The organism is Clostridium beijerinckii HUN142 (assembly GCF_000621745.1).
GTDB classification, from domain to species: Bacteria; Bacillota; Clostridia; order Clostridiales; family Clostridiaceae; genus Clostridium; species Clostridium beijerinckii_A.
Genome location: NZ_JHXK01000035.1, coordinates 1 through 53,691, shown reverse-complemented (window position 1 = coordinate 53,691; position 53,691 = coordinate 1). Strand labels below are relative to the sequence as shown.

Genomic DNA, 53,691 nt, shown 5'->3' with positions numbered 1-53,691 from the left:
ATTTCGAAAGAGTAATTGCCTTATCTGTAGTATTTTCAATTTTTAAGTTAACAACTACATTTTCATAATCTGCTGCCTTTACAATTTTGGATCCAATAGCAAAATACTCTCCGTTATATTGCGCTACATTATCTTTTGTTCTATCTCCTTTTACTGGTTCTTTAGTTGCACTTTCTAATGTAAATTTAATACCATCTACTGTCTTCTCATTTGGATTAGAATCTTCTTGTTTAGTAGGTTCTTTAGCATCTGCATTTGCGGTTGTTTGAGTACTTCCACACCCAACTAAACTAATTATTGTAAACAATGCTAATACGCTAGCTATAAGTTTTTTCTTCATTATTAAATCCCCCTCATACATCTTCATACCATAATTGTATATTATTTGGTATCTTTGTCAAATATAATAATTAAATTATAAGATATATCATGAAAGAAAGTTATATTAGAATAGATCTAGTAGTAATTTTAATGTTGTTATGTATTAGCTTTAATGTATATTTTTTAATGTTTTGCAAATAATATAGTTGCTCAAATTTAAAAATCTAAACACACAAAAAGAGATAGCAATTCCTCATTCTCCCTGCTATCTCTTTTTACTTATATTATTTCTTTAATATTTCCGATGTACCCAATACACTCATCATATTCATTTTTAAGCTTATAACACCATTCGAAATTAGCAATTATATTATCTGGTCTTTTAATTGCTTTAATCTTATCCATATAAACGTCTACACAACCACCAACGAAATTAACATTTAAAGTATCTTTACTCATTTCTAACACTAAATTAACTTCGCCCTTAACCAGTAACCCACATTTGTGATAATAGAATGTTCCTTCTTTTAATTCTTCTATATTCAATTTATTCACTCCTTGAATTTAAGGAGCAACCTATGCTATACTAATTTTGCGAGAATCGGTGGTAGCTTCGGCTGCTGCCTTTTATTATTTTCTTTTATTTCCTTTTTTAATAATATTGATTAGCTCTTCTTTGCTCATACTTTCATAATCTTCTGTTGAGGATTTAACTATTTTTTTTACACCTTCAGGTGATAATAATATTGGTTGCCTCTCTCCTAGCTTCCTGTATTCTATTCCTTCTTGTAAATTTTTTAGCCTACCATGAAGTGTTTGACGAGAAATATTATATTCATCTGCTACCTCTTGTATTGTTTTTATATCTTTTAGCTCCATAAAATCACCTCCTACCTTATAATACAAATATAATGCACCTGTTTCGCTTTGTCAATACACGTGTTTTTATTTCTTTACTTTTCAACAAACGTGTATTAGCAATATAATATAAAAATAAAACTACAAAATTAATTCTAGCTTTATATTAAATCAAAATTTAATCACATTTTATTTTTAGTAAATCTCCACAATTATTACATTTATATATTTCAAAATCTAAATCATTTTCCTTAATCATTTTTAAAAATCTATATGTGCCATTCTCACAATTATAGCAAAAATCATCCTCTATATTAGATTGATATAATTCTCCATCTTTAAACAATGCTATATCACATACTTGTCTAACGTTTTTAATATCAACTTTTTGAATCTCCCTTTCTCTTATACAATATTCTACAATACAATCATGAGAACAAAAAAATTCTCCTATGCCACCATGGTGATAGCTGTCCATTTTATCAGTTATTATGCTATTGCAATTATTGCATCTTAAATGCATCATTTTTATCCCTACTCTCCAAGTTATTAAATTTACTATACTATATTTCATGATTTAGGGCAAAAAATAAAAGGTAGACTAAGTATTTCTACCTAATCTACCCTTACTGGTGTTTTCTAATAATATAGTGGACACAATTATAGTAACATACCAGTATAGAATAATCTATATTAATTAACATCTTTTATACTATGATACAAATTAAAATACAGCCAACTCAGTGGCTGCATTTCTTGTATGTACTTTTTGTTTTCACAATAGATTTTTATTATTTTACCATACTAATATAAAAAATTCCATATTATCTATCAATTAATTCATTCTTAACATACTCATTAATAGTATTTTCTTCACCTTTAAATATTTCTGCTAAATATAATATCACTTCTCGTTCCTCTTCTGGAAGATCTCTTATCGTATCTTTGATTGTATCTATAGTTACATCCTTCATAAAACAAAATCACCACCTTAATACTGTTGTGGAATATTATAATATATAAAACTAAATTAATTATGTTATAAATTCATTAAGAATTAGCAAATTTGTTTAATTCCATAGTAAAACTTGTAACTTCCTCAACACTAGCATTTGTTTCTTCTATTGCGGCTGATTGTTGTTCAGTTATATCTAATGTAGTATTTGATACTTGTATAGTTCTCTCTATTGATTCCTGTATTCTTCCCACTAATTTAGCAATCTCTTTTGATGTTTCTTTAGAACTTTCCGCTAGATTTCTTATTTCTTTTGCAACAACAGAAAATCCTTTTCCCAAATCCCCCACTCTTGCCGCCTCAATCGAAGCGTTAAGTCCAAGCATTTTGGTTTGATTAGTTATATTTTTTATATATCCTAAAATAGTATTTATTTCATTAGAAAGTTCTCTTACATTTACTATTTCACTATTTAATAAATTTTGATTTTCAACAACTTCCATTGATGATGCAGCAAGTTGTTGAGTTGCGGAGGATATTTGTTCAAAGCTATCTGCAAGGGTTGTTGTTAATTCCTTAATCTTCAAACGCTGATATCCTTCATTTGATAATGTATTAGCAACTGAAAATAAAACTTCTGCTGCTGATCTAATATTCTGTTCGTCAACTATTTTCACTTCTTTAGCGGCACTATAATATTTATCTTCTTCTAGTCCAAGTTCATTGGCAGTATTTTTAAATTCTATTTCTTTAGGAGTCTCAAAAAGAATTTGTCCACCAAGAATTGTTCCAATAAGAGTTCCTTGAACTATTATTGGTGCTGCAAAATCAATAAGTCCTGAATGGCACTTATAAATATAAGGTTTTCCGGTCCTGAATGCCTCCTCTCCAGCACTAGCATGACACTGAGCACATCGGTTTTTTCCAAGTTCCGTAGATTGAGTAAGATTAGAGCAGATATTAGTGTAACTGCTTGGTTTTGTAAAAGGAACTCCATTCTTATCCACCGTAACACTTGCGATATTCATACTTTTAGCAAAATCATCTTGAAACTTTTGAATAAAATTTAAATCAATGATATCTTTTAATTCTAACTCACTTAATTCAACATTATGTTTTTCCATAAATTTCTCCTCCGTAAAAATTGTTTTCATATAATATATATCGTAATATTATTTATTACCTGTAATTATCTTACGCTGAAAAATAAAGGTATTCATTCCTTGTTTTGGCATAGTTTCCTTAATACTAGCTTAACAAATAAAAAAATAAAGGTAGACTAAGTATTTATACCTAATCTACCTTTACAACAGAGTATATGCAATTTAGCAATAAACATTATATCATATTACTTTAAATTATCAATCCATACTTGTTATTGTATAGTCGTCTCCGGAATCATACCAGCAACTTAAATGTAAACCATAGCTTATTAAAAATACTAATACACCAATTACTGCTATCCAAATTTTATCACCACCAGTAATGTTATAAGTAATTGCGTACGCTATTAACGTCCATATTCCAGTATAAAATATGCTAATAATCATACAACCAATTTTACTAGAAACAAAAATCTCAAATATAATTATTACAGTAATTATTGATAAAATTAGTCTTATAGCTGGATGAATAGTTATTTTAAGCATTCCAGAAATCATGTATAAAAGGATTAAAGTTATAAATAATTCTATGCCTACTAATCCAATACCTCCATGTGAATTTTTGTATATGCTATACCTCATTCAGTTTTCCCCCTAATATGTACAAAATATAGAACAATTGTATATCTTTATACATTTTTAGTCAATAATGTAACAAAACTTATTATATAACGTTAACCTAGTAATAATATTATTGTATTTTCTTAAAATAAATAAGCAGTAGTTGGATTGCTCCTAGCTACTGCTTTTTTTCCTATATAACTTATGTTTATCTGGATCTGTAGATATATTATTCTTTATAGTCTGTATTTTTTCTTGCAAAAGTTCTAATAAATTAGCTTTTTCAAATATAATTCTTTTTAAGTCCTTATCACAAATATTAATAATTATAATTCTATCATTAAGAAAAAATTCCCGTGCTAATGTTTTACATGTACCAGTCGGTTCTAATCTTGATGCTATAATTCCAATTGCCTGTTCCTTATCGTTTTTATTCCCACTTATTATACTGTGCAGCTTATGATAATAAGTATTATCAGGTTTCTTGGCTGGTTCATTCTTACACTCAATTTTAAAAATAGATCCTAACTCCCTATATACTGTAAGTGGTATGAAGTAATCATTTCTAATAGTACAATCTATTTGATTAGTAGGAGTTCTTATATCTGTCGTTGCATGCATACCATCACAAATATTAAACAAATCACACATTAAACCCTCTAAGGCCTTTCCTTGTTCTGTTGTTGAATCTCCATAATCCGAATCTAAGCTTTCAAACGCCTTTTTCAATTTTTCAATTTCTACCTCAGAGGGATCATAAAAAAAATCATTAGGGTTCTCTTTATGATTTTCAAACATTTTTTCCAATATATCTTCGTCATTAAAATTATGGCTCTCGCTCCCAAATAATTTTGATGTTTCTATCGCAATATCTACACTACCTATCTCAGGTTGTTTTATCACTTTATATCCAACAACAATATCTTCGCTCTTTATAAATATCTCATTTCTGCACTTTATGCAATAATCTAATTCCTTTACTTTACTAATTAGTTCTTTTTGATTGGATATTAAAATTTCCCTACCACATTCTGGACAAATTGCAATATAAACTTTATCCACAATTCCTAGCTCATAAAGATATTTAAGAATAACTCCTATAATAGAATAATCTAATTCTAGCCTATTAGCTAAATTAGAAATTGTAATTATATTCTCTGATCTGTTAGGTAAAAATGCAAAATACTTGTCTATTTTTTCTATTGCCTCTTTAGCTCCTGTTTTATCTATGACCTCTAATAATTCTGGATAGTACATTTTCTATATCCTCCTCTAACACATATTTTCTTAATTCAATATGCATCGAACCTCTCTTTACTTCTATAATAGCTTGAAATGTTTTATTTGTAAAATAAGTTTTTGGTGCTCGTTTAAAAACCATTATTACATTATCACATTTCTTTTGTTTTTGTATTATCTTTTTATTATCAAAAAAGATAGGTGTGCATTGCAAAGGCTTATCTTCAAGAGATGTTTCTTCAACAGAACTTGAATCTTCATCAGTGGCCGATATTTGAATTGGATAGCCATATCTATCCTTGGTGAAAATATGCTTATCATTATAATTAATGGACATATATTTCTCCATTAATACTGTTAAATCTTCTACGGCATTTTTATAATTATCTCCGCTTAAAAGGCTGATTTTTTGCCTTTCTAAAAACTTCTTTATAAAGTTTTGTCTACATTCTTTTTCTTCGTCTAGCTTTTCTTGAATTTCCTTTGGCGTAGCAGTTGTTTCATCAACAATTTTGTGTATAATTCCTTTAAATATATGTAATCCAGTTGGTACATCTTCTTTTGAGACACCTATTTTCTCTATTGTTAAATTTACTGCTTCTCCAATCAATTTATCACAATTCATAGATTCTGTAATGTCATCTTTCTTTTTGTCTTCTACTTCTATAATTTGAAACTTGAATATAGAACTTTTAGATTTACTCCTACCAACAATGTATCCTTCATCTATGTATACATCAATAAAAATAGGATAAATAACACTCATTGGTAATTGGTCTTTCTTTTTTTGCTCTTTTAATAAAATTGTATATTTCAATTCCACCTTAGATACTTTATCTTCATTAAGGACAAATTTGTATCCACATAAAGAAATCTTATTCTTATGCTCATAATTCAAAATAGGAATTGATTCATATACTTGAAATTTCTCATTAATAATTTCTATCCATTCTTCTTCTGTTTTATTCATCAATCTTCTAGTATTATTTAATTTAAAAATAATTATTTTTTTTATTCCTTCTTTTAAAGTAGGATCCACCCATTCACATACTCTTATTGAATTATCTTCACTAACTTTGGCAAATTCAATTATTGAATTTACTAATTCAACTTTATCTAAACTTGTTTTTAATTTATTTTCTTTACAAAATTCTTGCAACTTACCTAGTGTCAAATATTCTTCATTTCTATCTTTAAAACAAAAAGGTATATCTTTAATCATTTTTATCCTCCAAATTATAGTCTTATTTTTTAATTAATGCTATAATAGAAGTATGTTAATTGACCTTATATTATAGCAAAGGGCCCACGAGATTACCGTCTCATATGTGGGTTCTTTTTATTGGTTGTATTTACATAATACTACATTTAAGACAAGCTTTCCACATAAAAATAAATGGACAGGATTACTCCCATGTCCCAAAAAATCACTTTATATCACAAAACCAACTTCCTAGTGCATCTTTTAATTCTAAACATTTACTCATAGGCAAGTTTTGCGTTTCAACCCATATGCCCTTTTCATTTGAATTAGCATAGATACGAATATCTTTAAAATATTCTTGCACATATTCCATATCCACCCCAGCAAAACTTCCATCCCCTCTATATCCGTTTGGAAGATAAGTAGTTCTTACATATCCAGTAGTCTTATTTAGTATTCCTTCATTAAACTCATTCATATCGCAATCTGTATTCACACCAGATACAGATCCTGTTTCATAATATTGGTGCCCTACTCTATTATTAAAGAAATTAGAATCTAATTGCCATGGAGTATTATTATAATTTGCTTCCCATAATGGATAATCCGCAATTCTATTATCTAAGTTAGCCATAAAGCTAGTATAAGTATAAATACCTATCTGCATATTAGATAACTCTTTAAATTTAGCGATGAATCGTAATATATAATCCATTAGCCCATCAAAATTAGTTTCTACATCTAGCATTGGAATAAAATCACTAGCCTTATCCTTTATAGCATTATAAAAACTATTAGCCTGAGTTTCTGGCTCACTAGTTCCAACTAAGAAATGATAAAATCCTGTTTTTAGTCCTACGTAGTGTGCATTTGAATAGTTGGTATCTAAATAACTATCAGTAAATGTTGTACCTTCTGTAGCTTTAATGTAAACAGCTTCTATTCCCGAATCTTTCACTTGTCCAAAGTTTATGCTTCCATTATGATTACTTACGTCTATACCTTTCATATATATCATCCTTTCCATAAAAAATAAGAGCAACCTATAAAGGCTACTCCAGAATTATGCTTGTACTGTTTGCTGTGTATCTGCTGGTTTTACAACTAAAGCTTGAACTTTGCTCAATTGATCTGTTAATGTTGCCAATTCAGCTTTTAAACTATCATTAGCATCCTGTAATTGCTTTAATGCATCAGCTTCACTTAAAACAGCTTCTTTATCTTTATTTACTTCTCCGGCAACTGCCTGTCGTAATTCAGATATATCGTTCTGAGTTAATTCTGGAAATTTGGCAAGTAACATTTTATCGAATTCATCTGCTTTACTTGCAATTTTTTCTTCAATAGTCTTAGTGATCCTAAAGTTTTCTTCAACCACATTCCAAATTTGTTTGGCTGCTGTAATGTAATTTTGATTTTTTAATAATGTTTCTTCTAACCCTGCCTTAATCGCTTTCTTTCCTAATACTTCTATTAATAGTTTTAAAATAGTTTTTATCATTTTACATTCCACCTTTTCTAAATTAATTTTTCGATTGAATAAATAAAGAACCCAAGTAACGTTGTTACCCAGATTCCTATAAACCACTTCATCACACTTGTAAGTGCTTTTAAGTTATCACATAAGCTTCTTAATTCAGCTTTGAAGCTAGCATTATCCTGCTCTAGACTATCTAGTTTTTCACTGTGTGCATTAAGTCTCTTTTCGTGTGTTTCTAGCTTTTCCTCTAGTCTTTTGTGCTTTTCTAAGCATAATTCATCATTCATGTGTCACCTTCCTTAATTCAAATTATCGTATATACATTTTAAAATTAACAATAAAAAAAGAACCTTTTAAGTTCTTGATTACATATATTTTTTAAGCGCATCTACATCTTTCAATTTTACTTTTCCATCTAAAATATAGAATAAATTTTTATTTATCATTACATATTCATCATAATCAACTACTACAAAATCGTATATTAATTCATAGTCAGCTTTAAGATCTCCATAGGCATTCATATCTTGTTCACCTACCGCCATATCTGTTAAATCCCCTGTTGATTTTCTATAAAATATAGTCATTTTTTCATTCATTTAAAATACCTCCTAACCAATTATTAAGTAACTTATGCATACTGAACCAGTGTGACTTCCTGTAACTGCGTAAATCTGTGTACTAATTGTTTCATACTCTGACCCTGGGTTAGTAGGGGTTGAAATCGCCACTAATTTTTCACTAGACAAATATGCTCTTAATGTAATTGTAGTTGCGGTTATATTTGTAATCGCACATCCAATACATCCCGTTGATTGGTCAAATCCTATTGAATAAAATGATACACTCGCAAGCCCGTATGGTATAGTTCCCTCTAACCTGTCAATAACTTCTTGTGGAAAATTAAAAGTCATATCTTTTTGTGTTGTTCCATTCATCTCTATTATAGCTTTGCCCATATAACTGTAGTAGTGGTAAGGCATAGCACCATAACTATCTACATGCTCCAATCCCTTTTGGCTCATTTTAGTATAAGCACCTGTTGATAAATCACCAAACTTTGCTCCCTCTGGAGAAACTTGAAAATAGATAGATATATTATTAAATGCTGTCATTACTTCGGTTGGAGATTGTGTTATTATTGTTCCTATGGCATTCCCATAAGTTGTAGCTGTTGTTCCATCTTCCAATCTTAATTCTGTTAAATAAGCATCACCAGAACTATTTAACCAAAAATACAAAATTCCTGTAGTTGACGCTGTGAATGTAGCTACGCATTTTGTCCATGCACTATTTGACAGAGTGAAGTTAGCTGCACCATTACTTCCCCAAAGTTCGCTATGCAACACCATACCGTTAGTTGATGAGATAGCATAAAATGAAATAGTGTATTTATTTCCACTGACTACATTTACGCTTGTATTTACTATGCCACTCGAACCACTTCCAGCACCAGTTGCAAATATTCCTAAACTATTAATGCCATTTGCATATGTTATGGCTGTGACACGCTGTATGCTTTGATTTCCTCCAGCGCTCCATCCTGTAGTATCGTTTAACAATAAAGGATTAGTTATATAATTTTTCTTAGAAATTTGTGAAATTAAATCGCTAATAGAGTTATTCACATCCGTCTGGCTTACCTTAGAACTTATCTGTCCTGCTTGTAAACTAATTTGAGATTGTAAGCTACTTATAGTAGTATTTTGTGCTGTTATTTTACCATTAAGTGTACTTACTGCACTATCTATATTACTTTGTTCTACCTTTAAAGCTATTTGATTTTGTAGTAATGAAATAGAACTTTGTAAGCTAGATACTGAACTATTTATGGTTGTAATTTGAGAATCTGTATCTTCAGGTGCTGGAGTCCATGAAGTGGCTTGGTTTCCTTCTTCAAATTTTATATCACAAAATGAAATAACGTCTCCTACTTTAACAACATTAGTGTTATTAAAAATATATAGTGCTTGATAGTTTAATGTACTATTTCCTGTCATGCTAACTGTTTGATAACTAGTTGTTACACTTACGTTTTTAGATACATTATTTGCTTCACATCGCATTGGCCATGTTCTTGATACCGTAGATTTTACTTTGAAACTGATAGTATATTGTTTTTCATTCCCTCTAGTAAAAAGTGCTGAATATGATGGTCCGAAATAACAATTAAAATAACCATTTGAGTCTAAAGCCGTTATTGTTATATCGTATCTATAACCACTTGCTGTTGTGCTATCTGCAACAAAGTTAACTGTTGCTGTGCCGCTATTATAAATAAAGTAACCCATTTTTGTTTTACTGCTAATTATTAAATTTCTACCACCAACTTGTAAATTATCTATAGCACTCTTAGCTGCATTTGCTGTTGTAGTAACACTAGATACATTACTATTTAAAGTTGTTATACTTGCATTGATTCCGTTTACTCCTGTTTCTAATGTAGATACTCTATTAGTAACGCTTGTCACTGTACTACTATCTGCCTTATTCCCTAAAGTAGTGTTTATTGTAGATACGCTGCTCTGCAAACTTTGAACACTTGCTTTAATAGAATCTGTAGTTTGATTAATGGCACTCACATTACTATTAATAGTTTGTGTTGCATAATCTTTCACTGCTGAAATAGAGCTATCTACATCTTCTGGTGCTGGTGTATAATCTGTAGGTTTATTACCTATTTCAAGTTTTAATTTTTCAAAAGTATAAGTACCTGAACCTAAAGAATTGCTACCATACCAAATTGCAAGTTTTGCTGTTGTACTTGTTGTTTTAAATATATAACCTGTGTTAAATAAACCACTTGTACCAAGGCTATCTGTTCTTGTTAATTGATTTCCGTTAGCATCAATTTCCCTTAATGACATCCATCCATTGGCAACACATCTAAATGTATATAAAGTGCTAGGCGATATACTCATTGTAATTCCTAGTGTATCTCCTCCATAATTGGTACTAGATATTAGAGTTATTTTTGAATTACTGTTTACTGTTGCTAATGAACTTATTGTCCATAATCCACTATTGAAATTTCTTAATAAATTCCTTCCACCAATACTTAAACTAGAAATAGCTGTTTCTGTATTCCCTACTCTTGTAGTAAGTCCAGTTGCTGTAATTTCCAATGAAGAAACTCTATTTGTAACATTACTAACATTAGTATTTAGAGTAGAAATATTATTATTCGCTGTAGTTATTTGAGTAGCTTGATTTGATACTGTAGACTGTGTGCTTGATAAACTTGCACTAATATTATTTACAGTTACTTCTAAAGCTGCTTCTTTACTAGTAACTGATGTAATATTCTTTGTATTACTATCTATTTCACTTGCATGCTGTCCTATAGTGGTTTGCATACTATTAATAGTGTTAACTGTGCTATTATAGGCATCTTTAAGCTGTGTCGTAGTTCCATTAGTAGTAATTGTTGTGTTACTTATTAATGTGCTTATTTGACCTTGAATAGCGCTTATAGATGTTGTGTTAGTATCTGTTGTTGTTTTTACTCCATCTACTTTAGTATTAATATTATTAAAAGAAACGTCTAAGGTCTGTCCTGTTAAATCTATTGCTACCTTACTTGCATTTATATAGCTTGTATTTGTAGCTTTATTAAATCCGGTTACAAAACTACTATAATTTATTTGCTGCTCTCCTATGGCACTATCTGCAACCATATTAGTCTTAATAAGCTTGTCTGCTATAGCATTTGCTTTTACACCAGTTCCATCTATAAGAGTTGTAGTTCCATCACCTGCAACCAGAATAAAATTAAAATTTCCCTGTGCATCCTGCCCCATTTGAATTCTAACTTTACCATTTTTATCTTTAAACTGTTGTGTAGCTCCTGCAATAAGTAAACTTCCATCAGAACTTGTTACACTTATTTTACTAGTGTTTAAACTTCCAGTGTTTATTTTAGTAGCATCTAAGCTCTCTATCATAGCATTTTTAATAAAACCATTGTCCACTGTAACCTTACTACTGGTTAAGACTAAAGATTGAATATTAGCACTTGTAAGATTTCCATTTATCAATGTCTTAACATTTGCTAGATCCGAATTTAAATTAGCTACAGTTGCATTAGTTGTAGTTAAATCTCCAACATTAGCCTTATTTATTAATGCACTGTCTATATTTGCTACACTTGCAGTCAAGTCCGACACCGTTGCCTTAGTTGCAACCAAATCAGCTATTGTTGCATTAGAAATATTAGCATAATCAATAAGAGCTGTATTTATTGTTGCTACATTAGCATCTAGTTTATCTATCCTAGCTGAATTAGCTTGCAAATCAGCTATACTAGCTTTATTTATAATTGCCTTTTCTGCTATTAAAAGCTTAACGGATAATCTTTCTATATTCTTATTAGCAGAACCACTAGCACTAAAAGAATTTGAGTTTTTAGTTTCTCCTTTTGCACTTGTTTCTGCACTAAGTCCGCCATTATAAGTTAACTTATTAGCAAATACAAGAGCTTTCCTTGTTACATTATTTTTATCTACTAGAGTAATAATATCCAATGGATCTAAAGACAAATCACCTTGCCACTTTAAGGTATAACCAAGATAACTAAAGTTTTTAAGCTTATTATAGATATCATTAAGAATAGATTCTGTTACCCATGGATTTTCAAAAGTGAGTTCCATAGTATCACTAGATAAAGAACCTACACTTATTGTATTTTTATCATTTACACTATCATAATCATCACTTTCAGAACTATCATTATTACTATTACTTTTGTTTTGGCATGTAATCATTCCAATTTTATAAGTTTGATCTTCTAACTTGTAACCAGTAGAAAAATAATTATCTGCTGTTATAGTACAATCAACTTCATGTGGATATATTATTGTAAATTTATTATCTCTTGTTATATATGCATTACCACCACATACACTTGCTACATAAGCTAAAACCTCTCTACAGGTATAACCTTCTAATTTGGTTACTATATAATTTTGTACTGTTCCAGTAAATTCTACGCCTGTAATACTAGCCAATTCATTTACAACTTCTTGTAGTGTTGGATTATTCCCTAACTTGCTGAAATAACCAGTTTCAAACTTAACCATATTATCATAGCAAGTTAACTTAACTGTATAATCTGTTTTGCTAACATCATCAATATTAAAGGTACCAAATGGAATATACTCTATAGAATTATTTATCTTAAGTCCAATTTCAACATCTATTTCTCCTACACTCGCATAGGCTTCTCCATCATTTTTTAGAGTTATATCTATAGATTGGCTAACAGTATTCCCTATAGAAAAGCGATCACTAGGTTGCACAACTGTAGGCACTATTTGTATAATATCGCTATTATTAAACGCTCTATTTCCTAATGTAATTCTACATTCAAAACTTCTTGAAGGTTTTTTAATAAACGTTTTATAACTATCAGATACGTTATACACATTAAACCTCCTTTCCCTTAAGATTTAATTCAAGTTATTCCAATATCATAAAGTCTAATTCCATAAGCTCTCCTGGAGTAAAATTTACATTGGAATTAAGTAACTCATCTGTATTAATTCCTCTTAATTGAATATCCACTTCTATATCAAGCAATTCATTATATTTCTTATTGCATTCATTTTCTTTTTCATCACTTGGAAATATAAACTTGTTATCTTTTACCTTTGGATCACCATGTTCATCTTTAATAGCGTAGTCTTTAATCAACTTCATCTTTTCATCTTCACAAATCTTTAATTCCTTATTAATAGAATTAATATTCTTAGCTATAGCGTAACTAACCTTTACTGGTAACTGCTTATTAGATAACATACTTAACACTTGTACTTTTCCTTGTAATTCTCTATTTGTCATTTTCATATATAATCAATCCTTCCAAATTTAAATATAAGAAAAGCACCCTTAAAGAGTGCCTTAAACTAAGCTGTTGCTGCATTATCTGCAGTAGTTGTGGTTAATTCATCTTGCGCTGCATAAACTTCTGCTTGAAAATCTGTTATGTCTTTCCTGCACTCTGTTTTGTTCGCTGTATAAGCTGCCAAATCTGTGATTGTAGTAGTAGTATTTCCAGTAGAACTCCCATCTGTACTTATATTAGCACTTAAAAATAATGCTTGCTTATCTCCCACCATAGATTGTCCTGTTATTGTTATACTTTTATTTGTTTTTAACATAATTCAATCACTCCTATTTCTCTATAAAATTCATTTTCAAACTTTTCCATAAGATTTCTTGTGTATCCTTATCAAAATAAAATGTAGGAGCCGTTCTATCTCCTACATACATTGTTTTTGTTATAATTCCATCCAGTGGATCTATAAATTCACATTCAAAAAATTCACTTTTTACAGCATTTAATAAAGTAGAAATTTCATTTTGGGTTAATGGTCCCCACTCCATCTCTAGCTTCCTTTTAGTTCCTATCCTATCTCTTATTAATTCTCCATTTGCATTTCTATTTGTTTCACCATCAATATCATTTAAAGATGGTTGATAACTTTTAGGAGCAGTAATCTCTACTCCATTAACTTTAAGCATGTTACCACTCCTTTTAAATTGGTATTACTGTAATTTTCCCTTGTCTTTGTGCCTTTCTTAACTGGTCTATTGCAATCTTTCCAATAACATCACTGTCAAACATAAAGATTACATCTCCACTACTGTTAGGCGAAGCTTTTGCTGAGCTACTTCCGCCCATTCTTTCTAGTAATTTATTAGCTAACAAATCAAGCCCACCAGTATTATTTTCCAATGGTATAACTGCTTCTTTCCCAGCTTCGCCTACTAAGCTTAACGTTGGGCTATCAATTATACCACCTGTAGCAAGTGGCGTTATCGTCGGAATATGAATGCCAAAACTATCTCCTGCCATATCACCAAAAATTTTATTGTCTGGAATGTCAATATGGATTGAATTTAATTTTTCTATCAGATAATTAGCCATTTTGATTATTGCATTAATTGGTTTTTTAACCATGTTCTCTAGCCCTTTAAAAGCATCATTCACAATATTAGCTAAACCATTCCATGCATTGCTCCAGCTTCCTGAAAATGTTGTATTTAAGAAAGTAACTATACCATTCCAAACTCCTTGAGATGTTGTTGCTATTTCATTCCACTTTCCAGTTAACGTATTTTTGATTTGGTCCCATAAACCAGGTGCATCAGTATTTACCTGTGTCCATTTATCATTTATATATTTTTTAATACCATCCCATGTATCACTTGATGTTTTTGTTATAGAGTCCCACTTCTTAGAAAGAGTTGTCTTAATGGTTTCCCAATCGTCAGACGCATCTTTGTTAACTGCGTCCCATTTTTTAGATACATAGTCTTTAATATCATCCCAAGTTTTATTTGATGCAGTTGTAATCAATTGCCACTTTTCAGCTAGCGTAGTTTTAATGGTTTCCCATTTGGTACTTGCATCATTCTTAGTTTCATCCCACTTTTGATCTATATAAGTCTTTACTTCTCCAAATTTAGTTGAAGCACTTGTTTTTATCTCTTCCCATTTTTGTTCTAATGAAGTTTTAATTTCATCCCATTTCTGTCCTGCAGCTGTACTAATTTCTCCCCAGCCTTGAATTAAAGCATCTTTTAATTGACCATTTGAAGTTGCACCTTCTGCTAACCATCCAATAAAGTCAGCAATCCATCCTATAACTATTCCTAATGCATCACAAACCAAGCCAATAGCCGGAGATAGCTCTTTAAACAATTCTGCAAAATCTTTAAAAGCATTTCCTGCCAGAACCATTACTAGTTTTGCAACTTGCTCAATTAATTGTACTATGCCATCAAATAGAGTTTTCCCTCCATTGTCCCAAATTGCTTTGAATCCATCTGCAAGATTTCCTATTCCATCAGAAACATCAGTTGCAAATTGAATAATTGTTGGGAAAATATCATCTGCTGCCTTTCCAAGACTTTCTCTAATGCCTTGTCCTACATCTCCTATAACACCTAATATTTTTCCTAATGTAGATAACAAGCTATCCATTAAAGTGTCGCCTGCTCCATTACTTTCCCAAGCATTAGACCATTTATTTGCTATATCACTAATAGTTCCAATTATGTCATCTAATATAAGCAAGATAGCATTTACTACTGTATCGCCGTTAGATTCCCAAGCCTTAGAGAAAGAACCTGTAATGTCCTGTATAATTCTTAAACAGCCATTTAATAGATCTAGTATATCTGTAACTAACTGCTTACCTAAATCTGATTGAAATGCTTTATTAAATGAATCTGCAACTTGTCCTATTATAGTAAAGATATTTTTTAATATTTCTAATATATTTGTGCATATTTCTACGCCTATACCACTATTCCATACATCTCTGAATACCTGCCTTATAGTTGTCAAGAGTCCTAGTATTTTATCAAATGCATCAAATAAAGCTTGCACAACTTGTTTTCCTAAATCTCCACTATCCCAAGCGGTTTTAAAGGTTGTTGCTATATCTCCTATAATGTTAAATACAGTTTGTAATAGCTTTAAGATATCAGTACATACTCTTACACCTGTTCCATTGTCCCAAACATCTAAGAAAGTCTTTCCTATATCCTTTGCTAAGTCCCAAATACTACCTAAAGCGTATTTAAGAGCATCCATAGTCGCTTTACCTTCATTTGCCCATGCTTCTTTCATAGGATCAAAAATTTTAGACATTATATCTTTAAACTTTTTAACCCATTCTGCTGTTGCTGCTTCTATAGGTGCCATATTCGCCATTGTCGTTATTGGATCTACAACTCCACTGCCTGCCGGAGTAGGAGTCTTTTCAGAAAGCTTATTTATTTCATCAAAACCCATTAGTCCAGATTTAGCATCTTTACCAGCTTTTTTAGCTGCACTTCCAGCACTTCCAAGAGCTGTTGCTGCTTTCTTAGCTGCTTTTTCTTGTTGTTCATAAGCACCAATAGAATTCTGTAAATTTTGGGCAGACTTAAAACCAGCTTCATAAGTTGAGCCAAAAAGCTGATTTATAAAGCTTGCAATATAAGCTGTTGTTGTTGCTAAAGAACTCATTAAACTATTTAAAGCTGGCAATACCGCATTATATATTGGAGCAAATGCGGTATATAAATTACTCTTAATCTGATTTAAACTGGTAGCGAACTGTTGGTTTGACATAAAAGCACTACCAAGAAAACCAGTCATTCCTTCTAAGCCCTTCATTATAATTGGCAATATAACCATCCACGTAAAGAATTGCTTTGCTATATTAGACATACCACTATGCATATTGTTCATGTGTTTATTTGTACTATTACATGAGGAACCTAGACTTTTTAAAGATTCTCCTAATTTCTTAGACATATTAGCAGTACCATTGGCTAGACTTCCAAAAGCTCCAGTAACTTTACCTAGCAGATTAAATTTACTTGCTGCTTCTCCAGCTCCTTTGCCTGCACTAGCAAGTTTTGCATCTAAATCAGCAAGCTTAAATCCAAGTTTATCGGATTTAGAGATTAGACTATTTATAGCACTTTCTGTGCTTAGAATCTTTTCTTGCAATGCATTCTTCCTAGCTTCATTAAAAGTATTTGCATATGTCTCTTTCAGTCCTGCAAGCCTCGCTTGTTGCTGTTCTATTTTAGTATTAACAATATCTAATGCATTAGCTGTATTCTCAATTTGAGATATCAAAGCCGTTGTATCTATGTTACTCTTAGGTGGTCCACGTGTTGTTGTTTGATTTGCTACATTACTTGTCTTTGGCTTAGCTATATCTATCTTAGGAAAGCTTATAGATGGCATTTTAATATTCTTCAATACATCTAATGCAGATGTAAATGTACCTCTAATATTTTGTTTCATCTTATCTAAACCACTTTTTAAGGAACTACTCATAGATTGCATATTCTTATTCATGCTTTCATTCATACCATCAAACATACCTTTTGTAGCATTATCCATGGTATCTTTGAGCTTTTTCCCCATAGCATTACTAACTTTACTAATTTGATTAGCTAAGTCACTTGTAACTTCTAGATCTAAACTAATCTTACCTACACTATCACCCGAGCCTGTACTTTCAGCCATATCTAATTACCTCCTTTCTAATAAAATAAAAAGTGCCTAGATTTCTCTAAGCACCTCCAAACATCTTTGCCATTATCTCTTGGAATTCTTTAGCCTTTTGAGCCTTTTCTTCTTCTGTCATTTCCCCTATAGGATTGTTTCTATTTCTCCACTCATTTCTAATTTCATGCTGTTCTTTAGTAAAGTTTTTTAGCATATCTTTATCTTCCTCAGCACGAATAGAAACTATTTGCCCTAAAGGAGTCTTTGGCATTATCCCTGTTAATAATGTGCAAAACTCCGAGAAAGTCATATCATTTTCTTCTCTAAGTCTTATGCCATATTGCATAGCAAAACTAGATTCTATTAGATCCCAATCATCATATAAGTCATACCACTTATTAACTGGGTGTATTTTCTTCCTGTTTCTTTTCTATTTCATCAAGTTCTACATCTGCAATTGCAGCCATTATTGCATTAACTATCGCTATATATCCACTCATTTTTAGGTTCAAACTTTTAATATATTCATTAGCTTTTTTATCAAATGCAGTACCTAAAACTTTTGCTATTTGATCCTCTTCTTTTAAATCTTTATCTTCCATATAAGCTTTTATTGCCATTGCAGCTGGAAAACTATCATTAATCTTAAACTCATGTTCATCATCAATTTGCACTGTAGCTCTTTCTTTTGCATTCATAATTTTATTTACTATGTTGTATTTTTTACTCATTTATATCATCCTTCCTATGCTCCTGTAGTAGTTGTTCCTGCTGTATAATTTGGCTTTCCATCACCTTGTAGCTCAAATTCTAAAGGCGCAACCTTTGTACTATCATCACCAAACGGATTACTAACATCAATAACAGCATTAAACTCAAGTTTTGCCCCATCTGGAAATTCTATTTGCGCTTTTGTAGTACAATCAAGACCGTCTTTCCATGCACACGCCGCTACATAATCATTACCTGGATCGCCTGTATTTCTTTTACCTTTTAAGCTTATACTAAAGCTTTTTCCTGTCATAAGTTTTCTAGCCCATCCGCTTGTAGTCATAGGAGTCCAATCCTCTACTTTCCCATCTATTTTAGGAGAGAAAGTTTCCATATCAGAAATTGTTACCATGTCTGCATCTGCACTAGCAAGACCTTTTGTCCCTATCTTAAATAATATTTTATAAACTGGAAAAACCATTTTTATTACCTACCTTTCAAAATAAATTATTAAAGGTATTACAAATTCGTAATACCCATTGCTATCAGTTCCTATTCCTATAGGTTCTGACTTTCCCATATCAAATTTAACTACTCTTTTCTCCCCTATAACAGCACTTTGCCCAAATAAAACATTATATGTCTCTTGCGCCTTTTGCTCTGCTATATTGGAATTTTTACCCCAATGGACCAATATAGAAATACCTTTAGTAGAATAAGATGTATTACTTAATCCTCCTAAGGCTATGTTTGGTTTCAAGCCCTCTGCATTATATATTCCTATACATTGTTCAACATTAGAATCAATCTTTCCGGTGTACCATTGAGGACAATCTATTTTAGTTTTTAAATAATCTTTTATTTCAGTTAATAGCATTACCGAACCAGTCCTTTACTAAGTTCTTTTAAGTGTACAAAGTATCTTTCCTTGACAAAATCTCTTTTACTACCACTCATATACATATCCATCCATCTACCCTGAGCATTTGAATTCTTATCTGTTTTAAAGTTATATTCAGGATGCCAGTACAATCTTTTTGCATAAGGGGTATCAAATACTATTGATGCAACTGCTTCAGACACAAATTCTATTGAACCTGTACTTTCTAGATTTCCAGTATCCTTAGGAACAACTTGGCTATCTTTAATATCTTTTAATACATCTTCAACTGTTAACTTAAAAGCCTGTTTACTTGCTTCAACTAACTTATTTATCTTAGACTGGTTAAGTTTTACACTTACTCTTACACTCATATTAAGCCAAATCCAATTCTGTACTAAATACTGTTCCATCTGGTGTTTTGGGTCTTGATGTTCTTACTATTGTCTTTTTAGTTCCATCCACTTCAACATATCCTTTTATTACATTGTTAGGATAAATATCACCAGCAATAACAATGCTACCACTAAGAGTTATAAGTTGCTTATCTGCATTGTATATATCCTTGCTTTCCTCGTTGTAGGTACATTGCCCTTCATATATAGGAAAGGTTTCTTCACCATCTTCACCTAATTTAATACCAGTAACTTTAACTGTTTTATTATACAAAAATTTTGGATATTTCATGATTCCTCCTAACCCAACAGCTTTGCAAATGGCCTAGGCAATAAAGCTGCAACATCAGGTGTAACTTCTAATCCATTATTAGTTACATATGTTACGCTTGTTTTACTCATGGTGTAGCTCTTAATACCTTGGGTGTCTTCATATTTTATCTTGTTATCCATTAGCTGAATTAAAGCACTTTCATAATTAATTTCTATCATATCATTAGTTATTGTAGAATCTAAGTTAAGGTGGTTTCTTATTGCATCAGCTGCCATCCCTCTGTATATAATTAATTTGGTGTTATCTGTATCAGAAAATAACGCTGTTAGTTTTTCATCTAGTGTCATAATCGCACCTACTTTATATTTTCTTGAACAAACTTTATTAAATCATCCTTATTTAAAGCTGTGTAACCTTCTAAATTATTACTTTTACATAATTCTTTTAATTGGTCCACTGTCATGCTATTATAATCAACTGGTGGCTGTCCGCCACCCTCATTTTTAATTAAACCATTTATTCTTTGTTCATCTAAACATTTATCTTCATGATCATAGAATAAGATTGGATTGTCCATTTTTATTCCGCAATGTTTACATTCCAAATTCAAAACCTCCTAACGCATAGTTTATTAGGGGAATAATCCCCCTACTGGTTAACCTAATATTCTTGTTGCTAATTCAGGATAGATTGCTTTAACACCATAAAGAATATCTATAGATACTATATTTTTTTTAGTATCCATGTTATATCCCATAGTTACTCTTAAACTCATTCCATTTGGAGCTGTAGCAACGTAAGACTCTGCCCCTCCCATTGGTGGTTCAAGTGGTCTTGTAACTAAGGCAAAAGCATTTTTGTGGAAGGCCATTGATGCTGTGTGGTTTTTAGCAAATGAGACAGCTTGATTACTTATAGCCGCACCAACTGCTGGATATACATTAACAGTAACTACACCACCAACCGCAACTGCATCTGATGTTACTACAAACTGTTGACCAGCTATTGTAAATGCATCGCCTTGTTTAATATCTCCAGTTGATGTTTTAGCAGCACTTGTTAAAGTAATTGTTGTTGATCCAGTAGTAGCAGCTCCCGTTACGTCTGTTAGGGCTGTAAATGCTCCAGCAGTTTGTTTCTTTACATTTTGGTCCATATAAGTATCGAAACCTAAAATTCTTCCAATTGAAGCTTCTCTTAAAGCAGCTGTAGAACCACTTGCATCGGCTCTAGCAATCGAATCAATTGTAACCAATTTAGCCTGAGCATAAGGGTCAAATACTGCAACTCTGTTTGACATTGGAACTCTGTTGTTATTTAAAACTAACATAACATTTGAAATGTCAGTTAACGAACTTGGAGTAGTACCACCAACACCAGCGTAATAAGGAACTTGTTTGTACAATCCACATAAATCTTGATCCATCTTTTCAGCAATTGCCAAAGTAGCTCCATCAAGGATTTGTGCTCCAAAGTCAGAAACATTTAATGTTAATTCCTTTGAACCAACTTCAACTGATACGTCTGCAATTTTATCTAAAGAAACTAATACATTCTTTTCTCCAACATCTTGAAGATTGATAGTCCCTCCAAATTCATCAGCTATAAATGTAGCTGGTTTTCTAATTTGAATAGTGTCTCCTTGTTCTTTAAATTCTTTTGAGTAATCAGTGTAAACTAATCCACCCATAACCATATTTGATTGTAGTCTTAAAAGTGCCTCTCTTGCAATTTGTTGACAAGTTAAAAAAGTATTTGCCATAAATAAATTCACTCCTTAATTTTAATTATTTTTCTTGATGTGCTGCGAACCATTCATCATCAGTCATTTTTGATTCATCAACTGGTGTAGGGTCGCCACTTGGTGGCTTATATCCACCTTTTAATTTTTCTTCAATTGCCTGTGAAATTGTTTTGCTATAAATATCATTAAAATTATCTAAGTTTTTCAATGTTGTTTCTTCATCTTGTCCAATTAGATAGTCAATTAGATCACCAGGTAATTTCTTTTCTGTAGCAACCTTTAAAGCCTTATTTCTTAGAGTTTCCTGAGTCCTTTGTTTTTCTGATTGTTCAAATTTCTCTTGTAGCTCACGAATCATTTTTTGTTCTGGTGTTTCTTGAGGATTGGTTTTGCTCACCGCGTCATCAATAAGTTTTTGTAAGTTATTTTTTTGCCAACTTTTAATTCCATCTGTAACTCTCGTATCCCCATATTGTTGTAAATACTTTTTACCATCTTCATTACTATCTAAAAAGTTTTTAACATCATCAATAGTTAAATCCTTCTCAAATAATTTTGATAATGTTTCATTTCCTTTTACAACGTCATCTATGTCTGCATCCTCTGCTAAGTCTTTTAATAATTCATTTATTTCGTTTTTCTTCATTGTTAAACTCCTTCCCTATCCAGTTTTATTACTAACCCTGTATAGTTAAATCATTATTTATTTCTAGCCTTTTAAAGCCATGCTAAGGGCAAAATAAAAAGCCTTATTTCTAAGACTTATTTAATACCTTTATATGCTGTTTGCAATAAGAAACCTAAGTGATTCCATACTTGATTTTTAATTCTTTCTTTACATATTTCAGCTCCTATTTCCTCATTATAATTTTGGGGATCAACACATGCTGAACTTTCAACAATTGTAAATCCATTCACCAATGTTGCTATAACAATAGTAATTTTATCTTTCTTAGTAAATACTTCATAATCAACAATAAAATCATCAACCATTTTTGCCCCTACTGAAACACCACTAGGTAAGTTGGGATTATCATCAACCTTGAGATAACATTTATCAAATTGGCATCCTGGTCTCCAAAAAATATATCTTGTTTCATCTTCAACTAGATATCCATCAATTGTTTGGTCTTCTCCTTTTGGAGCTTCCCATCCTCTAAATTTATTATACTCTCCTCTTGTCATTGGTTGTGCTTTCACTAATGCGGTTCCGATATAGTAATTCATTTATACATTCCTCCTAAAATAAAATAAGCCTTAACGCTGGCTTTGCGAGATATTGGATTACCTCTTTAAACTTTCACTCATGATATTCTTATAAAATTGAAGCGTTGCAGTGATATATGCGAGAAATAATAATAATTTTAACACTATAATATATGGAATAAACACAGCTACTACCAAAATAATAGTCCATAATATAACACATATTTTATAAACGTTCTTATGCATAAACATATCCTTCCTTAATTTTAGGCATAATAAAAGCACCTACCTATTAACTTAAGTAAGTGCTTTTATTCTTCTAAACTGATTTTATGATCTTGAGATTCTTGTTTTATCTTTTTATTTAGCAAATCAAGTGTTTCTTGTTCCTCTTTTGGCATTTTACTTGTTGCAACATACCCTTTGCCAGGAACAATTTCATACCATTCTTCATTCTTTAGAAATTTAGCTACTTTAATATTTCCCCACACTAATATCACCTCAATTTTAGTTGATTTATTATTTCTTCAGCTATTTTTTTATTATTACCATTATAACACATTGAAATTAGCTCTGGTAGTAACTCCTCATAATTATATCCATTATATGTTATTGACGCATATTCCGAGATATTTTCCATTACATAAGTATTAAACTTCATGTTGTTGTCAAGAGCTCTTTTTCTAATGTCATTCTCAACACTTTTTAATAATCTCTTGTCTTTATTATTTAATATATGTCCTATTTCATGATATATAACTGACCTATAATCCGTTCCTTTAACAAACCATCCTTCATTAGTTAACTTATCATACATTTGTTTCATGTACTCACTATCATCAAAGACTCTTTTATTTAATATAATTGTTTTTCCTCTAGTAACTGCTAGATCTTCTACATTGCCTGCATCCTCATACTTTAATGTTAGTCCATTTTTTAGATTTTTAATCATAGGGAAATCATTAATAATAACTTTTAAATCTTCAACCATATTATTTAATACATCATATTCTCCATGATATTCCTCAAAGCCTACACAATTTACTCCTAAATCATTTAATTTCTGTATAAAATTATTTAATTGCTCATTTGATATCTTATTCCCTTGAACAGGATTCTTATCATCAGATTTATTAGAGCTCATATTTAATGATTTTTTTGATTTATCAGCTATAGAATAAAAACACCTGCATCTTATATGCTTTGGAAGTTTAGGTCTGTTTGGGTCATCTCTCTTAAACTCTTTCCCATCTAAGTCAAGACATTTTTCACAAATATGACTATCTAATATACCACAATAAACTAAATCAATGATGTCATTATCTATAAAATATCGTTCATCTAATTCACGGCACACTCTTGAAATTTCATTTTCAACCAATCTATCAGTCACATGATCATTAGTACCAAAAGTTTTCTTAATTAAGTCCTTAATTTCATTTACTGACGTTTTTCCATCTAGTAAGTCCTTGGTTTGTTTTTTTAGCAACTTAGCAATTGCATTTTTATTATCATAAATTCTATCCGAATAAGTTTTACCATCTATTTCGGTATTTAAAATATTTCTAACATCTTTATTGCTAATATTCCACTGATTAGTTTTCTTTCTAAATTTTATTAGTTTGTTAATAGTATCTTTTAGAATGTCAGTAACCATTTTAATTTCATTTTTAGTTTGATTACTAAAGATATCATTAATTAATACACTAGCTTTTTTGAACTCTAAAATCCTTTGTGCTGTAGTTAGCTTAAGCTTTTCTTCGGCTATTGTATATTCAAGTAATAAAGCTGCGACGAAACCATATATTGAGTTATAGTCTTTATTATTATCTTTTTTAAGCTCGCCAATTGCTGCATTGCTATAAAAGCCACCTATTAGATTTATTTCATCAATATTACTAACCATTAATTATTACCACTATTACTATTTAAAGTATCATCATGATTAGGGATATTATCCATCATTTCTTGTTGTTCCTCTTTGGCCTGTTCTGCAACTCTTTGCGGATTTTCTATAAAGCTTAATAATGATAAAGCAACTTCTAATGGTAATTTATCTCCTAATTGTTGAATTATTTGAGCTGCTGATAAATCATCCTGTGGTACATTTGGAGTAAACTTAATTTTTATATCTTTGTAATCATAAGACTTATTCTTTTTAAGATTTAAGTAAATAAATAAAAATTTCAGCCTATTCTTAGCTGCATCTGCAAAAGCTTTAGTATTAAGTTTGCATTTTTCTTCAAGTGAAATCAGCCTTGATCTTAAAGCTAGTCCACTTAAATTGCTTTGCATTTTCTCATTATGATTTATATGCGACGTCAGCTGATACATCTTATCTTCTTCTGTGGCTAATGTATTTTGAATAAAGCTATCGTTAATATTCTTAATTATCCACTCTGCTCTACCCTTTTCTGTGCTAACTTGGATTACGCCCAGTTCTTTTAACTTATCAATGTCATCTTCTTTAATTTGAAATCCAAATATACCTAAATAAGCATTTCTAAAATCACTTATTTCATTTGAGATATCGGATAAGTTAGTTTCATAGGCATCTTGTAGACCCTTTATATCGTTATATATAGTATCGTATCTTTTTTCATCGCTTATCTTGGCAAACGAAACTGGCACTTCTCCGAAATAATGTTGCTCAATTTCCACTTTATCAAAAGTATCAATATAATGATAAATGTTTGCATCATCATAAACATCTATATATGTGTTTGAATCAAACTTCTTTTTAAACACCCTCATGAAAAATATCACATTCCCTAAATCATCAACATAAGCATAACCTTCTCTTGGTGTTATAATTCTAGAACAAAATTGTGCTTTACCATCCATATAATATAGTTCAAAAGCATATCCATAAGTTAGCATTCGATTCATTAATAATGCATCATGTTGCTCACTCCAATGGCTTAAGCTATACTCAATATCATTTACAACATTTTTATCTCCTGATTTCGAAATATAGTTTATCTCATTTCCAACGCTATAACTAACCTCTTCTTTGATGAATTTTTTTATAAAGTTAACGCTTATCTTGCGACTGCTTCTCTTTTCTCCTATAACTTTAAAATAATCTCTTAAAGCTTGTGAATCACCTTTATAATAAAGATACATATCATCAAAAAGTGGTTTTTCAGTTTGGAAATGGTTATAAACTTTTTGCAATAATTCTATATTTATCAAGTTCCCATCCCCCTTCTATATACCCAAAGTCTTTCTATTTATAAAAGTTGCTATAGGTATTATTTTTACATCTTTTAAAGCTATTCTAAGTTCAGAGATACCATCTATAGCATCATCATGCGGTGTATATTGCTGACCTTGAAATTCTTTTATTTGGTCAACAACTTCTTTGCAATCTTCACAATCAGAATTTAAAATAATTTGACCATTATTTACATCATCAATTATTGTACTAATCTTTTCATCCTTGTTTTTACGCTGCATTTCATTAATAAACTCATATTGTTTAAATTTAAGAACATCATGTTTAGATATTAACTTCTTAATTTCTAGAACATCCGCTCCTTGGAACGTATTTTTTTCAATTTTTATGTGGGTTATATCATCTGGATATCTCTCTAAATACTCAATTACTTTTCCACAATACTGGTCAAAAGTAAGTCTTTTCATTAAATAATCCCTTAAATAAACAAATCCATTTGTACTTTCCGAACCTACTCCAATAAAAGTGAAGTCTGACCTTCTTGTTTGAGTTGATGCAGGATCCACAATGAGCATTGTTTTAATAAATTCACGTTCCTCAATTTCCTTGCTTGGCCTAGTCGCAACTGATTTAAACCACTTTTCCCCTATAGCTGTAGCATCATTCATTAACTCTGACATAAAGGATATTCTATTTTCCCAATAAGGAACCGCTAAATCATTAAAGCAATCCCACTTTTCTTCCCATAAGGTTTTAAATTTCATTTCTTCCTTATAATCTTCGTAGAATTGCTTTGCTGCTTCTTTCGGATTATCCAATTTATCATTGAAATAAAGCTTTTTACACTCTAACCATAAAGTAGATTCAAATATATCCTCTACTGTTTGGTTTGGTTCCAGAATTATCGCTCGTCTTAAAATAGTTTTATAATCGTTATTTCTTGAAAGCCTACTCATAAGGCAATCAATGTGTAACACTGTTCCAATAGAAATAATCTTGGTAGCTGATTTAATCTTTACACCTTTTCTATAGACAGCTTTATCACCTACCTGCTCAATTTCCTTGGTCCAACGATTATATTTCTTTTCTCTTGCATCCTCAGTAAGTATGTCTTTTTCATCCTGGTAATCATCAGCTATTACAACTGTAGGTCTAATACCTTTCCAGTTTGCGCCTCTGACAGAACTAGCAGAACCAACTGCTCTTAAATAAGTGTCATTAGTAAATTCAATTTCATTAGCATTTACGGTATATCTTTCACCACTTGGCTTAGCGCCTTTAGGATCTATTAATATCCCAAACGCTCTCTTGATTTTTTCATTCTCTAAAAATACTTTTTTAATAGAATCAATAAACTGACCTGCATCATCGTCTTTTTTAGCACCTAATAAAGTAAATATTGATTTCCTATAACAATGTAGCCAAACAGAAATAGCTAAATCAAAGATTGTTGTTTTTGCAAATCCTCTAGGCTCAATAATATTCAATTTATCATATAGATCTTTAATAAAAGCATTATCCGCTAATTCCCACAATTCATAATGTGCCGGAGCTAATTCTCTTGCAGTGTTCCCGTCTTTAACAACAAATGTATCTGACATAAAATAAAGGCAAAAGAACGCTATATCAATTTCGCCTAATGCCTTTGCTAACCTATCCAAATCATCTGCATTATTTTGAATTAAGGCTATAGCCTTTTCTTCTCCATAATGTTTTGTAAGATGTTTCTTTAATATATAAATCTCAAATCTTAGTTCATCTTTAAATTCCAATCCATCAAAGTAAATCAAAGGCTATAACCTCCTTCCCGAATTAGTTGCTAAGGCTATTTATCAAGTAATTCTTTAACTACTTTTTCAATTTCTAATCCTTTTTTTGAATAATATAGTTCTAAAACCTTTATAACATCTTCATCTAAGTAAAATTCGCCGCTTGATGGAGTTGTTACTTTCAACCAATGCCTTTTCTCTTTATTTTCCTGAATGATATTGCTAATTTCTAAGCAATTATTGTGTTCATCGCATAGTTTCTTTAAATCATTTAAACCCATCATTTCACAACCTTTCTACATTAAAAAAGAACCTACATTTCTGTAAGTTCTAAATCAAAAGTTTATTTTAGTTACGATATTACTATGTTATAAGCTTTTTTCTTCCATGTAAGGCCTGTAACTTTTTCATATTCTTCAATAACTTCTTTAAGTACGTAGTATTCATTAAATATAGCATAAGCTTTTTTAAGTTCTTCTATATTCTTTTTATGTTGCTCTTTTAATTTAATTCTAAGCTCTTTATTTTCGATTAATAACTTTTTTATTTTTTCATCTTTGCTTTCTGATTCTTCTTTTTTTATATTGTACTCTTTCCAAATATCGTTATCTTCAAGGCCCTTTATATATACCACTTCATTATTGTCACAAATGTTATATTTACATTTATATTTAGATATATAATACAATTCCTTTATATTCATTTCTGTCTTTGTATTAAGTTCTAATATTTCTATTTTATTGGTTTCATTATAACATTCAATTGGCAAATGACCTCTTGTTCCAAAATGATAGGCTAATCTTTGTGCTATATTACCTGTTTTCCCAATATAAATTATATTATTTTTTATATTTAAGAACCTATATAAATACCATTTCATAATTACGCCTCTACAATCTTTAAATATTTATAAATGGTTGTTCTACTCATATCACATAACTTAGCAAACTCTGATAAACTTAGGGTCTTATTCTTAAATAATGGATAATGCTTATAGAATACTCCCGGAATACTGTCTTTATCAACTACAGGTCTTCCTATCTTCTTTCCTTTAGCTTTCGCGTTGTTCATTCCCAATATAACTCTTTGCCTTATCATATTTCTTTCGAGCTCAGAAAATACTCCTGTCATTTGCAAGAATGCAGCTGTCATAGGATCAAGTTCTCCATTACTACAATCAATAGTCATAGATTTTCCTATAACTAATTTAATATTTTTTTGCTTCACTAATTCTATAATGTCACATAATTGTTTAGTTGACCTTGTAATACGGCTAACCTCTGTGGCAACTATAGTATCACCTTTTGAAACTACTGATAACAGTCTATTCAGTTCTTTTCTGTCAACCTTCATTCCACTTTCATATTCTATATATATGTTATCTTTATCTGTAACTCCTAATTTCTTTAGTTCTCTTACCTGATAGGCAACATCTTGTTTTCCTTCTTTTAACTCAGTAGAACATCTAGCATAACCATAAATCATAATCAATAACCTTCCTTCAACCTCAGTTTTAAAAATTGGTGAGAAATTTTATAGGACTTATCGACGCCAGTTGATGGAGCTCATTTTTAGAACCTACCCCCTCTATTGGTTTTACATATCCTATACTGTTATTTTATTCCCAATTTATACATTTGTCAACGAAAAGGTTATATTGATTTACTGAACATTTTTATTAGTTGTATCAATGCAGTTATGCCATTTGTAGATACTCATATGTTCTATTTTATTTGTTCACGTAAGGAATTGGTTTATTGAACAGTAATTAAAGCTATTATTTTGCTTGTTCTAACTTGATTATATTACTATTATCAGACACTTCATTGAGTAGTGTATTTATATCAGCCTTATCTTTATTGCTGGTATTGTTGTCTTTATTCTCAGTAGTCTGCTCTATCTTATTCGTTGGTGTTCCATATATCCTATTCAACCCATATATAGTAGCGTCAAGCCTGTTCTTCTCTGACTTACCTGTTAGTGCTATCCTTATTAGATTGTCCATTAGCGACTTAGCATGGCCATTCATCTCTACATCTGCTAGGTTTTTAATGATAGTTTTATACTCGTCAAAGGCAGCCTTAAACTCCTTATTCTTCATCCAGTTATCAATTGTCTGTCTTGTAACGCCTACCAACCTACCTGTATCCGTTTTATTCTCACCGTTTGCGAGCAATTCAATTGCTTTGTATTGTTCATCAGATAAGCGTTTTTTATCTACTTCCATAGTCTTAACCTCCTTTTACGCTTTTACATTTGAATATTAAGTGTTTTAACTTATAGATTTATTACACTAAAAGGGGTACGGTCACTAGGAAATATATATTATTTATATACATCCTACTCAGCGTACCCCCTCTATTAAGTTCTTGGTATCAATATAAAGTTTATTGTCTTTGTTAACCTTATACTTTTTGATCTTGTAGTAATACTTATTTTCTATTGTGCTTATTATTACCGCTATCTCTCCACTGGATAATTGTAATTCCGTTAGACTTATTTCACCTTGGATATATTTCTCCTGGAGCTTTCTAAATGCATTAATGTAAGCTTTGTTTCTCCAGAAAGATTTATATTCTTCTTGGGATACTTGAATTAACTGCCCTTGGTCCTTATCTAACCTAAAGTAATAATAGCCATCCTTTGATATTATTCTTTTATCCTGTAGTGTGTTATCCCACTTAATAACAGTATTCTTATTTATATTAGCTTTATTTGCTATATCTTCTATACTGTTTGGTTCCTCTTTAGTTCTTATATTGAAGTAATCAATAAAGTTATCAGCCTTTTTAACATTGTATGTTTTGTTTATTATGTACTTGGTTTTACATTGTTGCAGCTCATACACTGTTTTATTATTCTGAATATACTTTCTGATTAACTTGTATCCTTTTTCTAGTAATCTTTTATCTAATGTCTTGCGTCTTTCTATTTGTTTAAGCGCATTAAGGTTAACTTCTAAAATACTTTTAAGTTCATTCCTTGAGACTTTCATGTTCTTCTATCACTATTTTTAAAGCATTCTTCTATCTCTTTCTTACTATATGGATAATAATATAAGGTCATATGTTCACAACCTTTACTATTACACTCTTTACATAGACTAGGAGACTTACTACACTCCACTTGCCCTTGGTTATTGAATTTTAAATTTAGGATTAGTTTCTTTTTCATGTATTGGTCTCCTTTCTAAGTTTAATATATTTTATTGCATTAAAAAAGAACCCTAGATTAATAGAGTTCTTGGTTTCTACTGTATATCGCCAATTTCTTTTTTTACATTACATACTATCTCACTGAGTAATCCAATGCTATCATTAATATCTTTAACAAATTCTGCCGAAGTCTTATACCTTTCTAACTTGATATTCTTTCTTATGACTCCATTTTTCTTTGTTCTAGAAATAGTATAATGTATTTGATTTTTTCTAAAATTATGTATTTGTGATTGTCTATTCGCATTAGTTCTTTTAAATCTTCTATCTTTAATAATACTTGCTAAGTAATCCGATAATTTTTTATTTTTACTTTTGATTCTCTCAATTACTTCTAAATTATACCCCATACCGTCATGAATATTAAGCTTATAATAACAATTCAATATATGATATATCGCATCTACAAGACCTAAATATCTTGCGAACAAACTATCCACATAAAAACCAAACCAATAATTTATTGCAAAATCTTTATCTGCAAATTCAGGGAAAAATCTAATTTGCTCTTTGTTTATATCTGTTTTAGCTTTCCAATTATCATCTGGGATTCCTTCGTTGTAATAAGCCATTACAAATACATAATTTACTTGAAAATCATTTACTCTGTTATTGAATTCTTTAATCCAATCTTTTAGATCTATATTGGTAAATGATACCTTTGTATGTGAAAAATTAATCTTTTCAAATTTACTTTTTACAGGTTTCAATATTTCTTGGATCTCATCATCGCTCGGTATTTTTGCATATTCCATTATATTAACCAAGTAACTCACCTACATTCATATAACTAATTATAAAAAGAGATAACTCCCTCTAATTTTCTTTTAAATATTTAAAAAATTCCTTATTATCATCGCTAATTCCATTAAGTTCATTTAATATTTGTTTATCAATACTTAATATGCATCTATTAAACTCTTCTACTTTTTCCGGATCACTTATATTCTCTTTAAAGGAATTGAATATCTTATAATATGCTTTCATTTGCATTTTAATTAATGCTTCATACTGTTGGTAAGTTAAATCAATTATCTCTATATGTTTATCTATCATACTATTCCACCTCTCTAGAGTTTATATTCTAGAGAAATCATCAAATACCTTTTATATTTTACAAATAAAACAAAAGAACCCTATTTCTAGGGCTCTTATTTTTTATCAATATATTTTTTATCCTCTTGTGCCAGTAGTCTCAAAGTCTCTTGCACTTGGTCCGTAAAAACCTCTTGTACTACCAATTTCAGATTCATATAAACCTCTGCCGCTTCCGATTTCTGATTCATATAGTCCTCTTCCGCTTGGACCATCATATCTCTTTATATACATAACTCTCTCACCTCCCTCTATATAGATAATTATACAAAGTTTGGTAGATTCCTTTTTGATATCACAAATACAACAAAAGAACCCTATTTGTTAGAGTTCTAAAATATAATTTATTTCGCTATTTGCCTTTATGTTTTAAAAATTTAGTTACACGAGCAATATATTGCTAAAGCTATAAATATAAGAAATATAATTAAGTAAGGATCTTACTTAGCTTTTTCTACAATGCTATAACTCACATGTAAATCTTGAAGCTTTGACACCAACTTCCCATCATTGATATTCGCTGTACATAAAATTTTGTTCTTATACTCCGAATTATTTTTGGGGATTATTTTAATATTGTCTTCATTTATTACAACTTGTGAAATTTCATTTTTATCTAATAAATTAATAAATTCGTTATAGCTAATTTCTTTCTCCATAGTAGCCTTTTCAGGAAAATTATATGCAACTGACAATAACAATAATATTACAAAAACTGCACTAATAATTTTAACTGTTTTTTTATCCTTCATAATTTTATCCCCTTCCATATAATACAATTATACAGAAATAGGCAATTCCCTTCAATAAATAAAAATAATATAAAAAAATACCCCATATCGACTACATATCGCTCAAGTATAAACTTAAGCCTTCATCTTTACAGGGTATTTGATAAAAAGGGGTTGAGAGATTATAAGGGCTGTAAATTTCCTTTTGAGGAATTCTTTACAATACTATTCTACCTCATTTAAAACTAAAAATTATTCGTTTTTTATTCCAATATTATTCCACCAAATCACGCTCTTTTAGCATATCCACATAATCTACATGTGCAAAACTCTCCTTGTCCCACTTCACATGTATCTTCATCGTCTTTTCTATGATCTTTACTATTACAGTTTGGGCATTCTTCTAACTTATTACAGAAACAAACATTTTCTTGATCTTTATAATATATTATACACTTCATATGCGAACCTCCGTTCGTATTATTTATTCTATTGTATAATAAAAGCACCACACTTACAATAAAATGTGATGCTTAATTTTTTAGTATTGCGAAATATTTTAAATAATAAAAAATATCGCAAATCTATTCTTAGTTATGAATAGTGCGATATTCTAATTTACTATTAAATTCTCAAATATAATAACATCTATAAGCAACTCTAGAATTGGAATTTATCTCTTCTTACCTTTTTTATTGTTAGCAACAAAAATGCATAAAAAAGTAGCACCTATCGCAATCCAAAGGGCAATATTCATTTAAATCCTCCTCTCAAATCCTTATTTGTCTTTTAGTTAATTATAACATATTTTGCAAATACCGCATTATTCAATTTTTAAAGAACACTATTTCAATTAATTACTACGTCAAATCTACATATCACGAAACTTTATTCCACTGGTCCCAATTTGCAATTAATTGTATTAACCTTCTTTTCTTCTTATTTATCTCTGATTGGGACCAGTTCATTGTATTACCTATTTGCATTTCTCCCATTCCCTTTTCATATTTCATCTTAAGTAACTCTTTAAACACTCCTTTTATTGGTTCTATTGCATCTTTAATATAGCTACAGTCAAGTTCTATTTGATCTATTTGCTCTAAAATCTTTTGCTTTTCCATTTCTTTAGCACATTTTCTTTTTATCATGTATTCTGTTAACCTCATAGCTTCTTTTTCTGCATAGCTTGACCCATCTCCAGAACTTTGCACCCTCTCTTCATAGCTAATTGGTTTTATTCCTGGTTCTATATTTATATTGCAGCTCTTTAAATCATCATCTATAGCTTTTATTTGCTTGTCTAATAGGTTTATCTTATTATTGAGAGAGTTAATAACCTTGTCCTTTTGATAGTATCTACGCACCTTATTTTCTGTTTCTATGAATAGTTCTTTATCCATGTAATACCTCCTTATTTACGAAACTTATTATCTATGTGCTTTTTAATTTTGCCTTTTATGATTAATCTAAATATATCCATGTTGTGTTCTTTCCTGTAGTGATTCCATAGGACTATATTTCTTTTTACTTTTGCTATTGTTTCTATTCTAGACATTGATTCAAATTGTTTCTTGCACTCCTTGCAAGTTACGTATGCCCTCCACATCTAACTTCCTCCTACTCTCTTATATCCATAATATTTATGATAATAGGTCTGCAATATGTGTTATTCCACTCTCTAGCATCACGATTAAATTTTTTCCACTCATCAATAGACATTGTATTTGTTTTAGTCTCTATTACTGCATTTTCTTCTCTAAAGCCTTTATCCGAACATAAATCTATTTTGTAATAAATAAGCTTTTTCATATTTATTTTACCCCTCTACTTAAAATAACTCTTATCGACTGTTACCCACTCTTTACCCTTCTTAATCTCTATCTTTACAATTCCCTCTATTATGTCCGCTTGATTGTAAGACTCTCTAAATATCGCCTGTCCATTTTTATTGAACTCTACTGTTATCTTAAACTTATCTACAGCATATATAATTCCAGGTCTATTATTTATCTTAATAGTATTAGAGTTTTTGCCTTCTTTAGTTTTAGTTACTCTTACTGTTTGTCCTAATTCCATGGCTTAATCCTCCTTAGCTTTTTCACAATTATGGCAAGTGCATTCGCTACATCTTTTTGCCTTTATACATCCTTTTATAACTGAACCTATCGCTAAAATTGGTATCCATCCAAAGAATAAAAAATATATTGATACTAGTGCTAACATTGAATCCATCTCTTAATCCTCCTTAAATCCAATTAGGATTGCTTACATAATGTCTTTCTTTACCTTTTATATAATCTTTAAAGTTATTTGTAAGCTTAGTTATTCTTTCAAGTGTTGCTTTTTCTTCCTGTAATTCTTTTACCTGTTTTTTATATTTATCTACTGTTTACTGGCTTTCATCTAATCCCTTTATAGCTTCGTTTACTGCATCCATACAGCCTTGCCCTATACTTACCTTTTGTTCTAATGCATGTTTGATTATCATCCAGTCTTTATAGCTTAATTCTCCTGTTAATTTACTCATTTGTTACACTCTCCTTTGCAACTTCTAAAGCTACCTTCCAAAGAGCTTGAAACAAATCTCTATCTACTTCTTTAAATTCCCAATACAAATCACCGTTTCTTATAATGATTGTGTGTTTAAAGCTTGAATACACCATTTTTACTTCAACACAATGCATTTTGGTTTTCTCTAAAATAAACTTCCTTAGCTGCCCTTCTGTTAGTAGTGGAATTATATCTTTACCATATTCATTAACGAAAAAATCTATCTGTGAACCTAAAAGTGGGAATTTACTTTTTCTAAATTTCTCATCTCTTGCTGAAAATAAACTTGTTTCCCAATCATTAAGTTTGCTAGTATAATTAATGAATATATTTTGCACTTCCTCAGGTTGTTTTAAAAATTCCTCTGCACTTATATACTCCATTTCTTATTCCTCCAATCCCTCAACATAAATATTGCTTGCCAAAAACTTGTTTATATCTACTAGTTTTATAATAAGTTCTTTAAGCTGTGGTAATTTAGATTCATATTCTTTTAGTTTAAAATTAGATTGTTGTATATCATCTCTTAATTGATTAATTTCTGCTTTTAATTCTTCATTTTCTTTTTCTTTCTTAAAATCTCCATTTTGCAAATAAAATCGAGAAAAATCAGAAAGCTTAATATTTAACTTTTCATTTTCTTCTTTTAATTTCTTGTATTCCTCTTTGTAATCTAAAACTTCCATATCCTCAAACCTCTCCTTTTTATAGCTTTCTTTAATTCCTAAGTCGTTTATAACATCAAAATAGCCTTCATATTCCTTTGATTGTTCTGCTTCATATAATTTATCCTTTGTTAATCCAGGAAGCTTATTCGAGGTCAATTTGCTTAAATAATTAAAGTGTTTTTCGCTTTGGTCATTAATACATTTAACTATCATTCACTCAACCCCTTCAACAATACTGCCCTATTAATAAACTCTCTTGTATACCTCGCATTAACTATAAAGATTCTATTAGGATCACATTCTTTAACTTTGAATCTATCCTTAAGTACCTTGCATGACCAATAATTTTTACATTCTTCTTTATCACAATGCTTTTTCATTTAAGCTCATTCCCTTCTATAGGATAAAAGCAAACTTCTTTACCATATATTCTTATCTTTTCTGCTTCATCAAGGTTTGATGTTAACATTGCATATTTAGAATTCTTAGGAACATAAGAAGATAAAACTTCTACATATTTTGCATTTAGTAATATATGAAAATCACATCCATTTTTAATTAAATAATTAAGTATTTCAAAGGCAACTTCCATCTTTTCAGATTTTTCTCTTATTTCTTTTTCTTTTAACTTATTTTGAGGAAATTGAATAACTTTCATTAGTCCCATTTGTTCAGCTTTCATATAATTTCACCTCAAAATCTTTATACATCAAACTAGGTTGTACGCCTTTATTATCTTGATATTTCCCACTCTTATATGCTTCATATTCACCTAAAATAGTATGGTAATATATTTGGCATATTTCAGTATTAGGATATATTTTGATAGGCTGTACACATTGTAATTCTAATGTCCAGTAACCTTTGAATCCTACATCACCAAATCCAGCAGTAACATGAATATATAAGCCTAATCTTCCTACACTTGATCTACCTTCTAGCATTGGTACTAAGTTATTTGTTTTGGTATATTCAACTGTTCTAGCTAAATACAATCTTCCTGGCCACAATACCATTCCTTCATTCGGTATTATTATCCTGTTGCATTTATTTTCTTTTTTCATATCTAAAATATGTTCATCATCATAAACTAACATTTCATTGTGTAATTTTAAGTTGTAGCTATTTGGATTTAATTGTTTTGGATTATATGGATTTATTATTATATCTTTTCCTAATCTATTTTCTATCTCTTTACCACTTAGTATCATTTCCCCACCTCTTAATTTAATTATTCCTTTCATTCTTAACTGATTCCCAAATGAGATTTGAGAAATAAAGCTGTATTGCTTTTATTCCTCATTCTCTATTAAATTTAAAACATGCTACATTGTCCTTCTATTTCTTCTCGCTTTTTATCGCTTTCTCCAATAAACCATTTCATTACATCTTCTGGCGTTTCCCACTCTGTTTCCATATTGTTTTCTTTTCTGTATCCAAGCATATTTTTAAAACAATTTAAGTATATTTGTTTAAACATAGGATATATTTCAAATTCTCTCTTTTGGTTACTTCCTAAAGGACAGCCTATACATCCTAATCTATCAAATCCATAATCGTAAAGAATGCAATACGGAGCTTCTTGAGATAGAATAAAACTCCATACTTGAACATCAGTCCATGGTAATATTGGTCTTATCATTATTTTGCCTTCAAAAAATTCAACAGCTTTTCTTTCTTTTCTGCCCTTAGATTCTGCATTTCTTACTCCTGTAAAAACCGTATCCCCTATTTCTCCTGTCCTCTCTTTTAACTCTGAACAGCAATATCTCATTCTTCTAGTAGGCGGCAATGCTCTATTACTTAATAATGACATCATTGTAATTTCTTTGCCTTCCATTTTGCCTTTTGCTCTATTTTTAGTGAATTTATTATATTTCACTATCTCTATAGCTGGATAACCTTTTGATTCTGCCCAGGGATCGAAAGAATATTTTATATAATATATTAATTCTGGAGGATCTACTGATGTAGGAGAGTAAACAGCTTTGAATTTTATTCCGCTTAGAGCCATAACTAAATATGTTGCTAAGCTATCTTTCCCTCCGCTGAAAGCTAATATTGTTATTCTTTCGGGATCTCTATTCTGAAATTCCTTGCAAATTAGTATTGAATTATCAATAAATGTTTGCATTTCTACTATAGGCTGATAATCTTTTCTAGGCCTGTGGTTTAATAATTTAATATTAGTATTCTTATGAATCCTTTCTTCATAGCTATTCATTCAATCACCTAACAAATCAATTTGCCTTGACTTATTAGGAAATCGTGCTTAGGTTCATCGTTGCAATAACTTCACCTTGCATGTGAAAACATGTCTGAGTGGATTTTACGCTTTAACTCACTTTTCCTTTTCTCGAAATATTGTTAATGGCTAACTAACACATTTCTATGCAACCTGGTTTACCAGGATAAACTGATTGAATATCTTATTGTTATAAGGCAATTTCTTGCCTAGTTTCCTTTAATTCAACTGTGTCTAGAATTTTAACATTAGACATAGTTCTGATTTTCTTTGCCCATTTTCTAAAATAATCTCTTGCTTCTTGTCTATCAAAGTGTTTTATTATTACTTTTCCTTCTTTTCCCTTATGGCTTTTCCACGTTTCATATTTAAAAGTTATAAGAAAATCTTTGACTTCAAGTTTTATTGGTATTCTTTTAACTTCATTCATTTTTCCACCTTCTCAATTATTATGTTAGTGTACAATCTTCTTTGCTGCTAAAATGGCATGTTTGAATCGGAATCATCTACAATTAATTCCTCATCAAATCCACCGCCAAAAGCATCATTTGCAGGCTGTGAATATTCATTACTTCCGCTAGCTCCTTTTCCTTTACTTCCTAAGAACTCAACACCTCCAAACTGATCCGCTACAACTTCTGTAACATATCTCTTAGTTCCATCTTTAGCATCATAGCTTCTTGTTTGGATTCTTCCACTGATAGCAACTTGGCTACCTTTTGTCATATAATTAGCAGTACTTTCCGCTTGTTTGCCATAAATTACTACAGGCACAAAATCAACTTGTTTTTCTCCTTTTACAAATTTATCAATTGCTAATGTTAAAGTGCATGTAGCAGCTCCACTTCCCGGTATAAATCTAAGTCCTGGATCAGCTGTAAGCCTACCAATTAATACTACTTTATTCATTCTCTTTTCCTTCTTTCTCTTCTATATATTCCTTTATATCTTCAAAGGCTTGTCTTAGCTCTTTTCTACCTTGCTTAACCAAATTATCTGTATTATCATGAATAGTTTTTATAACTCTTTCTATCTGCTCTGCTATAGGTACTATTCCTGTATTTTCTTCTATACGTGCATCTTCTATCTGAAGATTAAGTAAGGCCATCTTTAAGTTTTCAGTTTGCTTTATAGCTGCATCATTAACTCTTGATATTTCTTTTAATAATCTTTCTACTGTTTGTAAAGATTCATTTATGTTTTTACCCATATCTACTCCACCCTTTCACCTTTTAATACCTCACTAATTCAAATCTAAATTCTTGCTTTATTTCTGGATACTTTTCTTTATCAACCTTTCCATCGAACATTATTAAAGGTCTTGCATACACTCCAGAATCATCATAAAGAGATTTGTATAAGACTAATATCTCATAAAAGTTCTCTTTCTCGTGGTACCATTCTCCATTTATCTTTAAATACATAAACTTAACTTTTTCTTCAGTATGCCAACAATATAAAGTCCCCTGTAATTTTTTAGGATCTTCTTGATAAATTTCTCTCATTTCTTTTATTGACATTGGCTTACTTATTCCCATAGTTGCATAAATATATTTTTCTGGCTCAAATTCATTTTTAAAATGTTTATATATAGCTGGATATATTATTTTTCTTTCCATTCCTCACCCTTCTTTCTTAATCTCCCTCGTATACAAAACCCCTTGTTAGGTTTACGCTTTGCACTATATACACATTGAGTTTTATAGCCTACTTCACATTCTTTGCATGATATCCATAGCCTTCCTAGATGGTCTCTGAAGCTTTTCATGATGTTTTACTCCTTCTTTAAATTTGGATTTATATAAATGTCGTAGTAAGTAACGCCAACTGCATATGCCTGCCATATATCTTTTTTAAATCCATAAAACCATCCTGGCTCTTTCTTAGTCCCTTTTCCCTTATTAGTTGTATTAGGTGCAAATCTATCTATTAAAGCTTGTATTATATTGCTATCTTTCGCTTTCATACTTCCGCATATATTTAGCTTTTCTTCTTTTCTATAAATAAGTTGTGGTTTTAACCCCATTTCATAAGACTTTTGATAAAATCTACCTATCCACATACATGTTTCAAATACTGTTGCTCCTACAGCCATTCCATAACTAGCCACCATCTCTATAGCTATATGAAGTTTACATTCATTATTTTTATCAAGAAATTCATTTAAATTTACATCTAAGAACCTTGGGATCACATCATCTAAAACATATTCATTTTCAATTTTCCCTTTTTCTACAATGCTTAAATCATCATTTAAAAGTGCATAACCGCTTTCTACATTTCCTGGATCTATTGCTAATATCAATCCTATACCTCCTTAAGTAACTCTGGATTTTCATAAATATTGCCTATTATTTCACATTCATTTGTATAAGTATTATCAAAATCATATACCAAGCCATTACCACTCAAGATATATCTTGCTGTTTCAATATCATATTTAGCTATAAAATAACCATCTTCTTCATCGACTGAATTATTTATTATATTTATAATATCCCCCTCATATATTTCCTTATCATTCTTATCTTTTAAGCCTGCATATTGCATAATTTCAATTTCACTAAAGTTTGCTCCCATTATTTGCTTATCATTTATTCGCAACCATGTATCTTTATTAGTAAAACTAATTCCTGCTATTGGACACATTTTATTATTGATTTTATCCCATGCTCTAAATTTAATTTCTCTGTTCATTTGTTGCACCTCTCTTGCTTTAATTTCACCATCTATATCCGCCAACTCTAAAATTCCAATTTTTCTTTCTCTTAATACTTTGTTCTTTAAAATATCCGAACACTTCTTTTTCTGCTGTTTCTCTTCTTTTAGCTATATCTCTTATTGTTTTCTGTGTAAGTTCTTTTGGAGTCATATACTCCCTTCTTTCATTTGATTTTCATATGAGAATGAGCGATTACAGCCTTAGTGTTTTATCACTCATTCTATTTAATTCTTAATTTTTTAGTATTGTGAACTCTTTGATTCTTCTGTCCAATTTTTCAATGCTTGGAAAACATCATCTAATGTTCTTTTATCGCCTAAAACTTGTCTATTGGTTTCAATATGCCAAATTACGTTATCTAATTTTCTTTCAGTTTCTTTCTTCTTATCTTGCATAATATCAATTAATTCTTTACTCATATTTAATTCCTCACTCTCATTTATTTACTGCACAAAATCTACATATCACGAATTTGATAATTCAACCTTAGACCATGCTAATAAACTTCTTAGTGTTTCTATTTCTAATCTTGTATTTCTAATAGATTCTTGGCATACTGCATAAGAATTTTCTGCTAAGTCTCTTTCTAACCTTAATTTACTTACCTTGTCTTCACCCTTTGCTAGATCTTGTATTATTGACATTGGATACTTGTCTACCTTAAGCTGTAGTAGTTCTTTCCTTAATGCTACTCTGTATTCTTTTTCAGCATTTGCTTTTTTAAGTCCTAAAGTTTTTAGATTATCATTACCTCTTTGTAACGCTATTTTAGCTAATTCTATTTTTTCTATAATCCTTGGTGGATTTAGTTCATTATTATTCATTTATTCCTCCACGTACCATTTGCCTTCTTTGATTATTTTTCTTAATTCCATACTTGTATGAATATGTCCTAACGTCTGCATAATATCAGATAAGAATCTGTATACTTTTAAATCAAATTCATATTCATCAAAGTGGCAAATCATTAGCTTATGCTCAACCTTGCATTTTTTATCCGAATTAACCACTTCCATAAAGTTTACTGGCTGCTGAATTGGGGTTAATGTCATATTGCTAGTAGCTGTAGTAACATTTACTTGTTGGCAAATGTCACCATCCCAACATAGTAAATTATCTTTATCATTTCCTTTTATTACTTCTATAAAACCAGATTCAAAATCAAAATCACCTTTAAAATTGAATCTAGTACCTATAGGCATTTTCATAGCTTCAATTAAATTTAACTCTTTACTCATTAATATCACTCTCACTTTCTGTAATTATCTTTCCTCCCATGGCTTCTCTGATTATGTCCTCTCTTTTATATAGATTCCCTTTATGTCTCTTTAGTGTTTTAACTATCTTATAGGCATCTTTATATTTGATTTCTAACAATTTTTCTATCTCTTCTACTGTAAAATATTCTTTTAGTAAGATTCTTTCTAAGTAGTTTTGAAAATCTAACTGTAACTTTATTCTTAGCCCATAACCATTTGTACCATGGTGTATCGAATAGTGGCAGCTGTCACAAAGATATATAATGTTCTCCTTACAGTCTCTTAAGGCTATTTGTTCACTTTTAAATATCTTATGATGTGGTGTTAATCTTCCATATTGAAAACATTCTTCGCACGTTCCTATCTTCGCCATAGGCATTAACCTTCATATGCAAAAGCTGCAATTACTTCTTCAGTTCTTATTTTTACAATTTTCTCATTTTCATCTAATCCAGATAATTCGTCTTGAAGTTTCTCAATCTCTTTAATAATTTTTATTTTTCTTTCTTCATCCCTATCTAAAATTTCTTTTTTATGTGCTTTGACTTCTTCTATATCTTTATAAAGCCTTTCATTAAACTTAATTCCATTTTTAGTCTTTTCATAAGTGCCGTTTGGAGTCTTAAGTTTTATTGTTTTCTCTACAACTTCAAATATACTTTTTATATCTTGTTTCTGCTTGCCTATTTGTTTCTCTACACTCTTATTTTGCTTTTTAGGTGTAATTACATTGCTCACTTCTTTTTGTTCTAAAATCGGCTGATTTTGAGTTGTAATTTCGTTGGCTATTTCGTCTGCAATTTCTTTTATTGCTTCATCGTTTTCCTGATATTCCTCTTTAGCTTCTTGAAATATATTTATAAGGTCCTTGTTAGGTATTTTAGGGAAAACTTTCTTCAGGTCCTTAAGTGCATCATTATGTGCTGAAGTACCTTTATCTAATATTTTTAAGCACTCTTCCTTGATTTGTTGTTTAATCTCATTTATTTTCATAATCCAATCCTCCTTATATTCAATCAAAAATTCTTCATTTTCTTTCATATACTCATTAATTCTTTTTATCACCACTTCAACTTCCGCAATAGTTGACTCTCCTGAATCAAATAATGCTGCTGCAATACAAGTCTCTATTGCTTGGTTAATTGCAAATACCTTTTTATCCACTGTTTTATCTACTTCATTCTGTACGTCTCTTTTACATATATAAGATAATGTTACTAAGTCGTATTGAGACAGTTTAGCTTCGAACATTTCTGCTCTTTTCTCCATTGACAGCAAGGTAATCACCTCCCATAATCTAAATTCCCTATCTTTTGTAACTTGTCTAAGTAGTAGAATTTAAGTGTTCCTGTCTTACCGTTTCTTTGCTTTGCTATAATCCATTCCATAATGTTTTTATCTTCTGTTTCTTTGTTGTAATATTCATCTCTATATGTGAACACTATTAAATCCGCATCCTGTTCAATGTTTCCAGACTCTCTTAAATCGCTCATCATAGGTCTTTTATCCGCTCTCTGTTCTACGCTTCTTGATAACTGACATATTAGTATTACATTTATCTCAAGTTCCTTTGCTAAAAGCTTTAATTGCCTTGTAACTTCTCCAATATCTGAACTTCTATTTCCTGTATTGGGTATATCCATTAGTGTCAAATGGTCCACTATTATAAAATCTAATCCATATACTTGCTTAAGTGCTTTGGCTTTGGCTTTTATTGTTAAAATACTTTGATAACTTGAAATGTCTGTAAATATTTTATTTTGCTCTGACAGTTTATTAAAAGTTTCAGCTATTCTTATAAATTCTTTTTCTTCTAGTTTCCCAGTTTGCAACTTTTGAGCTTCTACATTAGCCATATATGCAAATCTTCTTATTCCTAATTGTTCCTCTGTCATTTCCATTTCAAATATCCCACCAACGTATCCGCTCTTAGCTAATCCATCTGCCATATTTATAGCCATTAACGTTTTCCCCATTGAGGGCCTACCACCAATTACAAATAACTCACCTTTTTTAAGTCCATTTGTTGCCTTGTCAAAGTCTGTATAGCCTGTCTCCATTCCTGGTATTTCTCCACCATTTGCGCTTCTTGTTTCTATTGCTACCATTGTCTTTTCAAATAGTTCGCTGTCACTCAATATCTTTGACTTAATTTCTGTTGAGGTTAATTCATTGGTCATCTTCCCAATTACTTCTTGTGGCTTAACTTTTTCATCATATATGCTGTTTAAAGATGATGTTAAAATCTGAATTGTTCTTCTTCGATATGATCTGTCTTTGATTATTTCTATATATTGTTTAGGGTTTATGTGTAGACCGCCTGTCATTAATTGTGTGAGGTACGTTACCCCTCCAACGTCTTTTAGGTTGTCTCTTCCCAATGCCTCTATAATCGGCGTTATTCCTATTTCTTTTCCCTCTGCAAATAAGGTACACATTGCATTGTATATTAACTGATGTTTTGTTAAGTAAAAATCATTTGCTTTTAGTTCATTTACTGCTTGTACCATAATTTTAGGGTTATAGAATATTCCTGATAATAGGTCCTGCTCAGCTCTTAGGTTTTGAGGTGGTAATTGTTCCATTAGCATTCTCCTTTCGTGATTTTTTAGTATTACGAATTACAAATAATAAGTTCCATCCTCATTTTGATATACATCTTTTATTACTTCGTCATTCAAAGTTGTTTCATCCTTTACGCATATCTCTTGGTTTCGATCTAATTCCTGTAATTTTAAAATTAATTCTTTTACTTTCATATATTTCACCCTTTCTGTATATTGCTCTAATCATCAAACTGAAACGCATCATATTGCTTATTTACATTTGGTGTACTTTGAGTATTAGCTTTATTCTTCATACACCATGTATTTAATGCTCTGTAGTGGTCTTTATACTTATTGCCTTTACCATTAACAATGTAGTTATCTAAAGCTAATATTTCCTTGTGTAGTTGATATTCTCCATATTTATTAATTAGCTTGTTATATTGTTCTTGAGTAAGTTTTACTTTTTCTATTGAATCATCAATGAAAGATAAATCTATACTATTCTTATCTTCTCTTATCTTATCTTCTCTTATCTGTGGTACAGTTTCGTCACATTCACGTAACACAACCGTGGACGAAGGTGGATTTAATGTGTAAGATTTGTTAGTTTTGGTATATAACATGGACTTTTCCTCTATATAATTTGTTGGTTTGTAAGTGTCTTTTCTTAGGTAATTGTGTATTAACCAATGTTTTATAACTACAACTCCACTGTCAAATTTAAGCACAAATCTTTTGGCTATTAATAACCTTAAATCATCCTCACTACAATTAATTAGCCTTTGTATTTTCTTCGGGCTGTTTATAAATCCGTCATCATCTGCTCTCATATTTAAGTGGAAATATAAAGCTTGTGCGCTAAGTGGCATATCTAGAAAAGCATCTGAATCAATTATCTGTTTACTGAACATCCTTTTATCGGCCATGTAATCACCTCATTATTGTTTCTTTTGGCAGTCCATACATAAGATCTTTTTATATTTTTGATGACTAAATTTAGCTACATTTTCAGCAACATCCTTGGTGCAATCAATACATTTATAATGCTTTGGGGCACTTCCTTCGTTAGAGTTAGTTTGTCCTGTTTTAGGCTCTTCTTTTGGCTTGTCTGGAGCTTTACCACTTGAAGGGTATGCTTGATTTTTTGCAGTTACATTTTTAATGACTATTCCAGTTATATTTTTGTTGTTATCGTACTCTATACTTTCAACCACAAACCTATCGTTACACTTATAAACGGTTTTTCCATTTACTGTTTGAGCAGATATACTTGCATTGCTAACCCATATAAAAGGTGCTGTATAAAGTTCTCTGCCAATCCCCCAATTAAAGCAAGCTCTTTTAAAACTATCACTAGCAAGACCTTTCTCTTTTTCTGTAAAGCTTTCTGTTCCTGTATCCTCTTTAGATATCCATTCGCCTTTCTCACTATCCCATAAGCTTACTGTGCAATTTGCATTATCTCTTGAATAAGACTTTTTCCAGTTATAAGGTCCAACTGTTTCATCTAATAGGTTCATATCGCAACGTGCATCCTTATATAGTAATAGTGATAATCCATTTTGCTTAACTTGCGCTACTCTCACATCTATCTCACTCGCTCTTAAAGGTCTAAATTGTAACTCCATTTATTTTTCCTCCAATTTCTCTAATATTTCTGAATAATATTTTATATTGTTCTCGGTCTTTGATATTTCGCTATTCAAATGCTCTCTCGCAATTCCAGATATGCAATATATCTCACTAAATGCTTTTAATTCTTCTAATTCTTTTTTTATATATTCCAATCTCCTTTTGGTTTCAGTAATTAAATTCATATTTCACCTACTTTTCAACATCCGATAATACACCGTCTAAAGCTTCAGCTATATCTAAAATCATGTCATAAAGCACTGAATAGTCATTTTCTAGGTACTCAGCTATATCATTATCAGGCAAAGCGTTTCTTACATCATTTACATGTGAATTAACTACTGCTGCTCTTTCTTTTAATTGTTTTAAACTAACCAACTTGCATTATCTCCTCTCTGTGATATAATTGTTCTTGATTGATTTTCTATGCTATCTTGGATTACTTGCCGGTTGTCCAGGATAGCTTTTATATTCTGCTATTCTTTTAATTAATACACTCACGCTTACGTTGTACATTTCTGCTATTTCCTTATTAGTTTTAGTAATTTTTAGTTTTAAAATATTTTCTATATCTTCTGGTTTGACTTTTCTTACCCTAGTTTTACTAGTTACATGTCTTAATTGCCTTTTACTTCTTGTATCTTGAACTGTTTTCATTAATCCCTTGTTTCTTAGCTTGTATACCATATTAATCACCTTAGATTCGGTTTTGCCTAATGCAAGAGACATTTCCTCTAAACCTATAATGTTGTACCAGTTAATTAGGTAATCTAAATCTTCATCAGTCCAAGGCTTAAATTGTGAAAAATGTAGTCCTGGATTATATTTCATTCTTCCGCAGCTGTCATACTCGATAGGATAAACAATATCAACCTCTTCGCATTCCTTCATTTTCCTTTTCCTTCTTGCTAAAATCTATTGCAGCTTGTCTTAATGCTGCTGTTAAATTTAAATGATTCATTAGAAACATATTTGCTATATCTTTAGATATCTCTAACTCTTTGTTTATCACTCTTCTTCCTCCTGTCTGTAGTTTTAAAATCATGTGTGCTTGGATTAAACCATATAATAAACTGTTTTCCGATTATTCTTATTTGGTAACCTTCCATTGTTATTTAACCTTTCTTGCTTTATCAATTAATTCCGCTGCTTTCTTAAACTCAACTAAACATTTAGGACAGATATCTAAATCAAATACTTTTGTTAACCCTTTCATTTCTCCGCAACAATGGCAGCCCACTTTATACTTTCTTAAAATGATATCTTCACCTTCTACAAAGATTTGTAATTTATCTCCTTCATTTAGTTTTAAAGTTCTTCTTAACTCCATTGGTATTACTATTCTTCCTAATTGATCTAATGGTCTTGTTACGCCAGTACTTTTCATAATTAATCATCCTTTCTTATTTATTTTCATAGTATTTCAGTATGGTGTACTATCACCAATTTTGATTTTTTACTTTTTTGCCAATTACTAATTGATTTTTTCCATCTAATTCAGCTTCAAAATATCCTTTGCATTTATTACCTAATGCTTTGTCTATATCTGGATTCAAAGTATCTTGATATACTATTTCTCTATCTTCACTATAGATAAGCATACTGTTATCATTTAAAGACTTTTGTATTTTTACTATCATGTTAATTCTAAATCCTTTCTTCGATGCGCCTACACGCTCTGAATTATTTAATGACCTTCAAAACTGGTTTATTTTTATTATCTACATATTCTTTGCTGAACTCATTGATATAGTAATCAACATTTGCTTTCACTTTTAATATGCCTTTTTGCTTATCCCAACTTAAAGCGTATATTTTATTTATTCTCACTTTTGTATCGTTCCCGCATATTGTCCAACTATCATCCCACATATTTAATGGTGGAATGTCCATGTACAAATTAAAAGGAAGTATTAAATCTTGTGTCCTTATACATCCTTTAGAATCCATACTGAAGAATAGACATCCAGTTTCATTTCTGTTTATATCTTTGCCTCCACATTCGCCACCATGTCTATAATTTCTTTTGCAATATGCACATTCTAATCGGTTGGGTAAATCCTGTGGTCTATTCATATATCAGTCTCCTTCCTTCATGATATCCACACATCACGCATTAACTCTATTTTTATTTTTAATTAGTACTCTTGGTGTATTGCCATACTTCTTCTTAGCTTTCTTAGCCTTTTCTTCGCATTCAAAACATACATAATCTTTATCTTTGATTTTATTTTTTATACTTACGTTGTATTTCACATGGCACACTTTACACCTTTTGTAATGAAAGTCACTTCCCATAAGCTTGTACCAATGTTTCATTGATTCTCTTTAAGATTTCTTCTTTAGATTCATGATTATTGAATTTTAATACGAAGTTTCTCATCTTTTTTATCCCCCATTTCTTCCTCTCTAAATTTATCAATCTCCAGCTCTAATGAACTTAAGTTATTACACACATAAGAATCTTCAATGTAGTCGTATTTGAGTATCTCCCAAAGCTGTCCATCTTTCATAAACACTCCACCTACTTCTTTCAATCTCTTTCCCTCCAGTGCTCACAATTTATAACTGGCTCTGCGTCTAAATTTTTATCCTCATATTCGCAATATCTAATTGCATCTATATGTTCATTTGGGCATCCATCTAGCTCTGGGTGAGGTTCTAAATATGGTGGCTCATAAACATAACCGGAACAAGTTAGACAAGTTTTATTCTTATTGTTATACCAACATATACCTTCATGTTTTTTCATAGCTGACTTATTAATTAACCTTCTCTTATGACAGTGTTCACATTCATAGATAGTTCTTTCTATCATTGATAAAATAACCTCCTACAATATTTTTATTATGTTGATTAACTTGGACTATTACATCCTTTAATCATTAACTCTAGTTCTCTGGTGGGCTTCCAATTAATGATTGCTTGCTTAGCTGATTCAAAGTCTTTAATTAAAGTATTTCTATAAGAATTTACATTTAATTTATTCTTGTAATCATGCCAAAAACTTCTGAATGCTTTCTTTGCTAATTCTCTATATGCAGCTGTATCTTTTCCACCTAGAATTGCTACTACTTTCTTATTTGCTAGATCATTTAATTCTTGTTGTTGTGAATAATCAATTGTTGTATTGTTTTCTATCTTAGTCATTCTGTTATCGAGCTCTACTGTTTTTTCATCTATCATTAGAATTGCTTGTAGCTCTTTAGATATTGGTTTGATAAATGCTTTGGCTAGTACATCTTTTGCTCTTAGTTGATAGTTGACTAACTTTTCAGCTACTTCTGGTTGCTCTTCCTGCATCTTAGGTGTTATAGATATCTTTGCTAACCATAGTGGAAGAAAATCTAATTCTATTCCTAAAACCTCATTGTTTGGGTCAATTACCCCTGCTTGAAATTTCAAGCACCCTTTATTTAGCACTAAATCATTTTGTATATTTTGTACTTGAGTATCTTTCTGGCTTTTACTTAGCCCTATTCCTTTGCAAATGTAACTAACTCCTGTAAAAATTTTTCCTGTTGCTTCATCTTTAACAGCTACTAAGCTATCTCCGAAAAACTCAACTGATTTGATTAATAAATTATTCATAAAGCTCCTCCTTTACTTTTGGTAAATTATGTCTCGTAGTTTTGTAAATTCTTTAGCTTGATTTGTCTGTATGTTCCACTCCATATTGCTTTTTTGCATAATCCATTGATAACAATGCAATAGCTGGGAATACATTTTGAAACTTACTTGCATATTCACATCTAATATCATTTGAGATCCTTTTATCATTAAGTAAATCTACAATTATATTACTTAATGAGACTAAACATTCTTCATCATCTTTCTCACCATGGTTCATAATATAAAGACCTCCCTTTATTATGTTAATCAATTCATCATAGGCAACTTGGCCTATTTATCATTATTGTTTATTATTTTCTTCATTTTCTTTTTTAGGAAATATCTTTTCATTATCTTTGTATTTTTCATACAAAATAAGCATGTTTCGCGTAACTAGTTTTTTAAATTCATCGGTTACTTCGCATCTAATTTCATAATGCAATTTGATCACTCCTAAAATAAATCATCTTCATTGTATGCTTGGACGCTTTTATTTGTTACTCAAAGAATAATTCAATCACCGAACTATCTAGTGCAGTTGCTATCTTGTCCATGGTTTCTTTACTTGGGTTTGTCTTCTGTTCGTTCTCTAAATTAGAAATATACGTAGCTGATAAGCCTGTTGCTTCAGCAACATCGTACACTGTCATATTTAATAATTTCCTTTTATTTTTTATTTTATTGCCCATGTTTTCACCTCCTTGTATCCTATGAGAATATACTATCATGTTCTATTAGAACACACAAACAATCGTATTCTCCTAGGACACGATTACAGTGAATTACCATATTCTAACAGCATATATCTTAATTTTTCTTCAATTTACTATTGACTTTATATTCTATTAGCATATAATATATTCCATGGGAATATAAATTCCAGTTATAGTCAATAGTTAATTAATATTGGAAGGTTGTGATATCATGTTCGGTGAGAACATAAAGAAAATAAGAGAATCAAAAAAGATAGGAGTTAATGAGTTATCAAGGCTTAGCGGTGTTAACGCTAGTTACATAAGTGCTTTAGAACGAGATGAAAAGAAAAATCCATCAGTTATGATTTTAAATAAATTAGCTACTGCTCTAGATATTGCGGTTGATGATATTATGAAAAGTGAAACCAATACAGTTGAAGAATGTTCAAACATACATGAAGAATCAGATACATATGAAACCGAAGAATTTAAAACCGCTGAGGCAGCTATGAAATTTATTTTGAAGCAGCCTGCTATTATGGGATTCGGAGGATTTGACGCAAATAAACTTTCTAATGAAGAAATAGTTCAATTTGCGAATGAATTATTAAGCCAATTACAATTATTGGGACTTAAATATAAGAAATAGGGTGATTCTATGTATTCTTGGATTGATAACATAATTTTAGGAATCAAAGACAATGACAATTATACAAATGTTTACGAATTATATGATTACTTGGAAATAGAGATAGTTAAATTAATGCCTACAAATATTCTTTTAAGGGGCAATGATAGTTTCTATTATCGGGATTTTAATGATAAAGAAATTGTTTTTATCCGAAATGATCTAAATATCTCTATGGAAAAATTTATTTTGCTTCATGAATTAGCACATGCTTTGCTACATACACACATTTACGAAGCTGCGTTTAACAAAAATTTCATTAATAAAGATAAGATTGAAAAACAGGCTAATTATTTTGCCTTTAAAATGTTAAATATAGATTTTGATAAAATTGAATTGGAAGGTATGACTATTGAACAAATTTCTACTTATATAGGTATTCCATATAACTTATTGTCCAAATTGATTAGTTAACATAAGGAGGAATAACATGAAAAGAATTGCTATATATTCTAGAAAATCGAAAGAAACCGATAAAGGAGAATCTATAAAAAACCAGATAAAAATGTGTAGAGATTACTTTCTACGTTATGATGATGAATCTACTTTTGAGGTTTTTGAAGATGAAGGATTCTCAGGGAAAAATACTGATAGACCTGCATTTAAAAGAATGATGATGTTAGCAGCACATAAAAAATTTGATATTATTGCTTGTTATAAAGTAGATAGAATTGCGAGAAACATCATAGATTTTATGAATACGTTTGATATACTAAGAAAAAATGATGTTTCATTAGTATCTATAACCGAAGGTTTTGATCCAAACACACCTGTTGGAATGATGATGATGACATTAATTGCAGGCTTTGCTGAAATGGAACGTATGAACATTGCTCAACGCATAAAGGACAATATGAAATCACTTGCAGAGCTTGGAAGATGGTCTGGTGGGACTCCTCCTACTGGATATAAGTCTATTCAACTTGAAGTCGGCGGTAAAATAGTAACATATCTAGAATTACTTCCAGAATATAAAGAAAAAATAAAACTTTCTTTTGAAACTTTAGCTCAAGGGCATACAATACGCCAAAGTGCCGCTATTCTTAATATGCCTGTAAAGACAGTCGCTAATATAATAAATAATCCAACTTATTGCAAAAGTGATGAATTAAGTGCCAACTATTTAAAATCAATAGGCTATGAAGTATATGGCGAATTAAATGGAAATGGTTATATGCCTTATAATCGCAGACCTAAATCTAAAAATGGTAAAAAAACATTTAACGCCAAAGGGATGTTTGTTGCTGTTAGCAAACATGAAGCTATAGTTGACTCTAGTTTATGGATTACAGCTAATGAACAAATAAAACAACGTGGTAATGAAGCCAGACCAAGAATCTCTCAAAACAGCTTCTTAGCGCATCTGGTTAAATGTTCTTGTGGCAGCGGAATGTATTTAGAACCAGGTAAGACGCGAAAAGACGGAACAAAAACTTACTACTTTAGATGTTCCAGACAACGATATGATAAAACTTTATGCAATACTGGATGGATAAACGCTACTTATTTAGAAGAAGACATATTAGAAAGTTTAAATACTTGGGCTTCGGATAAAAGTGAGTTAGAAAGCTATGTAAATAAAAGGCCATCTGGAGATATAACAAAAAATATTAAAAAAATTAAGAAAGCGATTGATAAAAATAATTCAGATCTGCATAAATTAACAGAAAAACTAATAATTCTTGAAGGTTCAGCTGTTGATGCAGTTACTAGTAAAATGAATGAAATATCAAGGGATAATGAAAAATTAAATGAAAGTTTATTATTACTTGAACGTAAAAATTTAACTAATGATATTGATACTATTAATATAGAAATATTACAAAATAAAATAAAAGAAATTGTGAATACGTGGCATGAATTAACAATAGATGATAAACAAATATTAATAAAAAGTATAATAAAGAGTATACTGTGGGATGGAGATAAGGCGTTTACTATACAACCAAATTTATAATTTACTGGTGTTTGAACTGGGTTGCACAACCTAACCATCATAAATACCAGTAAAAAAATAAATCTAAAACTTTCGCTTAGCCTTTAAAAAATTCTTTATATATCAGTAACATTTTAT

The 53,691-nt window shown here is 30.5% G+C and carries 90 protein-coding genes (1 of these 90 only partly in view); 3 read left to right on the top strand and 87 right to left on the bottom strand.

All coding sequences use genetic code 11. The features are described 5' to 3' along the window. The 87 genes from T483_RS0115900 to T483_RS29230 form a co-directional block, all read right to left on the bottom strand. Positions 1–340, bottom strand: partial view of a hypothetical protein gene (locus T483_RS0115900; RefSeq protein WP_051560412.1) — the 5' portion only. The gene continues 293 nt to the left of window position 1, outside the view; only the first 340 of its 633 coding nucleotides appear in the window; the start codon lies at positions 338–340; the stop codon falls past the left edge of the window. A 260-nt stretch (positions 341–600) separates the two neighbouring features. Next, on the bottom strand, positions 601–867 hold the full coding sequence (locus T483_RS0115895) for a hypothetical protein (protein ID WP_026887739.1): 267 nt from the start codon (positions 865–867) through the stop codon (positions 601–603). 84 nt (positions 868–951) lie between these two features. Next, positions 952–1,200, bottom strand: a complete 249-nt coding sequence (locus T483_RS29285) for a hypothetical protein (protein WP_035790252.1) — start codon at positions 1,198–1,200, stop codon at positions 952–954. 157 nt (positions 1,201–1,357) lie between these two features. After that, a complete protein-coding gene (locus T483_RS0115885) occupies positions 1,358–1,705 on the bottom strand; it encodes a hypothetical protein (RefSeq protein ID WP_026887738.1) in 348 nt (115 codons plus the stop codon). Between the two features lie 298 nt (positions 1,706–2,003). Next, positions 2,004–2,153, bottom strand: a complete 150-nt coding sequence (locus T483_RS31675) for a hypothetical protein (RefSeq protein ID WP_196244887.1) — start codon at positions 2,151–2,153, stop codon at positions 2,004–2,006. 76 nt (positions 2,154–2,229) lie between these two features. Next, a complete protein-coding gene (locus T483_RS0115875; RefSeq protein WP_026887737.1) occupies positions 2,230–3,258 on the bottom strand; it encodes a PocR ligand-binding domain-containing protein in 1,029 nt (342 codons plus the stop codon). A 237-nt stretch (positions 3,259–3,495) separates the two neighbouring features. Then, complete coding sequence (locus tag T483_RS0115870) at positions 3,496–3,879, bottom strand: hypothetical protein (protein WP_026887736.1); 384 nt, start codon at positions 3,877–3,879, stop codon at positions 3,496–3,498. 153 nt (positions 3,880–4,032) lie between these two features. Next, positions 4,033–5,115 (bottom strand): hypothetical protein, encoded by a 1,083-nt coding sequence (locus tag T483_RS0115865; RefSeq protein WP_026887735.1) that lies wholly within the window; start codon positions 5,113–5,115, stop codon positions 4,033–4,035. Further along, a complete protein-coding gene (locus T483_RS0115860; protein WP_035790249.1) occupies positions 5,081–6,319 on the bottom strand; it encodes a hypothetical protein in 1,239 nt (412 codons plus the stop codon). Before T483_RS0115860 ends, T483_RS0115865 begins: the two co-directional genes overlap by 35 nt. Positions 6,320–6,524: 205 nt before the next feature. Continuing rightward, positions 6,525–7,310 (bottom strand): GH25 family lysozyme, encoded by a 786-nt coding sequence (locus T483_RS0115855; protein ID WP_026887733.1) that lies wholly within the window; start codon positions 7,308–7,310, stop codon positions 6,525–6,527. Positions 7,311–7,364: 54 nt separating this feature from the next. Beyond that, positions 7,365–7,802, bottom strand: a complete 438-nt coding sequence (locus T483_RS29280) for a hypothetical protein (RefSeq protein ID WP_035790247.1) — start codon at positions 7,800–7,802, stop codon at positions 7,365–7,367. A 17-nt stretch (positions 7,803–7,819) separates the two neighbouring features. Next, positions 7,820–8,068 carry a hemolysin XhlA family protein gene (locus tag T483_RS0115845; protein ID WP_026887732.1) on the bottom strand — a complete coding sequence of 83 codons (249 nt, stop codon included), beginning with the start codon at positions 8,066–8,068 and terminating at the stop codon, positions 7,820–7,822. 78 nt (positions 8,069–8,146) lie between these two features. Next, the gene (locus T483_RS0115840) at positions 8,147–8,380 is read right to left on the bottom strand and encodes a hypothetical protein (RefSeq protein ID WP_026887731.1); all 234 of its coding nucleotides are present in this window, start codon (positions 8,378–8,380) and stop codon (positions 8,147–8,149) included. A gap of 12 nt (positions 8,381–8,392) precedes the next feature. Continuing rightward, positions 8,393–13,204: a beta strand repeat-containing protein gene (locus T483_RS0115835; protein ID WP_026887730.1), complete on the bottom strand. Its 4,812-nt coding sequence runs from the start codon at positions 13,202–13,204 to the stop codon at positions 8,393–8,395. A 34-nt stretch (positions 13,205–13,238) separates the two neighbouring features. After that, on the bottom strand, positions 13,239–13,625 hold the full coding sequence (locus T483_RS0115830; RefSeq protein ID WP_026887729.1) for a hypothetical protein: 387 nt from the start codon (positions 13,623–13,625) through the stop codon (positions 13,239–13,241). Positions 13,626–13,684: 59 nt separating this feature from the next. Next, the gene (locus T483_RS0115825) at positions 13,685–13,939 is read right to left on the bottom strand and encodes a hypothetical protein (protein WP_026887728.1); all 255 of its coding nucleotides are present in this window, start codon (positions 13,937–13,939) and stop codon (positions 13,685–13,687) included. 13 nt (positions 13,940–13,952) lie between these two features. Next, positions 13,953–14,303 carry a DUF6711 family protein gene (locus T483_RS0115820; protein ID WP_026887727.1) on the bottom strand — a complete coding sequence of 117 codons (351 nt, stop codon included), beginning with the start codon at positions 14,301–14,303 and terminating at the stop codon, positions 13,953–13,955. Between the two features lie 13 nt (positions 14,304–14,316). Continuing rightward, positions 14,317–17,817, bottom strand: a complete 3,501-nt coding sequence (locus tag T483_RS30165; RefSeq protein ID WP_026887726.1) for a hypothetical protein — start codon at positions 17,815–17,817, stop codon at positions 14,317–14,319. A 46-nt stretch (positions 17,818–17,863) separates the two neighbouring features. After that, positions 17,864–18,163, bottom strand: a complete 300-nt coding sequence (locus T483_RS0115810) for a Gp15 family bacteriophage protein (RefSeq protein WP_242841876.1) — start codon at positions 18,161–18,163, stop codon at positions 17,864–17,866. 34 nt (positions 18,164–18,197) lie between these two features. Further along, complete coding sequence (locus tag T483_RS0115805; protein WP_026887724.1) at positions 18,198–18,530, bottom strand: hypothetical protein; 333 nt, start codon at positions 18,528–18,530, stop codon at positions 18,198–18,200. Positions 18,531–18,544: 14 nt separating this feature from the next. Further along, positions 18,545–18,991, bottom strand: a complete 447-nt coding sequence (locus T483_RS0115800; protein WP_026887723.1) for a phage tail tube protein — start codon at positions 18,989–18,991, stop codon at positions 18,545–18,547. 9 nt (positions 18,992–19,000) lie between these two features. Beyond that, positions 19,001–19,387, bottom strand: coding sequence for a phage tail terminator protein (locus T483_RS0115795; RefSeq protein WP_026887722.1), 387 nt, complete (start codon positions 19,385–19,387; stop codon positions 19,001–19,003). Then, positions 19,387–19,764, bottom strand: a complete 378-nt coding sequence (locus T483_RS0115790) for a minor capsid protein (RefSeq protein WP_026887721.1) — start codon at positions 19,762–19,764, stop codon at positions 19,387–19,389. Before T483_RS0115790 ends, T483_RS0115795 begins: the two co-directional genes overlap by 1 nt. 1 nt (position 19,765) lies before the next feature. Next, positions 19,766–20,077: a hypothetical protein gene (locus tag T483_RS0115785; protein ID WP_026887720.1), complete on the bottom strand. Its 312-nt coding sequence runs from the start codon at positions 20,075–20,077 to the stop codon at positions 19,766–19,768. A gap of 8 nt (positions 20,078–20,085) precedes the next feature. Then, complete coding sequence (locus tag T483_RS0115780; protein ID WP_026887719.1) at positions 20,086–20,406, bottom strand: hypothetical protein; 321 nt, start codon at positions 20,404–20,406, stop codon at positions 20,086–20,088. An 8-nt stretch (positions 20,407–20,414) separates the two neighbouring features. Continuing rightward, on the bottom strand, positions 20,415–20,663 hold the full coding sequence (locus tag T483_RS0115775; protein WP_026887718.1) for an SAP domain-containing protein: 249 nt from the start codon (positions 20,661–20,663) through the stop codon (positions 20,415–20,417). A gap of 51 nt (positions 20,664–20,714) precedes the next feature. After that, entirely contained in the window at positions 20,715–21,821 is a 1,107-nt protein-coding gene (locus tag T483_RS0115770) for a P22 phage major capsid protein family protein (protein WP_026887717.1), read from the bottom strand. A gap of 25 nt (positions 21,822–21,846) precedes the next feature. Next, entirely contained in the window at positions 21,847–22,449 is a 603-nt protein-coding gene (locus tag T483_RS0115765) for a DUF4355 domain-containing protein (RefSeq protein WP_026887716.1), read from the bottom strand. 116 nt (positions 22,450–22,565) lie between these two features. Beyond that, the gene (locus T483_RS0115760) at positions 22,566–23,030 is read right to left on the bottom strand and encodes a Gp49 family protein (protein ID WP_026887715.1); all 465 of its coding nucleotides are present in this window, start codon (positions 23,028–23,030) and stop codon (positions 22,566–22,568) included. A gap of 290 nt (positions 23,031–23,320) precedes the next feature. Beyond that, positions 23,321–23,500 (bottom strand): hypothetical protein, encoded by a 180-nt coding sequence (locus T483_RS0115750; protein ID WP_026887714.1) that lies wholly within the window; start codon positions 23,498–23,500, stop codon positions 23,321–23,323. A gap of 5 nt (positions 23,501–23,505) precedes the next feature. After that, a complete protein-coding gene (locus T483_RS0115745; RefSeq protein WP_026887713.1) occupies positions 23,506–24,915 on the bottom strand; it encodes a minor capsid protein in 1,410 nt (469 codons plus the stop codon). After that, positions 24,915–26,204, bottom strand: coding sequence for a phage portal protein (locus T483_RS0115740; RefSeq protein ID WP_026887712.1), 1,290 nt, complete (start codon positions 26,202–26,204; stop codon positions 24,915–24,917). Before T483_RS0115740 ends, T483_RS0115745 begins: the two co-directional genes overlap by 1 nt. Before the next feature lie 15 nt (positions 26,205–26,219). Then, positions 26,220–27,977 (bottom strand): hypothetical protein, encoded by a 1,758-nt coding sequence (locus T483_RS0115735; protein ID WP_026887711.1) that lies wholly within the window; start codon positions 27,975–27,977, stop codon positions 26,220–26,222. Between the two features lie 35 nt (positions 27,978–28,012). Then, positions 28,013–28,240, bottom strand: coding sequence for a hypothetical protein (locus T483_RS0115730; protein WP_155268496.1), 228 nt, complete (start codon positions 28,238–28,240; stop codon positions 28,013–28,015). 68 nt (positions 28,241–28,308) lie between these two features. Next, positions 28,309–28,836, bottom strand: coding sequence for a GIY-YIG nuclease family protein (locus T483_RS30160; protein ID WP_026887709.1), 528 nt, complete (start codon positions 28,834–28,836; stop codon positions 28,309–28,311). 2 nt (positions 28,837–28,838) lie between these two features. After that, positions 28,839–29,441: a recombinase family protein gene (locus T483_RS0115720; RefSeq protein WP_026887708.1), complete on the bottom strand. Its 603-nt coding sequence runs from the start codon at positions 29,439–29,441 to the stop codon at positions 28,839–28,841. 292 nt (positions 29,442–29,733) lie between these two features. Next, the gene (locus tag T483_RS0115715) at positions 29,734–30,183 is read right to left on the bottom strand and encodes a phBC6A51 family helix-turn-helix protein (RefSeq protein ID WP_026887707.1); all 450 of its coding nucleotides are present in this window, start codon (positions 30,181–30,183) and stop codon (positions 29,734–29,736) included. A gap of 117 nt (positions 30,184–30,300) precedes the next feature. Next, positions 30,301–30,951: a hypothetical protein gene (locus T483_RS0115710; RefSeq protein ID WP_026887706.1), complete on the bottom strand. Its 651-nt coding sequence runs from the start codon at positions 30,949–30,951 to the stop codon at positions 30,301–30,303. Further along, the gene (locus T483_RS0115705; protein WP_026887705.1) at positions 30,948–31,130 is read right to left on the bottom strand and encodes a hypothetical protein; all 183 of its coding nucleotides are present in this window, start codon (positions 31,128–31,130) and stop codon (positions 30,948–30,950) included. Before T483_RS0115705 ends, T483_RS0115710 begins: the two co-directional genes overlap by 4 nt. Positions 31,131–31,206: 76 nt before the next feature. Beyond that, the gene (locus T483_RS0115700; protein ID WP_207641436.1) at positions 31,207–31,926 is read right to left on the bottom strand and encodes a Cthe_2314 family HEPN domain-containing protein; all 720 of its coding nucleotides are present in this window, start codon (positions 31,924–31,926) and stop codon (positions 31,207–31,209) included. Positions 31,927–31,987: 61 nt separating this feature from the next. After that, entirely contained in the window at positions 31,988–32,227 is a 240-nt protein-coding gene (locus T483_RS0115695; RefSeq protein WP_026887703.1) for a hypothetical protein, read from the bottom strand. Positions 32,228–32,344: 117 nt separating this feature from the next. Then, entirely contained in the window at positions 32,345–32,500 is a 156-nt protein-coding gene (locus tag T483_RS31090; RefSeq protein WP_155268494.1) for a hypothetical protein, read from the bottom strand. 206 nt (positions 32,501–32,706) lie between these two features. Further along, positions 32,707–33,018: an ATP-dependent metallopeptidase FtsH/Yme1/Tma family protein gene (locus T483_RS0115685; RefSeq protein WP_026887702.1), complete on the bottom strand. Its 312-nt coding sequence runs from the start codon at positions 33,016–33,018 to the stop codon at positions 32,707–32,709. A 266-nt stretch (positions 33,019–33,284) separates the two neighbouring features. After that, positions 33,285–33,458 (bottom strand): hypothetical protein, encoded by a 174-nt coding sequence (locus tag T483_RS31085; RefSeq protein ID WP_155268493.1) that lies wholly within the window; start codon positions 33,456–33,458, stop codon positions 33,285–33,287. A 417-nt stretch (positions 33,459–33,875) separates the two neighbouring features. Further along, complete coding sequence (locus tag T483_RS0115670) at positions 33,876–34,397, bottom strand: hypothetical protein (protein ID WP_026887701.1); 522 nt, start codon at positions 34,395–34,397, stop codon at positions 33,876–33,878. An 11-nt stretch (positions 34,398–34,408) separates the two neighbouring features. Further along, a complete protein-coding gene (locus T483_RS0115665) occupies positions 34,409–34,603 on the bottom strand; it encodes a hypothetical protein (RefSeq protein WP_026887700.1) in 195 nt (64 codons plus the stop codon). An 11-nt stretch (positions 34,604–34,614) separates the two neighbouring features. Next, the gene (locus tag T483_RS0115660; RefSeq protein ID WP_026887699.1) at positions 34,615–34,806 is read right to left on the bottom strand and encodes a hypothetical protein; all 192 of its coding nucleotides are present in this window, start codon (positions 34,804–34,806) and stop codon (positions 34,615–34,617) included. Between the two features lie 15 nt (positions 34,807–34,821). Next, on the bottom strand, positions 34,822–35,073 hold the full coding sequence (locus T483_RS29265; protein WP_035790241.1) for a hypothetical protein: 252 nt from the start codon (positions 35,071–35,073) through the stop codon (positions 34,822–34,824). A 3-nt stretch (positions 35,074–35,076) separates the two neighbouring features. Continuing rightward, on the bottom strand, positions 35,077–35,229 hold the full coding sequence (locus T483_RS31080) for a hypothetical protein (RefSeq protein WP_155268492.1): 153 nt from the start codon (positions 35,227–35,229) through the stop codon (positions 35,077–35,079). A 157-nt stretch (positions 35,230–35,386) separates the two neighbouring features. Beyond that, a complete protein-coding gene (locus T483_RS31075; protein WP_155268491.1) occupies positions 35,387–35,524 on the bottom strand; it encodes a hypothetical protein in 138 nt (45 codons plus the stop codon). Then, positions 35,517–35,930 carry a hypothetical protein gene (locus T483_RS0115640; RefSeq protein WP_026887698.1) on the bottom strand — a complete coding sequence of 138 codons (414 nt, stop codon included), beginning with the start codon at positions 35,928–35,930 and terminating at the stop codon, positions 35,517–35,519. The genes T483_RS31075 and T483_RS0115640 overlap by 8 nt, the downstream gene beginning before the upstream one ends. Before the next feature lie 3 nt (positions 35,931–35,933). Beyond that, positions 35,934–36,428 carry a hypothetical protein gene (locus T483_RS0115635; RefSeq protein ID WP_026887697.1) on the bottom strand — a complete coding sequence of 165 codons (495 nt, stop codon included), beginning with the start codon at positions 36,426–36,428 and terminating at the stop codon, positions 35,934–35,936. Next, complete coding sequence (locus tag T483_RS31070; protein WP_155268490.1) at positions 36,425–36,595, bottom strand: hypothetical protein; 171 nt, start codon at positions 36,593–36,595, stop codon at positions 36,425–36,427. The genes T483_RS0115635 and T483_RS31070 overlap by 4 nt, the downstream gene beginning before the upstream one ends. Next, positions 36,592–36,897: a hypothetical protein gene (locus T483_RS0115625; RefSeq protein ID WP_026887696.1), complete on the bottom strand. Its 306-nt coding sequence runs from the start codon at positions 36,895–36,897 to the stop codon at positions 36,592–36,594. Before T483_RS0115625 ends, T483_RS31070 begins: the two co-directional genes overlap by 4 nt. Then, the gene (gene dcd / locus T483_RS0115620; RefSeq protein ID WP_026887695.1) at positions 36,887–37,426 is read right to left on the bottom strand and encodes a dCTP deaminase; all 540 of its coding nucleotides are present in this window, start codon (positions 37,424–37,426) and stop codon (positions 36,887–36,889) included. The genes T483_RS0115625 and dcd overlap by 11 nt, the downstream gene beginning before the upstream one ends. A gap of 104 nt (positions 37,427–37,530) precedes the next feature. Then, entirely contained in the window at positions 37,531–38,439 is a 909-nt protein-coding gene (locus tag T483_RS0115615) for a phosphoadenosine phosphosulfate reductase family protein (RefSeq protein WP_051560408.1), read from the bottom strand. Positions 38,440–38,650: 211 nt separating this feature from the next. Next, positions 38,651–38,890 carry a hypothetical protein gene (locus T483_RS0115610; RefSeq protein ID WP_026887693.1) on the bottom strand — a complete coding sequence of 80 codons (240 nt, stop codon included), beginning with the start codon at positions 38,888–38,890 and terminating at the stop codon, positions 38,651–38,653. 47 nt (positions 38,891–38,937) lie between these two features. Continuing rightward, positions 38,938–39,369, bottom strand: coding sequence for a single-stranded DNA-binding protein (locus T483_RS0115605; RefSeq protein WP_026887692.1), 432 nt, complete (start codon positions 39,367–39,369; stop codon positions 38,938–38,940). Then, on the bottom strand, positions 39,362–39,670 hold the full coding sequence (locus T483_RS0115600; RefSeq protein ID WP_026887691.1) for a hypothetical protein: 309 nt from the start codon (positions 39,668–39,670) through the stop codon (positions 39,362–39,364). The genes T483_RS0115605 and T483_RS0115600 overlap by 8 nt, the downstream gene beginning before the upstream one ends. A gap of 22 nt (positions 39,671–39,692) precedes the next feature. After that, on the bottom strand, positions 39,693–40,079 hold the full coding sequence (locus tag T483_RS0115595; protein WP_026887690.1) for a DUF1653 domain-containing protein: 387 nt from the start codon (positions 40,077–40,079) through the stop codon (positions 39,693–39,695). Continuing rightward, complete coding sequence (locus tag T483_RS31065) at positions 40,064–40,228, bottom strand: hypothetical protein (RefSeq protein WP_155268489.1); 165 nt, start codon at positions 40,226–40,228, stop codon at positions 40,064–40,066. Before T483_RS31065 ends, T483_RS0115595 begins: the two co-directional genes overlap by 16 nt. Positions 40,229–40,234: 6 nt before the next feature. Then, the gene (locus T483_RS0115585; protein WP_026887689.1) at positions 40,235–40,765 is read right to left on the bottom strand and encodes a hypothetical protein; all 531 of its coding nucleotides are present in this window, start codon (positions 40,763–40,765) and stop codon (positions 40,235–40,237) included. Positions 40,766–40,767: 2 nt separating this feature from the next. Further along, positions 40,768–41,202 (bottom strand): YopX family protein, encoded by a 435-nt coding sequence (locus T483_RS0115580; protein WP_051560406.1) that lies wholly within the window; start codon positions 41,200–41,202, stop codon positions 40,768–40,770. After that, the gene (locus tag T483_RS31670) at positions 41,183–41,332 is read right to left on the bottom strand and encodes a hypothetical protein (protein ID WP_196244886.1); all 150 of its coding nucleotides are present in this window, start codon (positions 41,330–41,332) and stop codon (positions 41,183–41,185) included. The genes T483_RS0115580 and T483_RS31670 overlap by 20 nt, the downstream gene beginning before the upstream one ends. A gap of 89 nt (positions 41,333–41,421) precedes the next feature. Next, positions 41,422–41,601, bottom strand: coding sequence for a hypothetical protein (locus T483_RS29260; RefSeq protein ID WP_035790240.1), 180 nt, complete (start codon positions 41,599–41,601; stop codon positions 41,422–41,424). Positions 41,602–41,646: 45 nt separating this feature from the next. Then, positions 41,647–42,006, bottom strand: a complete 360-nt coding sequence (locus T483_RS0115565) for a hypothetical protein (RefSeq protein ID WP_026887687.1) — start codon at positions 42,004–42,006, stop codon at positions 41,647–41,649. After that, positions 42,007–42,420, bottom strand: coding sequence for a hypothetical protein (locus T483_RS0115560; protein WP_035790238.1), 414 nt, complete (start codon positions 42,418–42,420; stop codon positions 42,007–42,009). Then, on the bottom strand, positions 42,413–42,814 hold the full coding sequence (locus tag T483_RS29255) for a hypothetical protein (protein ID WP_026887685.1): 402 nt from the start codon (positions 42,812–42,814) through the stop codon (positions 42,413–42,415). The genes T483_RS0115560 and T483_RS29255 overlap by 8 nt, the downstream gene beginning before the upstream one ends. A gap of 5 nt (positions 42,815–42,819) precedes the next feature. Beyond that, a complete protein-coding gene (locus T483_RS0115550; protein WP_026887684.1) occupies positions 42,820–43,719 on the bottom strand; it encodes a hypothetical protein in 900 nt (299 codons plus the stop codon). Positions 43,720–43,724: 5 nt separating this feature from the next. Next, positions 43,725–45,026, bottom strand: coding sequence for a replicative DNA helicase (gene dnaB, locus T483_RS0115545; RefSeq protein ID WP_242841874.1), 1,302 nt, complete (start codon positions 45,024–45,026; stop codon positions 43,725–43,727). Between the two features lie 36 nt (positions 45,027–45,062). After that, complete coding sequence (locus tag T483_RS31060) at positions 45,063–45,200, bottom strand: hypothetical protein (RefSeq protein ID WP_155268488.1); 138 nt, start codon at positions 45,198–45,200, stop codon at positions 45,063–45,065. Positions 45,201–45,226: 26 nt separating this feature from the next. Continuing rightward, positions 45,227–45,916 carry a replisome organizer gene (locus T483_RS31665; protein ID WP_196244885.1) on the bottom strand — a complete coding sequence of 230 codons (690 nt, stop codon included), beginning with the start codon at positions 45,914–45,916 and terminating at the stop codon, positions 45,227–45,229. Positions 45,917–45,928: 12 nt separating this feature from the next. Continuing rightward, positions 45,929–46,618, bottom strand: a complete 690-nt coding sequence (locus T483_RS0115530; protein ID WP_026887682.1) for a hypothetical protein — start codon at positions 46,616–46,618, stop codon at positions 45,929–45,931. Beyond that, on the bottom strand, positions 46,619–46,807 hold the full coding sequence (locus tag T483_RS0115525; protein ID WP_026887681.1) for a hypothetical protein: 189 nt from the start codon (positions 46,805–46,807) through the stop codon (positions 46,619–46,621). It abuts the gene before it with no gap. 7 nt (positions 46,808–46,814) lie between these two features. Beyond that, positions 46,815–47,000, bottom strand: a complete 186-nt coding sequence (locus T483_RS0115520) for a hypothetical protein (protein WP_026887680.1) — start codon at positions 46,998–47,000, stop codon at positions 46,815–46,817. 51 nt (positions 47,001–47,051) lie between these two features. Continuing rightward, positions 47,052–47,513 carry a hypothetical protein gene (locus tag T483_RS31660; protein WP_035790236.1) on the bottom strand — a complete coding sequence of 154 codons (462 nt, stop codon included), beginning with the start codon at positions 47,511–47,513 and terminating at the stop codon, positions 47,052–47,054. Continuing rightward, positions 47,491–47,634 (bottom strand): hypothetical protein, encoded by a 144-nt coding sequence (locus T483_RS31050; protein ID WP_155268487.1) that lies wholly within the window; start codon positions 47,632–47,634, stop codon positions 47,491–47,493. Before T483_RS31050 ends, T483_RS31660 begins: the two co-directional genes overlap by 23 nt. A 99-nt stretch (positions 47,635–47,733) precedes the next feature. Next, positions 47,734–48,009, bottom strand: coding sequence for an AbrB/MazE/SpoVT family DNA-binding domain-containing protein (locus tag T483_RS0115505; protein ID WP_026887679.1), 276 nt, complete (start codon positions 48,007–48,009; stop codon positions 47,734–47,736). A gap of 52 nt (positions 48,010–48,061) precedes the next feature. Then, positions 48,062–48,262 (bottom strand): hypothetical protein, encoded by a 201-nt coding sequence (locus tag T483_RS0115500; RefSeq protein WP_026887678.1) that lies wholly within the window; start codon positions 48,260–48,262, stop codon positions 48,062–48,064. 43 nt (positions 48,263–48,305) lie between these two features. Continuing rightward, positions 48,306–48,698 (bottom strand): hypothetical protein, encoded by a 393-nt coding sequence (locus T483_RS0115495; protein ID WP_026887677.1) that lies wholly within the window; start codon positions 48,696–48,698, stop codon positions 48,306–48,308. Positions 48,699–48,731: 33 nt separating this feature from the next. After that, positions 48,732–48,941 carry a hypothetical protein gene (locus T483_RS0115490; RefSeq protein ID WP_035790235.1) on the bottom strand — a complete coding sequence of 70 codons (210 nt, stop codon included), beginning with the start codon at positions 48,939–48,941 and terminating at the stop codon, positions 48,732–48,734. A gap of 35 nt (positions 48,942–48,976) precedes the next feature. Next, entirely contained in the window at positions 48,977–49,159 is a 183-nt protein-coding gene (locus T483_RS0115485) for a hypothetical protein (RefSeq protein ID WP_026887675.1), read from the bottom strand. Further along, positions 49,156–49,440, bottom strand: a complete 285-nt coding sequence (locus tag T483_RS0115480; RefSeq protein ID WP_026887674.1) for a hypothetical protein — start codon at positions 49,438–49,440, stop codon at positions 49,156–49,158. Before T483_RS0115480 ends, T483_RS0115485 begins: the two co-directional genes overlap by 4 nt. Positions 49,441–49,478: 38 nt before the next feature. After that, complete coding sequence (locus T483_RS30150) at positions 49,479–50,213, bottom strand: ORF6C domain-containing protein (RefSeq protein WP_051560405.1); 735 nt, start codon at positions 50,211–50,213, stop codon at positions 49,479–49,481. 52 nt (positions 50,214–50,265) lie between these two features. After that, on the bottom strand, positions 50,266–50,472 hold the full coding sequence (locus T483_RS0115465; RefSeq protein WP_026887673.1) for a hypothetical protein: 207 nt from the start codon (positions 50,470–50,472) through the stop codon (positions 50,266–50,268). 63 nt (positions 50,473–50,535) lie between these two features. After that, complete coding sequence (locus tag T483_RS31045; protein WP_155268486.1) at positions 50,536–50,676, bottom strand: hypothetical protein; 141 nt, start codon at positions 50,674–50,676, stop codon at positions 50,536–50,538. Positions 50,677–50,731: 55 nt separating this feature from the next. Continuing rightward, positions 50,732–50,923 (bottom strand): helix-turn-helix domain-containing protein, encoded by a 192-nt coding sequence (locus T483_RS29230; RefSeq protein ID WP_035790233.1) that lies wholly within the window; start codon positions 50,921–50,923, stop codon positions 50,732–50,734. Positions 50,924–51,158: 235 nt separating this feature from the next. On the opposite strand from T483_RS29230, the gene T483_RS0115450 reads away from it, so the two are divergent. Genes T483_RS0115450 through T483_RS29225 form a run of 3 tightly spaced genes read left to right on the top strand, consistent with a single transcriptional unit; the run spans position 51,159 to position 53,574 of the window. Continuing rightward, positions 51,159–51,578, top strand: coding sequence for a helix-turn-helix domain-containing protein (locus tag T483_RS0115450; protein WP_026887672.1), 420 nt, complete (start codon positions 51,159–51,161; stop codon positions 51,576–51,578). Positions 51,579–51,587: 9 nt separating this feature from the next. Beyond that, entirely contained in the window at positions 51,588–52,031 is a 444-nt protein-coding gene (locus tag T483_RS0115445) for an ImmA/IrrE family metallo-endopeptidase (RefSeq protein ID WP_026887671.1), read from the top strand. A 16-nt stretch (positions 52,032–52,047) separates the two neighbouring features. Next, on the top strand, positions 52,048–53,574 hold the full coding sequence (locus tag T483_RS29225; RefSeq protein WP_051560403.1) for a recombinase family protein: 1,527 nt from the start codon (positions 52,048–52,050) through the stop codon (positions 53,572–53,574). Positions 53,575–53,691 lie beyond the last annotated feature (117 nt).

Bases quoted from the DNA above. Each gene is read 5' to 3' on its own strand.
- T483_RS0115490 (WP_035790235.1), bottom strand. From the start codon at position 48,941: ATGAAACATTGGTACAAGCTTATGGGAAGTGACTTTCATTACAAAAGG.
- T483_RS0115730 (WP_155268496.1), bottom strand. From the start codon at position 28,240: ATGATGGGTTTAAATGATTTAAAGAAACTATGCGATGAACACAATAAT.
- T483_RS0115640 (WP_026887698.1), bottom strand. From the start codon at position 35,930: ATGGAGTATATAAGTGCAGAGGAATTTTTAAAACAACCTGAGGAAGTG.
- T483_RS31660 (WP_035790236.1), bottom strand. From the start codon at position 47,513: ATGAAGGAATGCGAAGAGGTTGATATTGTTTATCCTATCGAGTATGAC.
- T483_RS0115615 (WP_051560408.1), bottom strand. From the start codon at position 38,439: ATGAATAGCTATGAAGAAAGGATTCATAAGAATACTAATATTAAATTA.
- T483_RS29230 (WP_035790233.1), bottom strand. From the start codon at position 50,923: ATGGGCAATAAAATAAAAAATAAAAGGAAATTATTAAATATGACAGTG.
- dnaB (WP_242841874.1), bottom strand. From the start codon at position 45,026: ATGGAACAATTACCACCTCAAAACCTAAGAGCTGAGCAGGACCTATTA.
- T483_RS31675 (WP_196244887.1), bottom strand. From the start codon at position 2,153: ATGAAGGATGTAACTATAGATACAATCAAAGATACGATAAGAGATCTT.
- T483_RS0115465 (WP_026887673.1), bottom strand. From the start codon at position 50,472: ATGAACCATGGTGAGAAAGATGATGAAGAATGTTTAGTCTCATTAAGT.
- T483_RS0115885 (WP_026887738.1), bottom strand. From the start codon at position 1,705: ATGATGCATTTAAGATGCAATAATTGCAATAGCATAATAACTGATAAA.
- T483_RS0115450 (WP_026887672.1), top strand. From the start codon at position 51,159: ATGTTCGGTGAGAACATAAAGAAAATAAGAGAATCAAAAAAGATAGGA.
- T483_RS30160 (WP_026887709.1), bottom strand. From the start codon at position 28,836: ATGAAATGGTATTTATATAGGTTCTTAAATATAAAAAATAATATAATT.
- T483_RS29255 (WP_026887685.1), bottom strand. From the start codon at position 42,814: ATGGCGAAGATAGGAACGTGCGAAGAATGTTTTCAATATGGAAGATTA.
- T483_RS0115670 (WP_026887701.1), bottom strand. From the start codon at position 34,397: ATGGATAAAGAACTATTCATAGAAACAGAAAATAAGGTGCGTAGATAC.
- T483_RS31080 (WP_155268492.1), bottom strand. From the start codon at position 35,229: ATGGATTCAATGTTAGCACTAGTATCAATATATTTTTTATTCTTTGGA.
- T483_RS0115770 (WP_026887717.1), bottom strand. From the start codon at position 21,821: ATGGCAAATACTTTTTTAACTTGTCAACAAATTGCAAGAGAGGCACTT.
- T483_RS0115685 (WP_026887702.1), bottom strand. From the start codon at position 33,018: ATGAAGGATAAAAAAACAGTTAAAATTATTAGTGCAGTTTTTGTAATA.
- T483_RS0115560 (WP_035790238.1), bottom strand. From the start codon at position 42,420: ATGAGTAAAGAGTTAAATTTAATTGAAGCTATGAAAATGCCTATAGGT.
- T483_RS0115505 (WP_026887679.1), bottom strand. From the start codon at position 48,009: ATGAAAAGTACTGGCGTAACAAGACCATTAGATCAATTAGGAAGAATA.
- T483_RS0115530 (WP_026887682.1), bottom strand. From the start codon at position 46,618: ATGGAGTTACAATTTAGACCTTTAAGAGCGAGTGAGATAGATGTGAGA.
- T483_RS31090 (WP_155268494.1), bottom strand. From the start codon at position 32,500: ATGTATATAAAGAGATATGATGGTCCAAGCGGAAGAGGACTATATGAA.
- T483_RS0115565 (WP_026887687.1), bottom strand. From the start codon at position 42,006: ATGAATAATAATGAACTAAATCCACCAAGGATTATAGAAAAAATAGAA.
- T483_RS31085 (WP_155268493.1), bottom strand. From the start codon at position 33,458: ATGAAGTGTATAATATATTATAAAGATCAAGAAAATGTTTGTTTCTGT.
- T483_RS0115865 (WP_026887735.1), bottom strand. From the start codon at position 5,115: ATGTACTATCCAGAATTATTAGAGGTCATAGATAAAACAGGAGCTAAA.
- T483_RS0115870 (WP_026887736.1), bottom strand. From the start codon at position 3,879: ATGAGGTATAGCATATACAAAAATTCACATGGAGGTATTGGATTAGTA.
- T483_RS0115845 (WP_026887732.1), bottom strand. From the start codon at position 8,068: ATGAATGATGAATTATGCTTAGAAAAGCACAAAAGACTAGAGGAAAAG.
- T483_RS0115805 (WP_026887724.1), bottom strand. From the start codon at position 18,530: ATGAGTAAAAAATACAACATAGTAAATAAAATTATGAATGCAAAAGAA.
- T483_RS0115760 (WP_026887715.1), bottom strand. From the start codon at position 23,030: ATGAATTACTATATCGGAACCGCATTAGTGAAAGCACAACCAATGACA.
- T483_RS31670 (WP_196244886.1), bottom strand. From the start codon at position 41,332: ATGACTCCAAAAGAACTTACACAGAAAACAATAAGAGATATAGCTAAA.
- T483_RS31665 (WP_196244885.1), bottom strand. From the start codon at position 45,916: ATGGCCGATAAAAGGATGTTCAGTAAACAGATAATTGATTCAGATGCT.
- T483_RS31060 (WP_155268488.1), bottom strand. From the start codon at position 45,200: ATGAAAGTAAAAGAATTAATTTTAAAATTACAGGAATTAGATCGAAAC.
- T483_RS0115445 (WP_026887671.1), top strand. From the start codon at position 51,588: ATGTATTCTTGGATTGATAACATAATTTTAGGAATCAAAGACAATGAC.
- T483_RS0115830 (WP_026887729.1), bottom strand. From the start codon at position 13,625: ATGAAAATGACAAATAGAGAATTACAAGGAAAAGTACAAGTGTTAAGT.
- T483_RS31065 (WP_155268489.1), bottom strand. From the start codon at position 40,228: ATGAAAAGCTTCAGAGACCATCTAGGAAGGCTATGGATATCATGCAAA.
- T483_RS0115610 (WP_026887693.1), bottom strand. From the start codon at position 38,890: ATGAATGAAGTTAAAAGAATACCAATAAAACTTGAAGTCAAAGATTTT.
- T483_RS0115525 (WP_026887681.1), bottom strand. From the start codon at position 46,807: ATGAATTTAATTACTGAAACCAAAAGGAGATTGGAATATATAAAAAAA.
- T483_RS0115795 (WP_026887722.1), bottom strand. From the start codon at position 19,387: ATGCTATTAACTGAAATAAAAGATTATTTAAAAACTAAAATAGATTGT.
- T483_RS29225 (WP_051560403.1), top strand. From the start codon at position 52,048: ATGAAAAGAATTGCTATATATTCTAGAAAATCGAAAGAAACCGATAAA.
- T483_RS0115605 (WP_026887692.1), bottom strand. From the start codon at position 39,369: ATGAATAAAGTAGTATTAATTGGTAGGCTTACAGCTGATCCAGGACTT.
- T483_RS0115745 (WP_026887713.1), bottom strand. From the start codon at position 24,915: ATGGTTAGTAATATTGATGAAATAAATCTAATAGGTGGCTTTTATAGC.
- T483_RS0115700 (WP_207641436.1), bottom strand. From the start codon at position 31,926: ATGGAATATGCAAAAATACCGAGCGATGATGAGATCCAAGAAATATTG.
- T483_RS31070 (WP_155268490.1), bottom strand. From the start codon at position 36,595: ATGAAAAAGCATTGTGATAAAGAAGAATGTAAAAATTATTGGTCATGC.
- T483_RS0115710 (WP_026887706.1), bottom strand. From the start codon at position 30,951: ATGAAAGTCTCAAGGAATGAACTTAAAAGTATTTTAGAAGTTAACCTT.
- T483_RS30165 (WP_026887726.1), bottom strand. From the start codon at position 17,817: ATGGCTGAAAGTACAGGCTCGGGTGATAGTGTAGGTAAGATTAGTTTA.
- T483_RS0115500 (WP_026887678.1), bottom strand. From the start codon at position 48,262: ATGATAGTAAAAATACAAAAGTCTTTAAATGATAACAGTATGCTTATC.
- T483_RS0115855 (WP_026887733.1), bottom strand. From the start codon at position 7,310: ATGAAAGGTATAGACGTAAGTAATCATAATGGAAGCATAAACTTTGGA.
- T483_RS0115705 (WP_026887705.1), bottom strand. From the start codon at position 31,130: ATGAAAAAGAAACTAATCCTAAATTTAAAATTCAATAACCAAGGGCAA.
- T483_RS0115625 (WP_026887696.1), bottom strand. From the start codon at position 36,897: ATGAAAGCTGAACAAATGGGACTAATGAAAGTTATTCAATTTCCTCAA.
- T483_RS0115715 (WP_026887707.1), bottom strand. From the start codon at position 30,183: ATGGAAGTAGATAAAAAACGCTTATCTGATGAACAATACAAAGCAATT.
- T483_RS0115875 (WP_026887737.1), bottom strand. From the start codon at position 3,258: ATGGAAAAACATAATGTTGAATTAAGTGAGTTAGAATTAAAAGATATC.
- T483_RS29280 (WP_035790247.1), bottom strand. From the start codon at position 7,802: ATGATAAAAACTATTTTAAAACTATTAATAGAAGTATTAGGAAAGAAA.
- T483_RS0115800 (WP_026887723.1), bottom strand. From the start codon at position 18,991: ATGGTTTTTCCAGTTTATAAAATATTATTTAAGATAGGGACAAAAGGT.
- T483_RS0115665 (WP_026887700.1), bottom strand. From the start codon at position 34,603: ATGTGGAGGGCATACGTAACTTGCAAGGAGTGCAAGAAACAATTTGAA.
- T483_RS0115635 (WP_026887697.1), bottom strand. From the start codon at position 36,428: ATGATAGTTAAATGTATTAATGACCAAAGCGAAAAACACTTTAATTAT.
- T483_RS0115820 (WP_026887727.1), bottom strand. From the start codon at position 14,303: ATGCTTAAAGTTAATGGAGTAGAGATTACTGCTCCTAAAAGTTATCAA.
- T483_RS0115495 (WP_026887677.1), bottom strand. From the start codon at position 48,698: ATGAATAGACCACAGGATTTACCCAACCGATTAGAATGTGCATATTGC.
- T483_RS29260 (WP_035790240.1), bottom strand. From the start codon at position 41,601: ATGAGTAAAGAATTAATTGATATTATGCAAGATAAGAAGAAAGAAACT.
- T483_RS0115785 (WP_026887720.1), bottom strand. From the start codon at position 20,077: ATGAAATATCCAAAATTTTTGTATAATAAAACAGTTAAAGTTACTGGT.
- T483_RS0115720 (WP_026887708.1), bottom strand. From the start codon at position 29,441: ATGATTTATGGTTATGCTAGATGTTCTACTGAGTTAAAAGAAGGAAAA.
- T483_RS0115600 (WP_026887691.1), bottom strand. From the start codon at position 39,670: ATGGGTAAAAACATAAATGAATCTTTACAAACAGTAGAAAGATTATTA.
- T483_RS0115765 (WP_026887716.1), bottom strand. From the start codon at position 22,449: ATGAAGAAAAACGAAATAAATGAATTATTAAAAGACTTAGCAGAGGAT.
- T483_RS0115840 (WP_026887731.1), bottom strand. From the start codon at position 8,380: ATGAATGAAAAAATGACTATATTTTATAGAAAATCAACAGGGGATTTA.
- dcd (WP_026887695.1), bottom strand. From the start codon at position 37,426: ATGATACTAAGTGGTAAAGAGATAGAAAATAGATTAGGAAAAGATATA.
- T483_RS29265 (WP_035790241.1), bottom strand. From the start codon at position 35,073: ATGGAATTAGGACAAACAGTAAGAGTAACTAAAACTAAAGAAGGCAAA.
- T483_RS29285 (WP_035790252.1), bottom strand. From the start codon at position 1,200: ATGGAGCTAAAAGATATAAAAACAATACAAGAGGTAGCAGATGAATAT.
- T483_RS0115790 (WP_026887721.1), bottom strand. From the start codon at position 19,764: ATGAGTGTAAGAGTAAGTGTAAAACTTAACCAGTCTAAGATAAATAAG.
- T483_RS0115825 (WP_026887728.1), bottom strand. From the start codon at position 13,939: ATGTTAAAAACAAATAAAAGTATAACAATAACAGGACAATCTATGGTG.
- T483_RS0115595 (WP_026887690.1), bottom strand. From the start codon at position 40,079: ATGGAAAGAAAAATAATATATCCAGCTATATATAAACATTTTAAAAAT.
- T483_RS0115480 (WP_026887674.1), bottom strand. From the start codon at position 49,440: ATGATAGAAAGAACTATCTATGAATGTGAACACTGTCATAAGAGAAGG.
- T483_RS31075 (WP_155268491.1), bottom strand. From the start codon at position 35,524: ATGAGTAAATTAACAGGAGAATTAAGCTATAAAGACTGGATGATAATC.
- T483_RS0115780 (WP_026887719.1), bottom strand. From the start codon at position 20,406: ATGACACTAGATGAAAAACTAACAGCGTTATTTTCTGATACAGATAAC.
- T483_RS0115660 (WP_026887699.1), bottom strand. From the start codon at position 34,806: ATGAAAAAGCTTATTTATTACAAAATAGATTTATGTTCGGATAAAGGC.
- T483_RS0115860 (WP_035790249.1), bottom strand. From the start codon at position 6,319: ATGATTAAAGATATACCTTTTTGTTTTAAAGATAGAAATGAAGAATAT.
- T483_RS30150 (WP_051560405.1), bottom strand. From the start codon at position 50,213: ATGAATAATTTATTAATCAAATCAGTTGAGTTTTTCGGAGATAGCTTA.
- T483_RS0115695 (WP_026887703.1), bottom strand. From the start codon at position 32,227: ATGATAGATAAACATATAGAGATAATTGATTTAACTTACCAACAGTAT.